Source organism: Streptomyces sp. DH10, from assembly GCF_029813805.1.
Lineage (GTDB): Bacteria > Actinomycetota > Actinomycetes > Streptomycetales > Streptomycetaceae > Streptomyces > Streptomyces coeruleofuscus.
Window position 1 is genome coordinate 1 of the sequence record NZ_JARVKU010000034.1, and the last position, 57671, is coordinate 57671.

The following is a 57671-nucleotide window of genomic DNA, read 5'->3' on the forward strand; positions in this document are numbered from 1 at the left end:
ACACCGAACGCACCGCGGCCCTGGCAGACTTCCTGCACACCTACAACCACCACCGCTGCCACACCGCACTCGGCGGCCACCCACCCATCTCCCGCGTGAACAACGCTCCAGGTCAATACACCTAGGGCCGGGAACAGGCGATGACCCGCCCCCGCGAGGGGGACGGGCCACCACTGGGCGCTGCTGCGCGGGCGTCAGCTGTCGCTGTTGCTCGCCCCACGACGGCGCATGCCGAAGAACACCGCGCCGCCACCGACGACGACCAGGGCCGCCGCGATGCCGGCGATGATGCCGGTGTTGGAGTCGGCACCGGTCTCGGCGAGGTTGGAGTCACCGGCCGCCGGCGCGGGCGCATTGCCCGCCGGTGTCGTGCTCTCGCTCTCCGACGGCGCCGGAGCCGGGGTGTCGGCCGGGGTGTCGGTCTCCTCGGCCGGCTTCGACGGGGAGGCCGACGGGGTCGGCGTGGCCGGCTCGGTCGCCGGCGGCTTCTCCTCTTCCTTCTTGCAGGCCGTGGCCGGGGTGACGAGGTTCGGCTTGATGTCCTCGTCGACGTACGGAGTGGCCTTGACGTGGATGCGGTACTCCGCGTTCGGCTTCCAGTCCTCGGCGAAGGTGATGGTGGTGCCCTCGCGCGAGCCCTTGACCACCTGCTCGCCGACCTTCTTGACGTCGGCGCCGTTGTTCTCGAGGTACACGGTGACGGTCGCCGGGATGCCGGCGGGGTCCACGTCGGTGACGGTGATGACGCCCTTGCCGCCGTCGCACTTCGCCTCGGCGGAGAACTCGTTGATGTTGCAGGCGAGCGCGTTGCCGGCGGTACCGAGCGCGAGCGCGGCCGACGCGGAGGCGACACCGAGGATCCGCAGGGAACGTGCGACGGTACGGCGCGGTGCCGTACGGCGTGATACGGACAGAACTGCCACGTTTGTCCTTTACAGGATGCGCAAATGCGGGGGGTGGAGGCAGTGTTGACTGGACATCAGCACTACCGGGAGGCTCCCAGGTCTATAAGCGCCACATAAGTAGTGTCAACGCATATGCAGGTTGCAAGCACTTGCTTTGCCAGGTTATTAACCGCCGAGACGTTTCAACGCCTCCGGCGCCTCCTCGATCCGCTCCACCAGCGCGATCCGCGCCTCCATCGAACGGCCGCCGGCCAGCGACCGGAGCAGCGGCCACGTCGGCAGCTTCTCGGTCCAGTGCACCCGGTTCACGAGCACCATGGGCGTCGGCTCGCCCCGCGACTCGTAGTAGTTGGGCGTCGCGTTGTCGAAGATCTCCTGTACGGTGCCGGCGGCGCCGGGCAGGAACACCACGCCCGCGTTGCACCGGGCCAGCAGGCCGTCCTCGCGGGTGGCGTTGGCGAAGTACTTGGCGATGTGCGACGCGAAGGCGTTCGGCGGCTCGTGGCCGTAGAACCAGGTCGGGATGCCGACGGAGCGCCCACCCTGCGGCCAGCGCGTGCGTATCTCGAAGGCGGCCGTCGCCCACTGGGTGATCGACGGCGTGAAGCGCGGTGCCTTGGCGAGCAGTTCGAGGGACTCGGTGAGCATCTCCTCGCCGAACGGGGCGGCGTACGCGCCGAGGTTCGCGGCCTCCATCGCACCCGGGCCGCCGCCCGTGGCGACCGTGAAACCGGCGCGGGCCAGCTCCCGGCCGAGCCGCGCCGCCCCCGCGTACTCCTGCGTGCCACGGGCCATCGCGTGGCCGCCCATCACGCCCACGACCCGGGCGCCGGACAGCAGTTCGTCGAGTGCGTCCGAGACGGAGTCGTCGTGGACCGCGCGCAGCATGGAGGCGTAGATGTCCCGGTCGGCCGTCGTGCGCTGGAACCAGGCGTAGGCCTGGGCGTCGGGTGTGGCCTCGTAGCCGTCCGGCAGCGAGTCGAAGAGCTCGTCCGGGGAGTAGACGTGGCCGCGGTACGGGTCGAAGGGAAGGCCGGGGACCGGCGGGAAGACCAGGGCGCCGTCCGCGCGGACCTTCGCGGCGGCCTCCTCGCGCATCGCGCAGCCGAGGAAGACCGCGCCCGCGGTGTCCGTGGTGAGCAGTTCGCGCGTACGGTCCGTCAGGTCGACGGCCTGGACGCGGTGACCGGCGAGCGTGGCGCGCGCCGAGACGGCCGCGTCGAACTCCTCGAGCGTCTCGATCTCACGGTCGTCGTGGTGGGCCGCATGGGCGGGCATCGTCTGCACCCGCCCATGCTGGCACAGCCATGTCTCAGCCCTCGACTGCCGACGGGTCCATCCACACGACCTCGAAGGTGTGCCCGTCCGGGTCGTCGAAGGCGCGGCCGTACATGAACCCGTGGTCCTGGGTCTCACCGGAGACGGAACCGCCCGCCGCGACCGCCTTCTCGACCAGCTCGTCGACCTTCTCGCGGCTCTCGGAGCTCAGCGCGATCAGCACCTCGCTGGTCTTCTTCGCGTCCGCGATCTCCTTCTTGGTGAACTGGGCGTACTTCTCCTTGGTGTGCACCATCACCACGATGGTCTCGCTGATCACGACCGAGGCGGTGCTGTCGTCGCTGAACTGCTCGTTGATCGAGTAGCCGAGCTCCGTGAAGAACTTCTTCGAGGCGTCGAGGTCGCTGACGCACAGGTTCACGAAGATCATCTGCTGGTACATGCGGGGTCTCTCCCATCAAGTCCGTGTCGTTACGTGGGGATAGACCGGGGGCCTGCGCGGAACTCATCGCCGTACGGAGATTTTTTCCGTACGAGTTTTTCAGCGGGCTTGAGCCGGCTTCAGCGGGCCAGCGGCAGCGCCGCCAGCTCGGCGACCGTCAGGGTGAGCGGGCCGAACAGGCCGAGCAGCGCGCCCGCGCGGAGGGCGGCGGCGCTCCGCAGCATCCTCGCGGGGGCGCCGAGACGCAGCAGCGCGGCGGTGGTGTCGGCGCGGGCCTGGCGGGCCTCGACGGCGGCCGTGAGGAGCGTCCCCACCGTGCAGCCGGTCACCTGGAGCACGCCGAGCGTGGTGAGCGGACCGAGCGACAGCCCGTCCGGGGCGTGCAGCAGCGCCATGGCGTACGCGGCCGCCAGCACGGCGCAGACCACGCCCAGGGGACGGCCGATCCGGGCGGCCTCCGCCATGAGGATCCGGCCGGCCAGGAGCCGGAGGGCGCCGGGGCGGGCCGACTGGAGCAGCCGTCCGCACAGATGGGTCAGGCCCGGACCGGCCAGGGCCAGGCCCACGGCGGCCAGCGCCCAGCCCGCGAGGACGCCGGGTGAGGCGCCGGAGAAGGTGAGGTCGGGAGGCGTGGGGGCGGTACGGCTCGTGTAGGTCTCCACGGCGAGGCCCGCGACCAGGACGGTGATGCCCCAGGGGAGACCGGAGGGGGCGGCGGTGGGGGAGTGGTCGGACGGAGCGGTGTCCGGCAGGGCCGCTTCGGAAACCGCGGTGTCGGGTGTCGCGGTGTGCCCGGCCGCGTGCGCGGCGCTCCCGGCCGGGATCACGACGCTCATGGCGTCCGGTGCCGCCGTCCGAGCGCCGGACGGCTCGGCGGGGTCCTCGACCGTGCTCACCGTGGTCGCGGCGCCCCGGGCGGCCGAGCCCGTGGCCGCCGCCGGGACGGACGCCCCGGTACGGGCCGACGGCGGCCCGCCGTTGGGCCCGGTCGGCTCGGTGGGTTCGGCGGCCCCAATGCCGCCCGTGGGCCGGACGATCTGCCGGCCGAACCGGCCGTACGTCCCGGCCGCCCGGGACGGGGCCGGCCCCGCCTCCCTCGGCCGCAGTGCCAGCGCCACCGCCACCGACGCGGCCCCGGGCACGACCGAGAGCAGCATCAGTGCTCCCGGCAGTGGCAGCGGCTGGTCCGCCGCGAGGGACTCGGCGGCCACGCCGTCGAAGGGCAGGCCCGTCAGGTCGCCGCGCAGGTGCAGGAAGAACAGCAGGGCCCCCGCCGAACCCAGCGTGCAGGACAGGGCCGTCGTCGTCGCCGAGACGGCCATCAGGCGCAGCGGGCCGAGGCCGATCGCGGAGAGGCCGGGGCGGGGCTTCGTGCCGGGGTCGGTGCGGGCCACCGCGACCGCGAAGTACACCGTGGCGGCCAGCGGAGCCACGCACCAGGCCAGGCGCAGCAGGGCGGCGCCGGTGGCGCCGGGGTGGCCCAGCGCGTATCCCAGGGTGCAGAGCAAGAGGAAGCCCGTCCCCGCCGAGGCCGCCGCGACCAGGAGGCGGCGCAGCTGGACGGCGGGGTGGGAGCCGCGGCTCAGACGGAGAGCGAGCACGCGGCCCGGCCTTCCGTCTCGGTGGGCTCGGCGACCGGCGGCAGGTGCACCGTCTGCACGCGCCGCCCGTCGAGCAGGGACACCGTGCGGTCGGCGAGCGCCGCGGTCTCCGCGTCGTGGGTGGCCAGGACGACCGTGATGCCGTGGGAGCGGGCCGCCGTGGTGAGGGTGCGCAGCACGTGGGCGCGGTCGGCACGGTGCAGGGGCGCCGTGGGCTCGTCGGCGAACAGGACCGACGGGGCGGGGGCGAGGGCGCGGGCGATGCACACCCGCTGCCGCTCGGCCTGCACCAGCTGGTGCGGGCGCTTGCGGGCGCCCTCGCCGATGTCCAGGCGCTCCAGCCACTCCAGGGCCGCCTTCTTGGCGCGGCGCCGGCTGGTGCCGCGCAGCATCAGCGGCAGGGCGGCGTTCTCCCAGGCGTTGAGCTCCGGGACCAGCGAGGGGGCCGGGTCGATCCAGCCGAAGCGGTCGCGGCGCAGCCGCTCGCGGGTGAGGGGGCCCATGGTGTGCACGGGCACGCTGTTGAACCAGACCTCGCCGCGCCGGACGGGCACCAGGCCGGACAGACAGCGCAGCAGCGTCGTCTTGCCGCTGCCGCGCGGGCCGCTGACGGCGAGGATCTCGCCCTCCCGGACGCCGAGCGAGACACCGCTGAGCGCGGGGGAGCCGTCGTCGTGCTGGAAGTGCAGGGCGCGTGCCCACAGCACGTCGTTGTCAGGCGGGGCCTCCATGGGCGTACACCTCGGTTCAGATCCGTAGTTCCCGTGCCATCCCCCGTGCGGGGGAACGAAGGCAGGGCCGATCGGTCACTGGGCACGCTAGGCAGAAGGCGGCGGGACGCCGGACAGCACGCGGCCCCGGGCCGCCGTTTCTCACTCGAACGGGCGGCACCGGGGCCGGTGTTGATCATCCAGAAAGACGATCGGAGCGACGGCCGGTCACAGCTTCGTCCACGCCTCCGACAGGGTGGCGCGCAGGATCTGCTCGATCTCGTCGAACGTCGACTGGTCGGAGATCAGCGGCGGGGCGAGCTGGACGACCGGGTCGCCGCGGTCGTCGGCGCGGCAGTACAGGCCGTTCTCGTACAGCTTCTTGGAGAGGAAGCCGTACAGGACGCGCTCGGTCTCGTCCGCGTCGAACGACTCCTTGGTGGCCTTGTCCTTGACGAGCTCGATGCCGTAGAAGAAGCCGTTGCCGCGGACGTCGCCGACGATCGGCAGGTCGTGGAGCTTCTCCAGGGTGGCGCGGAAGTTGCCCTCGTTGTCCAGGACGTGCTGGTTGAGGTTCTCGCGCTCGAACAGGTCGAGGTTGGCCAGGCCCACGGCCGCGGAGACCGGGTGGCCGCCGAAGGTGTAGCCGTGCAGGAAGGTGTTGTCGCCGTTGTAGAACGGCTCGGCCAGGCGGTCGGAGATGATGCACGCGCCTATGGGGGAGTAACCGGAGGTCATGCCCTTGGCGCAGGTGATCATGTCCGGGACGTAGCCGAACTTGTCGCAGGCGAAGTACGTGCCCAGGCGGCCGAAGGCGCAGATGACCTCGTCCGACACGAGCAGCACGTCGTACTGGTCGCAGATCTCGCGGACCCGCTGGAAGTAGCCGGGCGGGGGCGGGAAGCAGCCGCCCGCGTTCTGCACCGGCTCCAGGAAGACCGCGGCGACCGTGTCCGGGCCCTCGAAGAGGATCTGCTGCTCGATCTGGTCGGCGGCCCAGCGGCCGAAGGCCTCGGGGTCGTCGCCGTGGATCGGCGCCCGGTAGATGTTGGTGTTGGGGACCTTGTGGGCGCCCGGCACGAGGGGCTCGAAGGGGGCCTTCAGAGCGGGCAGGCCGGTGATGGACAGGGCGCCCTGCGGGGTGCCGTGGTAGGCGACCGCGCGGGAGATGACCTTGTGCTTGGTGGGCTTGCCGACCAGCTTGAAGTACTGCTTGGCGAGCTTCCAGGCGGTCTCGACCGCCTCGCCGCCGCCGGTGGTGAAGAAGACCTTGTTCAGGTCGCCCGGGGCGTGGTGCGCGAGGCGCTCGGCCAGCTCGACGGCCTTGGGGTGGGCGTACGACCAGATGGGGAAGAACGCCAGCTCCTGCGCCTGCTTGGAGGCGGTCTCGGCGAGTTCGACCCGGCCGTGCCCGGCCTGCACCACGAACAGGCCGGCGAGACCGTCGAGGTAGCGCTTGCCCTGGTCGTCGTAGATGTACGTGCCCTCGCCCCGGACGATGGTGGGGACGGGGGACTTCTCGTACGACGACATGCGCGTGAAGTGCATCCACAGGTGGTCGTACGCGGTCTGGGAGAGGTCCTTGCTCACGGCTATCGGGTCCTCACGGTTATCGGGTTCCCCACATGTAGGTCTGCTTCTTGAGCTTGAGGTAGACGAAGCTCTCGGTGGAGCGCACTCCGGGGACGGCCCGGATGCGTTTGTTGATGACGTCCAGGAGGTGGTCGTCGTCCTCGCAGACGATCTCCACCATCAGGTCGAAGGAGCCTGCGGTCATCACCACGTACTCGCACTCGGACATGGCCGTCAGCGCGTCCGCGACCGACTCCACGTCGCCCTCGACGTTGACGCCGACCATCGCCTGTCTGCGGAAGCCCACGGTGAGCGGGTCCGTGACGGCGACGATCTGCATCACGCCCTGGTCGAGCAGCTTCTGGACGCGCTGGCGCACGGCCGCCTCGGACAGGCCGACGGCCTTGCCGATGGCGGCGTACGGCCGGCGGCCGTCCTCCTGGAGCTGCTCGATGATGGCGAGGGAGACGGCGTCCAGCTGCGGCGAGCTGCCGTTCCTGGACTCGCGGGAGGGCTCGCGGTGCTCCCGCGAGCCCTTCTGTTCTGCGCTTCGACTGGCCACGGGGTCACTGTGCACGAGGTCTCGACACTTCCGCAAGCCTCGATCGATGAAATCCGTTGTTTCGGTAGCCGACTCCTGCGGATTCCGCACGATCGAAGGGAGCGGGGGTGTTGAAAACGTGGGTCGGCCGACTAGGGTGGGTGTCTCAAGTACTGGACATCCGAACTGGAGGGCCGGCAGTGAGCACCGAGCTGCGTCGTCTGCGCAACTACATCGGCGGTGAGTTCCGGGACGCCGCCGACGGACGGACCACCGAGGTGGTCAATCCCGCGACGGGCGAGGCGTACGCGACCGCTCCGCTGTCCGGGCAGGCGGACGTGGACGCCGCGATGGCGGCGGCCGCCGAGGCCTTCCCCGGCTGGCGCGACACGACGCCCGCCGAGCGCCAGAAGGCCCTGCTGAAGATCGCGGACGCCTTCGAGGAGCGCGCCGAGGAGCTGATCGCGGCCGAGGTGGAGAACACGGGCAAGCCGGTCGGGCTGACCCGCTCCGAGGAGATCCCGCCGATGGTCGACCAGATCCGCTTCTTCGCGGGTGCGGCGCGGATGCTCGAGGGCCGCTCGGCCGGCGAGTACATGGAGGGCCTGACCTCCATCGTGCGCCGCGAGCCGGTCGGCGTCTGCGCGCAGGTCGCGCCGTGGAACTACCCGATGATGATGGCCGTGTGGAAGTTCGCCCCGGCGATCGCGGCGGGCAACACGGTCGTGCTGAAGCCGTCCGACACGACCCCCGCGTCCACGGTGCTGATCGCGGAGATCCTCGGCGGGATCCTGCCGAAGGGCGTCTTCAACGTCATCTGCGGCGACCGCGAGACCGGCCGCATGATGGTCGAGCACGAGATCCCGGCGATGGCCTCCATCACCGGTTCCGTACGGGCCGGCATGCAGGTCGCCGAGTCCGCGGCCAAGGACGTCAAGCGCGTCCACCTGGAGCTGGGCGGCAAGGCGCCGGTCGTGGTCTTCGAGGACACCGACATCGCCAAGGCCGTCGAGGACATCTCGGTCGCGGGCTACTTCAACGCCGGCCAGGACTGCACGGCCGCCACGCGCGTCCTGGTCCACGAGTCCATCCACGACGAGTTCGTCTCCGCACTGTCGAAGGCCGCCGCCGAGACGAAGACCGGGCAGCCGGACGACGAGGACGTGCTGTTCGGCCCGCTCAACAACCCCAACCAGCTCAAGCAGGTCGAGGGCTTCATCGAGCGGCTGCCCGCGCACGCGCGCGTGGAGGCCGGCGGCAAGCGGGTCGGCGACAAGGGCTACTTCTACGCGCCGACCGTCGTCTCGGGCCTGAAGCAGGACGACGAGATCATCCAGAAGGAGGTCTTCGGCCCGGTCATCACCGTCCAGTCCTTCCGCGACGAGGACCAGGCGGTGGAGTGGGCCAACGGCGTCGAGTACGCGCTCGCCTCCTCCGTGTGGACCAAGGACCACGGCCGCGCCATGCGGATGTCCAAGAAGCTCGACTTCGGCTGCGTCTGGATCAACACGCACATCCCGCTGGTCGCCGAGATGCCGCACGGCGGCTTCAAGAAGTCCGGCTACGGCAAGGACCTTTCGGGGTACGGCTTCGACGACTACACGCGCATCAAGCACGTGATGACGTCGCTGGACGCGTAGGCGCCCGGTCTCGTTTCGCGGCCCCCGGCGGGGTTCACCCCGCCCGGGGCCGTTCGTCTGCGCGCGGACCTGTTTCTGAACAGTGCTGGAGCGAGGACCTGCCGGGTCCGGCCGCGACACCCGGCGCTCGGTGGCTGAGAAAAACTGTTATCCCGAGAACCTTCACGCCGTCTCCCCGCATGTGATCCCCCACATAGCCAAGACCCCCGTCCTGCCTGAGAGGGTGCGTGCGGAAAAGTACTGATCTCAGCCGGCGAGAGGCCACCGTGGACAGTCAGCACTGGCGCGCCACGATCACGGCGGCGCAGTCCGGCGACCGGCAGGCGCTGGACGAGCTGGTCGCGGGCTGGCTGCCGCTGGTCTACAACATCGTGGGCCGGGCCCTGAACGGTCATGCCGACGTCGACGACGTCGTCCAGGAGACCATGCTGCGCGCGGTCGACAACCTAGGCTCGCTGCGCGACCCGGACAGCTTCCGGTCCTGGCTGGTGGCGATCGCCATGCGCCAGATACGCGACCGGGCCCGGCGCCGGACCCCGGACCGGCTGGAGGAGGTGGCGGCCTCCGACTTCGCCGAACTGACCGTGCTGCGGCTCCAGCTGGAGGGGCAGCGGCGCGAGGTCGCCGAGGCCGCGCGGTGGCTCGACGACGAGGACCGGCAGCTGCTGTCGCTGTGGTGGCTGGAGGTCGCCGGCGAACTGACCCGGCGCGAGCTGGCCGCCGCCGTCGGCATCACCCGGCAGCACGCCGCCGTGCGCGTGCAGCGGATGAAGGAGCGCCTGGAGACCTCGCGCGGCATCGTCCGCGCCCTGGACGGCGCCTGCCCCGACCTGCGCGAGCTGACCGGCCGCTGGAACGGCCGGCCCGACTCGGTGTGGCGCAAACGGCTGGCCCGGCACATCCGGGGCTGCGGCTACTGCGGCGGCACCCACGAGACGGTCGTACCGGCCGAACGCCTCCTGGTCGGCATCGCGCTCGTCCCGCTGCCCGTCGGGTTCACGCTGTCGCTCGCCTTCGGCGGCAAGACGGCCGTGGCCGCCACCTCCGCCGGGTGGTCCGCCAAGCTGCTGGGCGCGCTCACCAAGCCGGCCGTCGCGATGACCGCCGGCGCGACCATGGTCGCGGGCGGCGCCTACGTCGTCACCCAGCCGCCGGACGCCCCGCCTCCCCGGGCCGCGGTCACCCCCACGGCGACGGCCACGTCCGGACCGCCGCCCTCAGCCACACCCAGCCCTACCCCGACCCCCACGCCCTCCCCGTCGGCGAAGAGGAAGGCCGACCTGTACGGCACGGTCGTCGACGCCGTCGACCGCGCCCCGGCCCCGGACGCCCGGCCGGCCGCCCTGCCCCGCCGCCCCGAGTCCGGCATCACCAGCACCGGTGGCCCGAGGGCCGTCATGCAGCACCGTGGCGACAGCGTGACGCTGAGCGGCCGGGGCTATGTCCTGGTCCGCTGGCAGATCTCGCCGCACGCCCGGCCCGGCGGGGTGGTCATGCCGACCTGGACCGGGCTGAAGGGCAAGCTGTTCCACGTGGCCTCCGGCGGCTCGCGCCGCATGGACGACCCGCTGCCCGGCGCCCCGAACGGCTACGCCACCGGCATGGGCGGCCCGGACATCGGATACGCGGTGCTGCCGCCCGGCACCCAGCAGATGTGGCAGAACGAGTACTTCTACGTCGACGGCACCGTCACCCTCACCCAGAACGAACGCGGCTGCGACTACGGCATCGCCGTCTTCCCGTCCGACTGGCAGGCCGTGGACAAGGACGTCAACGAGGGTCCCGACCAGGGCGCGATCCGCTACGGCCTCGTCCGCGACACCGGCACGGACAGCGCGCCGGTGCCGCAGTACGTCACGCGCTCGACCCCGGCCGATCCGGCGACCGTCCCGCAGCGCTCGCGCGTGTAGCGCACAGCACGTCGACGCGGTTGGTCGTGATCGAGTCCACTCCCGCACGCAGCAGCCGCCGCATGGCGCGGCGCGTGTCGGGGGTCCAGACGGACAGCAGGTAGCCGTCGCGGTGGACGCGGTCGGCGAGGGGGCGGTCCACCAGCGAGAAGCGGTAGTTGAGCCAGCGCGGGCGGATCGCCTCCAGCAGGACGGGCCGGGGCGGGGCCAGCGTCGTCCAGGTGAGGGCGATCTCCGCGGCCGGGTCCGCCGCGCGCACGGCGAGCATGGCGTCGGCACCCGCGCAGTAGTAGACGCGGTCCGCCGCCCCGGCCTCCCGTACGGCGTCCATCACCCGCCGCACCGCCCGCACGTCGGGTGAGCCGGGCAGGTCGATCATCACCCGGTGGCCGTCGGTCGCGGACAGCGCCTCCGTCAGGGCCGGAACCCCGCCGCCGGTCAGCCCGCGCACCTCCTCCCAGGACAGCGCGAGCACCGGCCGCTCCTGCTCCCAGAGCCGCTTCAGCGTCTCGTCGTGCAGCAGCACCGGCACGCCGTCCCGGGTCAGCCGTACGTCGATCTCCACCGCGTCCGCGCCCCGGCCGAGCGCGGAACGCAGCGAGGCGACGGTGTTCTCGCGGTGGCGGTACGGGTCGCCCCGGTGGGCCACGGCGGTCACGGGCCGCCCGGGACCGTCGGGGTTCTCGGGTGAGGGCGTCACCGGTCGAGCCACCCCGCGGTGTACGTGTCGATCTCCTGGTTGATCCGGGCCTTGCCCGTGGCGTCCAGGAAGGACGCCTCGACGGCGTTCTTCGCCAGTTCGGCCAGGCCCCGCTCGTCGAGGCCGAGCAGCCGGGCGGCCACCGCGTACTCGTTGTCGAGGTCGGTGCCGAACATCGGCGGGTCGTCGGAGTTGATCGTGACGATGACCCCGGCCTCGGTGAACTCCTTGATCGGGTGCTCGTCGAGGGTGCGGACCGCGCGCGTGGCGATGTTGGAGGTCGGGCACACCTCCAGCGGGATGCGGTGCTCGGCGAGGTGCGCGAGGAGCTTGGGGTCCTGCGCGGAGCTGGTGCCGTGGCCGATGCGCTCGGCCCGCAGATGCGTGAGGGCGTCCCACACCGTCTCCGGGCCGGTGGTCTCGCCGGCGTGCGGTACGGAGTGCAGCCCGGCCGCGATCGCCCGGTCGAAGTACGGCTTGAACTGCGGACGCGGCACGCCGACCTCGGGCCCGCCCAGACCGAAGGAGACCAGGCCCTCCGGGCGCAGCCGGTCGTCGGTGGCGAGCCGGGTCGTCTCCTCGGCGGCTTCGAGCCCCGCCTCGCCGGGGATGTCGAAGCACCAGCGCAGTACGGTCCCGAACTCGGCCTCGGCGGCCTTGCGGGCGTCCTCGATCGCGTCCATGAAGGCGCGCTCGTCGATGCCGCGGCGGGTGGAGGAGAACGGCGTGATGGTCAGCTCGGCGTACCGCACCTGCTGCCGGGCCAGGTCACGGGCCACCTCGTAGGTCAGCAGCCGGACGTCCTCCGGGGTGCGGATCAGATCGACGACCGACAGGTACACCTCGATGAAGTGGGCGAAGTCGGTGAAGGAGAAGTAGTCGACCAGGGCTGCGGGATCGGTCGGGACCTTCGAGTCGGGGTGGCGGGCGGCCAGCTCGGACACGATCCGGGGGGAGGCGGAGCCGACGTGGTGCACGTGCAGTTCGGCTTTGGGCAGCCCGGCGACGAAGGCCTTCAGGTCGTGTGGGGCGCGAGGGTCGACGAGATGCTCGGTCAAGGGTTCCTCCCCGGAACGGCGCCCCTGCCGGCGCGTGGCGGGCGGGGCGCGGGTGATCGGCTGATCGATGACTCGGATTCATCGTAGGCCGTGGGGGAGCGCCCCTATTTCGCGGGCGCGGGGCTGTATCGATGTGCGGCTCCGCCGCGTGCGCGCGAGCCACCTCACGCACCCGCGCTGTGGCATGCACCGATCCACGCACTCGCGCTGTGGCCCGCACCGATCCACGCCCCCGCACTGTGGCCCGCACCGGGCGGCCCCGTAGCATGGCGGCACGATCGACCCAGGGGGGATGCACCATGACGGACCCGACGCAGCCCGGCGGAGGCGGCGGCCACGACCCGTGGGCGCCCCCGGAGAACCGGCCGTCCCTCGACAAGGACCAGCCCCCCACCGCAGGGCCGCCCTCCGTGCACGACCAGGCCACGGTCACCTCGATGCCGAGCGCGGGTTTCACCCCGCCCACCGGCACGCCGCACTTCGACACCTCGGGCACCGGTGCCGTCCCACCCCCGCCCGCCGCCCCCACCGGCCCGGCGACCGGCGGCTACGGCTACCCCGGCTATCCCCAGGCGGGCTACGGCTGGCCCGGTATGCCGCCGGCCCCCCAGAACGGCATGGGCGTCGCCGCCATGGTGCTGGGCATCATCTCCTGCACCCTCTTCTGCCTGTACGGCGTGGTCTCCCTGGTCACCGGCATCCTCGCCGTCGTCTTCGGCATCAAGGGCCGCAAGCGCGCCGAGGCCGGAGTGGCCACCAACCACGGTCAGGCCCAGGCGGGTCTGATCATGGGCATCATCGGGATCATCCTCGGCATCGCGGTGATCGTCCTGATAGCCGTCGGCATCACGGCCGCGATCAACAGCGACGAGCCGTACGAGGACCCGTACTACGGCGCGCGCGCCCCGGTCGCCACCGTCCCGTTCCACCACTGAAACAGCCGTACTGCGCGGCGGACTTGGCCACTACGATTCCCTGGTCTGACAACGGAGGGGAGATCGTCATGTCCAACACCAATCCCACGCCCGGTGGGTTCGGTCCGCCGTCCCAGCCCCCGCAGCAGCCGGCCCCCGGCTACGGCTACCCGCAGCAGGGCGGCCCCGGCTACGGCTACCCCCAGGGGAGCCCCGGCTACCCGGCCGCGCCGCCCGCAGGCTACCCCCAGGCGCCCGGCTACGCGATGCCCGCGCAGCCGAGCAACGGCATGGGAACCACGGGGCTGGTGCTGGGCATCATCGGCGTGGTGTGCAGCGTGACCTTCCTGCTGTGGTTCTTCGGTGTGATCCTGGGCATCCTGGCGATCATCTTCGGCGCCATCGGGCGGGGCAAGGCCACCCGGGGTGAGGCCACCAACAAGGGGGCGGCGACCGCCGGACTGGTCTGCGGCATCATCGCCACCGTGATCCTGCCGCTGCTGGGCTTCCTGCTGTTCGCCAGCATCATGGGCGGGCTCGGCGCGGCTGCCTGAAGCTGCTGCCGCACGGGGGCCGGTCCGATGGACCGGCCCCCGACGCATGCCACCTACGTCTCGCGCAGCCGCTCCCGCGCCTCCATCAGCGCGAAGCCCAGCAGATTCGGCCCCCGCCACCGCTCCGGATCCATCGCCGCCTCGTCGTCCGCGGCCAGCCCGATGCCCCACACGCGGTCCACGGGGCTCGCCTCGACCAGCACTCTTTCGCCCGTGCCCAGCAGAAACCCCCGCAGCTCCGGATGTGCCCCGAACTTGTGGACGCTGCCCTCCACGACGATCCGGAACCGCTCCCGCCGCCATATCGCCTCGTCGAAGCCCCGCACCAGCCGCCCGGCCTTCTTCGCCTCGGTGGGATGCCCGGCGGCGAGCACGGCACGTTCCGCCGCCGCGTCCTCGAAGAGCCGGGCCTTGCCCGCCATCATCCAGTGCTCGGCCGTCGCGTACTCCACGCCGTCCACCGTGAAGGGGGCCGGCCACCACTGGCTCAGACAGCTCGCCCCGACGCGGCCGTCCGAACGCGGCCGGTGCCCCCAGAAGTGCAGATACCTGATCCTCGCGCCGGCGCGGACCGCCCTGATCAGGGCGTCCCGAGAGCCGGCCGCCCCCGTGATCTCCTCCATGCACGCGAGTCTGGCAGGAACCACTGACACAGCGTCCTGCCTTTTCCTGGCGGACTCGACACCTGGTCGACAGATTCCGTCGCGTAACCAAAAATCAACAACGGAATCCCTTGTTGGAGTGACATCCCTCTGTCAGGATCGGCACTCAAATCGAGCCTGAGCCACGCCGGCCCCGCCACGGGGACACGGAGGAGAGCGACATGCACAACCCGGGCAACGCCACCCCGGACCGATTTCCGGCCGAGGAGCGCTTCGCGGAGGGCGCGCAGTACATCGCCGGCCGCCTGACCAGGGGCACCTCCGGCCGCACGCACGCGGTCGTCGACCCTTCGTCCGGCGAGGAGGTGCTCCGCTACGAACTCGCGGGCACGGCCGACGTCGACCGGGCCGTCGCAGCCGCCCGCGAGGCCTTTCCGGGCTGGGCGGGAGCCACCCCGGGCGAGCGTTCCGACGCCCTGCACCGGTTCGCCGCGGTCCTGGCCGACCGCGCCGAGGACTTCGCCCGCGCCGAGTCGCTCCAGTGCGGCAAGCCGCTGAAGCTGAGCCGCGAGTTCGACGTCCCGGGGACGATCGACAACACCGCCTTCTTCGCCGGTGCCGCACGGCTGCTCCAGGGCCAGTCCGCCGGCGAGTACTCCGGGGACCACACCTCGTACACCCGGCGCGAGCCCATCGGTGTCGTCGGCTCTATCGCACCCTGGAACTACCCCCTCCAGATGGCCGCCTGGAAGGTCCTGCCGGCGATCGCGGCGGGCAACACCATCGTCCTCAAACCCGCCGAGCTCACGCCGCTGACCTCGCTGCTGTTCGCCCAGGCGGCCACGGATGCCGGGATCCCGGACGGTGTGATCAACATCGTGACCGGCACCGGCAGGGAGGCCGGTGAGCACCTCGTCGGCCACCCCGACGTGGCCATGACCTCCTTCACCGGTTCCACCGCCGTCGGCAAGCGCGTCGCCGAGATCGCCACCGCCACCGTCAAACGCCTCCACCTGGAGCTCGGAGGCAAGGCGCCCTTCGTGGTCTTCGACGACGCCGACCTGGAGGCCGCCGCCCACGGTGCGGTCGCGGGCGCGCTCATCAACACCGGGCAGGACTGCACGGCCGCCACGCGCGCGTACGTGCAGCGGCCGCTGTACGACGCCTTCGTGGAGCGGACGGCGGCGCTCATGGAGACCGTCCGGCTCGGTGACCCCTTCGCCGCCGGAACCGACCTCGGACCGCTGATCTCGCACGCGCAGCGGGACCGGGTCGCCGGGTTCGTGGACCGGGCACGGGCCTACGCGCGCGTGGTGACCGGAGGCGAAGCACCCGAGGGTGAGCTCGCCAAGGGCGCCTACTACCGGCCCACCCTCATCGCCGGCGCCGCCCAGGACAGCGAGGTCGTCCAGTCCGAGATCTTCGGACCGGTCCTGGTCGTGCTGCCCTTCGACACCGACGACGAGGGCATCGCACTCGCCAACGACACCCCGTACGGGCTCGCCGCCTCCGCCTGGAGCCGGGACGTGTACCGGGCGAACGGGGCCACACGCGAGATCAAGGCGGGCTGTGTGTGGATCAACGACCACATCCCGATCATCAGCGAGATGCCGCACGGCGGCTACAAGTCCTCCGGCTACGGCAAGGACATGTCCGCGTACTCGTTCGAGGAGTACACCCAGATCAAGCACGTCATGTTCGACAACACCGCGGTGGCCGCGAAGGACTGGCACCGCACCGTCTTCGGGGACCGATAGTCGTCTGCAGGCCGCCTGACCAACGGCCGCCCACCCTTTCGAAAGGGCACCACGCGCATGGAGCAGTACGAGCCCGACCGCCTGTCCCCGGCCCAAGTGGCCGCCATGCGGCGCAGTTTCAGGAACGGCAGGGCCGCTCTCACCCGGCGGTCGCTGCTGCGCGCCTCCGCGGGCGGGGCGCTCGCGGCCGGTGGACTCGGGTCGCTGAGCGCCTGCGGCATCCCGGCGGCGGGCCGGTCGCAGGGCGGCGTCCCGGCGGAGGACCGCTCGGCCAAGGAGAAGACCGTGAGCTTCTCCAACTGGACCGAGTACATGGACGTCGACGACAGCGGCAAGCACCACCCGACGCTGGAGCAGTTCACGAAACGCACCGGCGTCAAGGTCAAGTACACCGAGGACATCAACGACAACAACGAGTTCTTCGGCAAGATCAAGCCGCAGCTCGCCGCGGGCCAGGACACCGGCCGCGACATCATCGTCCTCACCGACTGGCTGGCCGGCCGCCTCATCCGCCTCGGCTGGGTGCAGAAGCTCGACCCGGCCAACCTGCCGCACGCCTACGCCAACCTGTCGGCCCAGTTCCGCAGCCCCGACTGGGACCCGGGCCGCGCCTACTCCTACGTCTGGCAGGGCATCTCGACCGTCATCGCGTACAACAAGAAGGCGCTCGACGGCGTCGAGGTGAAGTCGGTATCCGACCTGCTCGACAACCCCAAGCTCAAGGGGCGGGTCGGCTTCCTGTCGGAGATGCGCGACAGCGTCGGCATGACGCTGCTCGACATGGGCAAGGACCCGGCGGACTTCACCGCCGACGACTACGACGCGGCCATCGCCCGGCTCCAGAAGGCCGTCGACAAGGGCCAGATCCGCCGCTTCACCGGCAACGACTACACCTCGGACCTGACCAGCGGAGACTTCGCCGCCTGCATCGCCTGGGCCGGGGACGTCGTGCAGCTCAAGGCGGACAGCCCCGACATCGACTTCCTCATCCCGGACAGCGGCTACATGACGTCGACCGACAACCTGCTGATCCCCAACAAGGCCCGGCACAAGACGAACGCCGAGCGGCTCATCGACTTCTACTACGAGCCGAAGCCGGCCGCCGAACTCGCCGCGTACATCAACTACGTGTGCCCCGTCGACGGCGTGAAGGCCGAACTGGCGAAGATCGACGAGGACGCGGCGAACAACCCGCTGATCATCCCCGACAAGGCCATGGCCGCCAAGTCGCACGCCTTCCGCTCGCTGAGCTCGAAGGAAGAGACCGAGTTCGAAGAGAAGTTCGCGAAGCTGACGGGGGCGTGACCCAAGATGACGAACAAGACAGACCCCACCGGCGACGTCCGCCTGACGGGCATATCCAAGACCTACGGCGCCTTCACCGCCGTCCATCCGCTCGACCTGACCGTGCCGCAGGGCTCCTTCTTCGCCCTGCTCGGCGCCTCCGGCTGCGGCAAGACCACCACCCTGCGCATGATCGCCGGCCTGGAGGAACCCTCCGCCGGCACCGTCTCGCTGGGCGGCCAGGACGTGACCGCGCTCCCGCCGTACAAGCGGCCCGTGAACACGGTCTTCCAGTCCTACGCCCTCTTCCCGCACCTCGACATCTTCGAGAACGTCGCCTTCGGGCTGCGCCGGCGCGGCATCAAGTCCGTGAAGAAGCAGGTCGGGGAGATGCTCGACCTGGTCCAGCTCGGCGAGCAGGCCCGTAAGAAGCCGCACCAGCTCTCCGGCGGCCAGCAGCAGCGCGTCGCCGTGGCCCGCGCGCTGATCAACCACCCCAAGGTGCTCCTCCTCGACGAGCCGCTCGGCGCCCTCGACCTGAAGCTGCGCCGCCAGATGCAGCTGGAGCTCAAGCGCATCCAGACCGAGGTCGGCATCACCTTCATCCACGTCACGCACGACCAGGAGGAGGCCATGACCATGGCCGACACGGTCGCCGTGATGAACGCGGGCCGCGTCGAACAGCTCGGCTCACCGGCCGACCTCTACGAGAACCCGCGCACCACCTTCGTCGCCAACTTCCTCGGCACCTCCAACTTCATCGAGGCCGAGATCGACTCCAGGAGCGGCGAGGAGATCGTGCTGAAGGCGGGCGGCGGCAAGCTCGTCCTGCCCGAGGCGCGGTGTTCCGCCCCTGCGGCCACCGGCGGCAAGGTGCTGGTCGGCGTCCGCCCGGAGAAGATCTCCCTCACCCACGCGGACGACGCCGGCGAGATACCCGACGGCCGCAACCGCATCACCGGCCGGATCGCCGACTCCAGCTTCATCGGCGTCTCGACGCAGTACGTCGTCGACAGCCCGGTCTGTACGGACTTCGAGGTCTACGCCCAGAACATCGACCGCGACCCCCGGCTCGTGCCCGGCGCCGAGGTCGTCCTGCACTGGAACCCGGCCCACACCTTCGGCCTGGACGCGGACCAGGACGCGGACGCCGGAGTGGAAGAGGCGGCCTGATGTCGACACTCACCGAGGCGCCACCACCGCTCGCACCACAGGCCCCCGAGCCGAAACCCCCGAAGCGCCGGGGCCGCTGGACCCCCTACTGGCTGCTGCTCCCCGGCATCCTCTGGCTGCTGGTGTTCTTCGCGCTGCCGATGATCTACCAGGCATCCACGTCCGTGCAGACGGGCTCGCTGGAGGAGGGCTACAAGGTCACCTGGCACTTCGCCACGTACTGGGACGCGCTGTCCGCGTACTGGCCGCAGTTCGTCCGGTCCGTGCTCTACGCGGGCACCGCGACGATCCTGTGCCTCCTGCTCGGCTACCCGCTCGCGTATCTGATCGCCTTCCGCGCGGGCCGCTGGCGGAACCTGATCATGATCCTGGTGATCGCGCCGTTCTTCACCAGCTTCCTGATCCGCACCCTGGCCTGGAAGACGATCCTCGCGGACGGCGGCCCGCTCGTCGGCGCCCTCGACACGCTGCACGTCCTGGACGTCACCGGCTGGCTCGGCTGGACCGCCGGCGACCGGGTGCTCGCCACGCCGCTCGCGGTGGTGTGCGGCCTGACCTACAACTTCCTGCCGTTCATGATCCTGCCGCTCTACACCTCGCTGGAGCGCATCGACGGCCGGCTCCACGAGGCCGCCGGTGACCTGTACGCCCGCCCCTGGACGACCTTCCGCAAGGTCACCTTCCCGCTGTCGATGCCGGGTGTCGTCTCCGGCACGCTGCTGACCTTCATCCCGGCCACCGGCGACTACGTCAACGCCGACCTGCTCGGCTCCACGGACACCCGCATGGTCGGAAACGTCATCCAGACGCAGTTCCTGAGAGTGCTCGACTATCCGACCGCCGCGGCGCTCTCCTTCATCCTCATGGCGGCCATTCTCCTCATGGTCACCCTCTACATCCGCAGGTCCGGGACGGAGGATCTGGTCTAAATGCCCTTCGTCAACTGGCTGAAAAGAAATCTCGTCGTCATCGCGGGACTGCTCACGCTGGGCTATCTGCTCCTGCCGAACGTCATCGTCACGGTGTTCTCCTTCAACAAACCGAAGGGGCGCTTCAACTACGAGTGGCAGCAGTTCTCCCTGGACGCCTGGAAGGACCCGTGCGGGGTCTCCGATCTGTGCGGCTCGCTGTCGCTCAGCCTCCAGATCGCGTTCTGGGCGACCCTCGGCGCCACGCTCCTCGGCACGCTGATCGCCTTCGCGCTGGTCCGCTACCGGTTCCGCGCCCGCGGCGCCGTGAACTCGCTGATCTTCCTGCCGATGGCGATGCCCGAGGTCGTCATGGCCGCCTCGCTGCTCACCCTGTTCCTCAACATGGGCGCCCAGCTGGGCTTCTGGACGATCCTCATCGCGCACATCATGTTCTGCCTGAGTTTCGTGGTCACGGCCGTCAAGGCGCGCGTGATGTCGATGGATCCCAAACTGGAGGAGGCGGCGCGGGACCTGTACGCGGGCCCGTTCCAGACCTTCGTCCGGGTCACCCTGCCGATCGCGGCGCCGGGCATCGCGGCGGGCGCCATGCTCGCCTTCGCCCTCTCCTTCGACGACTTCATCATCACCAATTTCAACGCCGGCTCGACCGTCACCTTCCCCATGTTCGTCTGGGGCTCGGCGCAGCGCGGAACGCCCGTTCAGATCAATGTGATCGGAACGGCCATGTTCATCGTCGCCGTACTGTTCGTCCTGGCTTCCATGGCCGTCGGTAATCGCCGCAACAGACAAAAGGCATAACCGTAGGGAGTTGAAATCATGGCCCCGAGCGCCATGAATCAGCCGTACCAGTGGATTCGTTCGCTTTCCGACGCCCAGCCGGTCCCGTACTGGCTGGACGACCCCGGCCGGCCCCGCCCCGAACCCGCCCTCACCACCTCCGAGACCTGCGATCTGCTGGTCGTCGGCGGCGGCTACAGCGGACTGTGGACGGCGCTGATCGCCAAGGAACGCGACCCGCGGCGGGACGTGGTGCTGGTGGAGGGCCGCGAGGTGGGCTGGGCCGCCTCGGGCCGCAACGGCGGATTCTGCGCCGCCTCCCTCACCCACGGCCTGCCCAACGGCCTCGCCCGCTGGCCGGAGGAGATCCACACTCTCCAGGAGCTGGGCGCCCGCAACCTCGACGAGATCGAGGCGGCGGTCGCCCGGCACGGCATCGACTGCGACTTCGAACGCACCGGCGAGATCGACGTCGCCACCGAGCCGTACCAGGCGGCGGAACTGCGCGACTGGCACGAGGAGACGGCCCGCCGGGGCCTCGCCGAGGACGTCGAGTTCCTGGACGCCGAGGCGGTCCGGGAGCAGGTGAACTCACCGACCTTCCAGGCGGGCCTGTGGGACCGCAGGGGTGTTGCCATGCTGCATCCGGCGAAGCTCGCCTGGGGACTGAAGCGGGCCTGCGTCGAGCTGGGCGTCCGCGTCCACGAGCACACCCCCGCCCTCACCCTGAAGCCGTACGGCGCGGGCATGGCCGTACGCACCCCCTACGGCCGGATCCGCGCCCGCCAGGTCGCCCTCGGCACGAACGTCTTCCCGAACCTGGTCAGACGCGTCCGCTCGTACACCGTCCCGGTCTACGACTACGCCCTGATGACCGAGCCGCTCACCCCCGGGCAACTCGCGTCGATCGGCTGGAAGAACCGCCAGGGCCTCGGGGACAGCGCCAACCAGTTCCACTACTTCCGCCTGTCGGCCGACAACCGGATCCTCTGGGGCGGCTACGACGCGGTCTACCCGTACGGCGGCCGTGTCCGCGCCGAGTACGACGACCGCCCGGAGACCTATGCCAAGCTCGCCGGGCACTTCTTCACCTGCTTCCCGCAACTGGAGGGCGTCCGCTTCACCCACGCCTGGGGCGGCGCCATCGACACCTGCTCCCGCTTCTCGGCGTTCTTCGGCACCGCCCACCAGCGGAAGGTCGCCTACGCGGCGGGTTACACGGGCCTGGGCGTCGGCGCGACGCGCTTCGGCGCCGAGGTGATGCTGGACCTGCTGTCCGGCGAGCGCACGGAACGCACGGAACTGCACATGGTCCGCAAGAAGCCCCTGCCCTTCCCGCCGGAACCCTTCGCCTGGACGGGCATCGCCCTCACCAAGTGGTCCCTGGCCCGCGCGGACGCCCAGGGCGGGCGCCGCAACCTGTGGCTGCGCACGATGGACCGGCTGGGGCTGGGCTTCGACAGCTGAACCGGCCAGGTGTGAGACGGTTCACTCCAACGAGGGGCCCAAACCCGCGTAATGACCGCGAGGAGACCTCCCTCTCTCTCGTGACGCCCTCGGAACGCCCTGCGCGTTCGCGAGATTCACGAGTGGGATGGAGGTCTTCCTGATGACCGGTGCGAAGACGGCGGTCGAGTGGCTCTCATCCGTCGCACCCGATCCCGAGGCCTGCCGCTGGGAGTGGGAGCGCAGCCCGCTCGGGGTCGCGCTGCTGCCGGCCGGCAGCGCGTGGGACGTGCTCATCCTGCCCGGCGAACTCGGCTACGCCACGCTCGACGTGCTCAGCCGGGTGCTCGACCAGCCGGGTCCCGTCCTCGTCGACTTCGGCGACGCGCGCATGGGGTTCTTCGTGCCGCCGGGCACCGCGGCCCGCTGGCTCGGCACGGGCATCCGCACGGCGGGCGCCGGCACCTGGATCGTCGTGCCGTACCCCGGCCGTTCCTCACCCGGCGGAGTCCGCTGGCTGGTCCCCCCGGACGGCTCGGGCACCCTGACGGACCCGGCCCTGCTGGAACTGGCGATGCACGAGGCGGCGGCGGGGCTGGCCACGGAGAACGACGGTTAGGCCCTACCGGGGCTGCCCGGGCGGCGTCGGCCGTCTGAGGAACAGCCACAGCGACGACAGCAGCACCGCGCACAGACACCAGCTGGCCACCACGTCCAGCGGCCAGTGGTAGCCCCGGCGGACCAGGCCGTAGCTCACGCCGAGTACGAGGAGGAGGCAGCCGGTGACCAGCGCGCGGCGGGCGGGGGGCGTGCGCAGCCGGGGGAGCAGGAGCAGGGTCGCGCAGCCGTAGGCGATGGCGGCCGTGGCGGTGTGGCCCGAGGGGTAGTAGCCGGTGCCGGGCGGGACGGCCGGGGTGCCCGGGCGGTCCGTGAGTTCCTTGAGCGGAATGATCAGTGTCGGGACCAGGGCCATGAGGAGGGCCGCGGCGGTGACGGGCGGCCACCAGCGGTCCGTGCGGCGGGTTCGCAGGGCGACGTGTCCGAGCACGACGGCGAGAACCGGAACCGCGACCGGGATGTTGCCGAGGTCGGAGAGGAACTCGGAGAGGCCGTCCGGGTGGACGAGGCCGCGGCTGACGCGCTCGTCGAGCCGGACGAGCGGGCCGTCCGCGACGACCTGCCAGGTGATCAGGGCGAAGAGGAGCGCCGGGAGGCCGAACAGGAGGGCCGGGAAGCGCGCGTGCCGCGCGGTGGTGGGCGCGTCGAGATCCTGGTTCCCGGAGATCGGCATGGGATCCAGCTTGGCACGGGAACAGATTCCCCTGTCCGCCCGCGCGACCCGGTGGAGGATCACGTGAACCAGCAGGAGAGCGACGACGACGGCCTCTTCGACCACTGCCCGTGGCTCTACGCGGAGCAGGCGTCCCAGCGGCAGCGGGCGGCGCAGGACCAGCGGCGGAAGCGGCTGCTCGGGAGAGCCGGGTCGGTACGGCTCGGTGAGGGCTGCTTCGTCGCGGAGACGGCCGCGGTGTACCCGGACGTCCTGCACCTGGGCGACCGCTCGTACATCGCGGCCCACGCCTACGTCACCGGTGACATACGCACCGGCGCCGACTGCACGATCAACCCCTTCACCGTGGTGCGGGGCACCGTCACCCTCGGGGACGCGGTGCGCATCGGCGCCCACAGCTCGCTGCTCGCCTTCAACCACGGGACCTCGCCCGAGCTGCCGGTCCATCAGCAGCCCGTCACCAGCCGCGGGATCACGGTCGGCGACGACGTGTGGATCGGTTCCCACGTGGTCGTCGTGGACGGCGTCACGATCGGCGACCACTGCGTCGTCGGCGCCGGCGCGGTCGTCACGAAGGACCTGCCCGCGTGGACGGTGGCGGCCGGAAACCCGGCCCGACGGATACGCGACCGACGGGAGCCGCGCGGGGCGGCACAGAGCGCGGAGGTGCCGGGCGGAGCGGCGCCGGGTGCCACGGCATCGGGCAGTGAGACGGCGGGTCCGCGGAGTCGGCCCGCGGCAGAGCCGCTGACAGGGCCACAGCGAAGCGCACCGCACCCCGCCCAGGAGCCGTCGGCGCTCGCCGGTGATCTGTCCGCGTTCGCCGCCGCCGCCCGCGCGCAGGCCGCCGACCTGCTCGACCGCTGCCGGCAACCCGGCACCGGCCGGTACGCCGACCGGCCCGGTGCCGAGCCGACCGTGCGGGCGCACTGCGACGCCGTCGAGATCGCCGGGCTGCTGCTCGGGGAAGCGCCGCCCGATCAGCCCGCCGCCGAGCACGCGGCACGGCTGCGGGCGCTCCAGGACCCCGTCACCGGGCTGGTCCCCGAGTACGGCGCGCCACCGCCGGTCCCCGGTCCGGCCGGGCTGCCGGAGGACGGGGCCTCGGCCTATCACGTGCTGTGCGTGGGCTACGCGCTGGACCTGCTCGGCAGTTCCTTCGCCCATCCGGTCCACACGGTGCGCACCACCACGGCGGACCGACTGGTCCGGCACCTGGCCGACCTGCCCTGGCGCGACCGTGCCTGGCACGCCGGGTCGTGGGTCGACTCCTGGTCCACCGCCGCGCACTGGAACCTGCGCCTCGGTACGGAGGCGGCCGCCCCCGGGGCGCTGGAGGCGCTCTTCGGCTGGCTGCACACCCACGCCGACCCCTGGACGGGCATGTGGGGCTCGCCCACCCCCGAGTCCGGGCGCCTCCAGACGGTCAACGGCTACTACCGGCTCACCCGGGGCTCCTTCGCCCAGTTCGGCCTGCCCGTGCCGTACGCGGAGCGTGTGATCGACACCGTCCTCGACCACACGCGCGACCCCCGCCACTTCGCGCCAGGCCGGGAGAACGCCTGCAACGTCCTGGACGTGATCCACCCCCTGTGGCTCTGCGCCCGGCAGACCACCCACCGCGCCGAGGAGGCCCGCTCCTGGGCGGCGAACCAGCTCACCGCCGCCCTGCGCCGCTGGCACCCGGGCCGCGGCTTCCCCTTCGGCCCCACCCCCGACGGCACCGGCCCGGGCCGTGAACCAGGGCTCCAGGGCACGGAGATGTGGCTCGCCATCGTCTGGCTGCTCGCGGATCTCGTCGGCCTCGCGGACGTCCTGGGATACCGCCCGCGCGGCATCCACCGCCCGGAACCGGCCCTGCCCGCCGGAGGAACGGCATGATTCCCGCTCACGGAATGGCTGCTATCCGCTCCAGGTTTTCCTCGCCCCATTCGCCGAGGGGCGCCATCGCGGCGTTGAGGGAACGGCCGAAATCGGTCAGCGAGTACTCCACCTTCGGCGGCACCTGGTGATGCACTTCGCGGTGTACGAGACCGCTGTGCTCCATCTCGCGGAGCTGAAGAATCAGCATCCTTTCGCTGATGCCGGCCACGGTTCGCCTCAACTCCCCGAAGCGTAAGGGGCCTTCGCCGAGTGAGAACAGAATCAGGCCCTTCCACTTTCCGCCCATGACGGCGATGGCGGCGTCCAGTCCGCACGTATAGGTGCGCTTCGTCATTCGGCCCTCCCACGAACAAGAATGTCAGTACCCGAGGAAAATGTAGGTACTTGAGGGAATGTACGCGACCACCCAGCATGGATTCCCGTACGGAGAACGCTCCCGTACGGAGAACAAGGGAGAGAAAACATGGCTGGGGACAACCGCACATCGGTCACCGTCATCGGACTGGGCTCGATGGGCCGGGCACTGGCCGAGGCGTTCGTGGCGGCGGGACACCCGACGACCGTCTGGAACCGCACCCCGGGCCGGGCCGGGCCGCTGGTGGACCAGGGGGCGCTGCACGCCGCGTCCGTCGCGGACGCGGTCGCGGCCAGTGGACTGGTCATCACCTGCCTGACCACCTTCGAGGACACCCGCGCGGCGCTGGAGCCCGCCGCGCGTGTCTTACGGGGACGAACCCTCGTCACCCTGAACAGCGGCTCCCCGGCCGGTGCCCGTGAGACGGCCGCGTGGGCCCGCGCGCACGGCACCCGGCTGCTCGCCGGGGCGGTCAAGAACGTACCGGCGGCGGTGGGAGCACCGGACACGCTGCTCTACTACAGCGGCGACCGGGCCGTCTTCGAGGAGTACGAGGCGACCCTGAGGGTGCTGGGCGGCGACACCGTCCATCTCGGGGAGGAACCCGATCTCGCCGCGCTGTACGAGATGGCGGTGGGCGCGATGCTGCTGCCCGCGCTCGTCGGCTTCTTCCAGGGCGCCGCCGCCGTCCAGGCACGAGGACTGCGGGTGGACTCGATGGTGCGGTTCGCCGGCAAGTGGCTGGACATGATCAAAGCGCTGCTGCCGGTCTACGCCGCCGAGATCGACAGCGGCGACTACAGCGATGCCGCCAGTTCGGTGAACCTCTTCCTCGCGGCCGCGGCCCATGACGACGACCTGGCCGAGGAGACGAACGTCGACACCGCCTGGCTGGCTCCCCTGCACGATCTGGTGCGGCGGGCGGCTGAGGCGGGCCACGGCGAGCGCAGCGTCTCGGCGCTGACCGAAGTACTCAGGAAGTCGCCGCACAGTGGGGCGTAGAGGGAGGTCGGCCGCCCCGGAACAGGGGGGGTGGTTCCGGGGCGGCCGTCCGGACCGGAACGTCGCGCGCCCCGGGGGGTTTGGGGCGGGCGACTGTCCGATCGGTGAGGAGATCCAGAGCCTCAGGCTCCGGTTGTGTGCGCGAGGGCACGACCAGGTCGAAGCTGGGGAGGCCCCGGCCTGATGTCACCCACAGTCCCCTGTGGGCGGGGTGTATCTCTCATCTGGGTAGAACCTACGACAGGGGCTGGGCGGAGGACAGGCCGCAGGGCCCCCTGTCATCCACCTCGCACACCTTCTTCACACGCTCTGCCGCTCGCCGCCCCGGTAGCGGAACCGGAGCGGCTCACCTGCCCCGAGGCCGGCTCAGATGCGCGCGATCCGGCGCCGGGGCGCAGGAGAAGCCGACGTCAGATACGTGCGAAGGCCTGCTCGATGATGTCGAGGCCCTCGTTCAGCAGGTTCTCGCCGATCACCAGCGGGGGCAGGAAACGGAGCACGTTGCCGTAGGTGCCACAGGTCAGGACCAGCAGGCCCTCGGCGTGGCAGGCCTTGGCGAGCGCGGCGGTCGCCTCGGGGTTGGGCTCCTTGGTCGTACGGTCCTTGACCAGCTCGATGGCGATCATCGCGCCGCGGCCACGGACGTCGCCGATGACGTCGAACTTGTCCTGCATGGCGGACAGGCGCGCCTTCATCACGGCCTCGATGTTCTTCGCCCTGGCGTTGAGGTCGAGCTCCTTCATGGTCTCGATCGAGCCCAGGGCGCCCGCGCAGGCGACCGGGTTGCCGCCGTAGGTGCCGCCCAGACCGCCGGCGTGCGCGGCGTCCATGATCTCGGCGCGCCCGGTCACGGCGGCGAGCGGCAGACCGCCGGCGATGCCCTTGGCGGTGGTGATCAGGTCCGGGACGATGCCCTCGTCCTCGCACGCGAACCACTGTCCCGTACGGCAGAAGCCGGACTGGATCTCGTCGGCGACGAAGACGATGCCGTGGTCGGAGGCGAACTTGCTGATCGCCGGCAGGAAGCCCTTGGCCGGCTCGATGAAACCGCCCTCGCCGAGCACCGGCTCGATGATGACCGCGGCGACGTTCTCCGCACCGACCTGCTTGCTGATCTGGTCGATGGCCTGCGCGGCGGCCTCGGGACCGGCGTTCTCGGGACCGGTCGGCCAGCGGTAGCCGTACGCCACGGGCACGCGGTACACCTCGGGCGCGAACGGCCCGAAGCCGTGCTTGTACGGCATGTTCTTGGACGTCAGCGCCATGGTCAGGTTGGTGCGCCCGTGGTAGCCGTGGTCGAACACCACGACGGCCTGCCGCTTCGTGTACGACCGCGCGATCTTCACGGCGTTCTCGACGGCCTCGGCGCCGGAGTTGAACAGCGCGCTCTTCTTGGCGTGGTCACCCGGCGTCAGCTCGGCGAGGGCCTCGGCGACCTCGACGTACCCCTCGTACGGCGTGACCATGAAACAGGTGTGGGTGAAGTCGGCGAGCTGGGCGGACGCCCGGCGCACGACGGCCTCGGCGGAGGCGCCGACGGAGGTCACGGCGATGCCGGACCCGAAGTCGATCAGCCGGTTGCCGTCGACGTCCTCGATGATCCCGCCACCGGCCCGCGCCGTGAACACGGGCAGCACGGACCCCACACCCTGCGCGACCGCGGCGGTACGGCGGGCCTGCAACTCCTGCGACTTCGGTCCGGGAATGGCGGTGACGACGCGGCGCTCCTGCGGAATTGCGGTCATGCGGGGCTCCTGGGGTGGTGCGGACGGGGGGTGTACGGACACTTCGCTTCTTTTCTCGCAGGCTAGGGCGGGGGGAGGGGGGTGGGCATGCTCCATGTGGGCGTTGTCGGAGGGGCGGCTTGTCCGGGGTGGACATGGCGGTCCCGTGGACCGGTGCCCACGCCCCGGCCGTGTAAGCGGTGAACTCCCCAGGGGAGGGCGTTAGATTGGCTCGCGGACGGTCGACGGAGCAGCTGGTCAGGGGGCAAGGGCGATGGACAGCGACGGGACGCAGGAGGCGCGGGGTACGCATGCGAACCCGGTGCCGCGTCCGGCGGGGCCGCCGGAGGTGCCCGCGGTGCCGCCGAACGGCCACAGCGCGCCGCCGAACGGCCATGGCGCCGCGCCGGGCGTGTCCGCTGTGCCGCCCCGGCCGGCCCGGGCGCCCGGGGTCCCCCCGATGCCGGACGGTTCCTCCTTCCTGACCTGGCTGCGCACGCCCCGGCCCGAGGCGCCGCCGGGCGTGTGGCGGTTCGGGCACCGGCCGCGGCCGACGGAGCAGCCCGAGGAGATCCCCACCCGGCAGCTGCTGAGCGGGGCGTTGATCGCCTTCCTGGTGGGATGGCTGATCTGGTCGCTGCTCCAGAACGGCTACCTCGGCAACTGGTGGTGGGTGCCGTTCGACCTGATCGTTCCCGACGCCTGGCGCGGCGCCGACAGCGGCATCGGCGAGACCGGCACGTTCGTGGTGTACCGGGGGTACGAGCTGCTCGTCGCCCTGGCGATCATGGTCGGGGTGAGCCGGCTCGGCCGCTGGGGCGAGGTGTGGCGCCGCTTCGTGGCCCCGCGCTTGCGCCGACCGGAGTCCCAGGAGGCCCAGCCGACTGCCCAGGACGACCCGGCCCAGTGGAACGAGCTCCGCGCCGCCGGAGCCGCCGACGCCGCCGAGCGGCTCGCCGCCGAGGCCCGCTCCGGGCTCATGGGGGACGTCGACCATGCCCGGATCCTCCGTGCCTGGCAGGGCGTGCGCACCGGACGGCACAGCCTCGCCACCTTCAGCTCCACCGTCCTGCGGGACGGCGCCGCCGCCTGCCTCCACCCCTCCGGGGAGCGCGACCTGCCCGCGCGCCTCGCGCGGCACGACCTGATGACCGGCCAGGTACGGCTCGGGAAGACCGTGGACGACTCCCGCAACCCGTACACCTACCGCGGTGCGGGCCTGGGCCTCGGGCCCGATCTGCTCGGCACCTCGCTCGTGGCCGTCGGCCCCGCCGGCTCCGGAAAGACCGGGGCCGTCGTGCGGCCGCTCGCCGAGTCGCTGTGTCTGCACGCTCTCGCCGGGCGGGCCGCCGTGGTCGTGGTCGGGGCGGCGGGGGCCGGGCTCGGTCCGGCCGACGCGTACGACGTCGTCGTGCGGATCGGGAACCAGGAGTCGGAGTACGACCTGGATCTGTACGGGGGGACCGGCGACCCGGACGAGGCCGCGGCCGTGCTCGCCGAGGCGCTGGTGGGGGATCTCGCCGATCCGCACCCGGGCAGTGACAGCCGGCGCTCCACGACCGTGCTCGCCCAATTGCTCGGGCCGTTCCGGGCCGTGCACGGGCGTTTTCCGTCCGTACCGGAGCTGCGGCAGCTGCTGGACGGGGCGCCGGAACCGCTGGCCGCGCTGCGGCAGGGGCTCCAGGACGCCGGGCAGGAGTCGCTGCTGCGGGAACTGGACGCCCGGGAGCGGCAGATGGGGCAGCCGGGTGATGTCGGCGGGGTGCTCGCGGATCGGGTCGCCTTGCTGGACCGGCCCGCCTTCGCCTCCTTCTTCGATACCTCCGGGGCCACTCGGCCCTTCACCCTCAAGGCCCTCGACCATCCCGTGCGGGTGCGGATCGACCTGCCCGAGCGCGGGCACGCCGACGCCTCCCGGATGCTGGCGCGGCTGGTGCTCGCGCAGTTCACGGCGAGTGTCGCCGTACGGGAGGACCGGTCGCTGTTCGCCTGTCTGGTGCTCGACGACGCGACCGGCGTGGTGACGCCCGAGGCCGTGCGCGGCATCCAGCGGCTGCGGTCCGGCAACGCCGGGGTCGTGCTGACCCTGCGGACGCTGGACGACGTGCCCCGGCCGCTGCGCGGGCCGCTGCTCGGGGCCACCGGCTGCCGGATGGCCCTGTCGGGGCTCACCCCGTGGGACGGGCAGGACTTCGCCGAGGTCTGGGGCAAGGAGTGGATCGAGGCCAGGGACGTCACCGACCGGCAGATCATCGCGGAGACGCCCGCGGGCAAGGCCGTGCACATGCTCCGCCGGGTGATCACCGGAAAGGCCCCGACCGCGCGGGCGGTGACCGTGCGGCAGGTCGAGCGGGAGCGCTGGTCCGCCTCCGAGCTGGCGCACGGGGTGCCGGCCGGGCACGCGGTGCTGTCGCTGACGGATGTGAAGGGCGAGCACGCGCCACCGCTGCTGGTGGACCTTCGGGGCTGACGTCTTCCGGCCGGTGCCGGTACGCGGGGATCGTACGGTGAGGCAGAATCGTCACAGGTCGTTCATACGTGGCGGCCAAAAGCCCACAAAGATCACACACGTCCTGACGCAGACCTGAAGGCCTCATGCCCCCGACGCTCGCCTCGCTCGTCCACCACTCCGCGCTGAAACTCACCGTGCGGGCGGGCGGAGACCGCCTCGACGTGCCGGTCCGCTGGGCGCACGTCAGCGAGCTCGCCGACCCCGTGCCCTACATGGAGGGCGGGGAACTGCTGCTGATCACCGCGCTGAAGCTGGACGCCGAGGACCCGGAGGCCATGCGCCGCTACGTACGGCGGCTGGCCGGAGCCGGGGTGGTCGGGCTCGGCTTCGCCGTCGGCGTCAACTACGAGGAGATCCCCAAGGCGCTCGTCGACGCGGCAGAGGAGGAGGGCCTGCCGCTGCTGGAGGTGCCGCGCCGCACGCCGTTCCTCGCCATCAGCAAGGCCGTGTCCGCCGCGATCGCCGCCGACCAGTACCGGGCCGTCACGGCCGGGTTCGCCGCCCAGCGGGAGCTGACCAGGCAGGCGCAGACGGGCGGGCCCGAGGGGCTGCTGGCCGCGCTGGCCTCGCAGGTCGACGGGTGGGCCGCGCTGTACGACGCCTCGGGCGCCGTCGTCGCCGCGGCGCCCGAGTGGGCCGGACGGCGGGCCGCGCGGCTCACCGGCGACGTGCAGCGGCTGCGGGAACGGCCCGCGCCCGCCTCGTCGGTGGTCGGCGGACCGGAGAACGAGGACCGGGTCGAACTGCACACCATCGGCACCGGCCGGCGTCCCCGGGCGGCCCTCGCCGTGGGCACCGCGGCCGCTCTCGGCACCGCCGAACGCTACGCCCTCCACTCGGCCATCGCCCTGCTGACCCTGACCACGGAACGCTCCCGGTCCCTCCAGGCGGCCGAGCAGCGGATCGGTGCGGCGGTGCTGCGCATGCTGCTGGCCGGGGAGCCGGACCACGCGCGCGCGGTCGCCGGGGACCTGTACGGCGGGCTGCTGGACGCGCCGTTCCGGATGCTGGTCGCGGAGCGGGTGCCGGTGTCTGCCTCGGCCGCGCTGGCCCGTGCCGAGGCCCGGACCGGCGGCCCGGCCGTCGACCGGCCCTCCGCCGCCGCGCTCGCCGCGGCCGACACGAACGGCGATCCCCTCGCGGTGCTCGCCGACGTCATGGAGTCCGCCGCGGCCCGGGCCGGCGAGGCCGTTCTGGTCGTGCCGGAGGGGGAGCGGCTGGTGGTGCTGGCCGCGGACGGCGGTGCCGCCGCGGCGGCCTGCGGGGAGTACGCGGCCGCCCTGGAGTCGGCCCGGGCCGATGTGCGCGAGAAGGTGCCGGGCGGCGAGGGGGACGAACTGGTCGTGGGCCTGTCGACGCCGGCCGGGCCCATCGCCGCGTCCGCCGCGTACAAGCAGGCCGAGCAGGCGCTGTCGGTGGCGCGGCGGCGTGGGCGCGTCCTCGTGGAGCACGAGCAGATGGCGGCCGGATCCGTGCTGCCGCTGCTGGCGGACGACGCGGTACGGGCCTTCGCCGACGGCATGCTGCGGCCGCTGTACGAGCACGACGCCACGGGCCGCGGCGACCTCGTCGCCTCCCTGCGCGCCTGGCTGTCCCGGCACGGCCAGTGGGACGCGGCGGCGGCCGACCTCGGCGTCCACCGCCATACCCTCCGCTACCGCATGCGGCGCGTCGAGGAGATCCTCGGCCGCTCCCTGGACGACGCCGACGCACGGATGGAGCTCTGGCTCGCCCTGAAGGCGACCACCTCCGAGTAGCCAGACCGTAGTGTGCCCGCCCCCTATTGCTACGCCCTGGACAAACGCCGTTCGGCCACCCCGCCCCTACCGTGGAACCCGCACGACAGGACATCCCCAACGCCGAAGGGCCGGAACCCACATGACTTCCACCCACGCCTTCTGGCTCGCCGGCCGTGAGGCCACCGGCGAGGACACCTTCGACGTCACCTCCCCGTGGGACGGACGGCTCGTCGGCAAGGTGAGCGTGCCGACGGACGCGCAGGTCGAGGAGGCCGTGGCCGCCGCGTACGCCGTACGGGACGAGTTCGCCGCCACCCCGGCCCACGTCCGCGCCGCCGCCCTCGACCACGTCAGCAGGCGCCTCGTCGAGCGCACCGAGGAGATCGCCCAGCTGATCTCCGCCGAGAACGGCAAGCCGCTCAAGTGGGCGCGCGGCGAGGTCGGCCGGGCCGTGTCCGTCTTCCGGTTCGCGGCCGAGGAGGCCCGGCGGTTCAACGGCGGCGAGGCCCAGCGCCTCGACACCGACCTCGGCGGCCAGGGCCGGCTCGCCCTCACCCGCCGCTTCCCCAAGGGCATGGTGCTCGGTATCGCGCCCTTCAACTTCCCGCTCAACCTCTGTGCCCACAAGGTCGCCCCGGCCATCGCCGCCGGCGCCCCGATCATCCTCAAGCCGGCCCCGGCCACCCCGCTGTCCGGCCTGATCATCGGCGACCTGCTGGCCGAGACCGAACTGCCCGCGGGCTCCTGGAGCATCCTGCCCGTCGCCAACGACAAGATGCCCGCCCTGGTGCAGGACGAGCGCCTGCCCGTGATCTCCTTCACCGGCTCCGAGAAGGTCGGCTACGCGATCATGGACTCGGTGCCGCGCAAGCACTGCACCCTGGAGCTGGGCGGCAACGGCGCGGCCGTCGTGCTCGCCGACTGGGCGAGCGACGAGGACCTGGAATGGGCGGCGAACCGTATCGCCACCTTCTCCAACTACCAGGGCGGCCAGTCCTGCATCTCCGTCCAGCGGGTCATCGCGGACGCCTCCGTGTACGACCGGCTGCTGCCGCGCATCGTCGCCGCCGTCGAGGCCCAGGTCACCGGCGACCCGAGCGACGACGCCACCGATGTCGGGCCGCTGGTCAGCGAGGACGCCGCCAAGCGCGTCGAGACGTGGGTCCGGGAGGCGGTCGACGCCGGTGCCGCGCTGCTCACCGGCGGCAAGCGCGACGGCGCCTCGTACGCGCCGACCGTGCTGGCCGGCGTACCGGCCGACGTCACCCTCTCCTGCGAGGAGGTCTTCGGACCGGTCCTCACCGTGCAGAAGGTGAACGGCGAGGCCGAGGCCTTCGCCGCCGTCAACGACTCCAAGTACGGCCTCCAGGCGGGCGTCTTCACCCACGACCTCCAGACCGCCTTCCGGGCCCACCGCGCCCTGGAGGTCGGCGGCGTCGTCGTCGGCGACGTCCCGTCCTACCGCGCCGACCAGATGCCGTACGGCGGTGTCAAGCAGTCCGGCGTGGGTCGCGAGGGTGTGCGGTTCGCGATGGAGGACTACACGTACGAGCGCGTGATGGTGCTCACCGGACTCAGCCTCTGACGCCCCGGCACTAGCTCATGGGAACCATTTTCATATAGGCTGGACGAAGAGGCCCGGCACCGATGCCTTCCGGTGCCGGGCCCCTTCTTTACGTCGGCCTGCTCCGGACCCTCAACCGGAGAAGCCGACGCGCGCGAGCCGCAGCGGGCCGCGCAGTCTCAGGTGCACGTCGTGCACGCCCGCGGCGGCGACGGACGCGCCGAGCGAGACGTAGTCGTACGGGCCCGATGTGGGCGTGGCGGTCGACAGCACCGCGAGCGCCGGGCCGCCGTCGAGGGACAGCTCGACCGTGCCCTCACCGGCCACCTCCACCGTCACGCCGGAGATGCCGGGCCCGAAGTCGCAGGCCCGGTAGACCAGTTCGCCCGCCGTCCCGTCCGCCGGCGTCACCGCGTCGCCCGACACCTTCGTACGGTCGACGATCTCGACGCCGCTCTGCTCGTCGAAGCCGGCCGCGGCCAGACCGCCCGCGACGACCGCGCGCGGCAGGGCGGGCTCGCCGTCGAGCGTGACGGTCGTCCGCAGCCGGACGTCCTCGCTGGAGGCTCCGGCCAGCAGCTCGTAGGCGCCCGGCTCCAGACGCCACCGGTCCTGGGCCACGTCCCAGAACTCGAAGGCGGAGACAGGGACTTCGAAGCTCAGCCCGGCTGCCGCCCCCGGGGCGAGCGTGAGGCGGCGGTGGTCCAGCAGCTCGCGGCGGGGACGCGGGACGGACGGGTCGACGGCCCGGGTGTAGAGCTGCGCGACCTCGTCGGCGGTGACGTCGCCGGTGTTGGTGACCGTGAAGGAGACGCGCACCGACCCGTCCTCCACGCGGGCCGTCAGGCCGTCGTACGCGAACGATGTGTACGACAGGCCGTGCCCGAAGGGGAACAGGGGCGTGCCCTCGAAGTACAGATACGTCTGCCGGCTCCCGATCACGTCGTAGTCGAGGAGGCCGGGCAGGTCGGCGTCGTCGGCGTACCAGGTCTGCGGAAGGCGGCCGGCGGGGGAGACGTCGCCGGCCAGGACGCGGGCCAGGGCGGTGCCGGCCGCCTGGCCGCCGTGCGCGGTCCACAGCAGGGCCGGGAGATCTGCCGGGTCGACCGCGTAGGGGTAGGCGGAGACCAGCGTCAGCACGGTCGCCGGGTTCGCCGCGCGGGCGGCCCGCAGCAGCCGATCCTGGTGCCCGGGCAGCCGCAGGGTTGTGCGGTCCTCGGTCTCGCGGCCGTTGATGTGCGGATCGTTGCCCGCCACCACCACGACCACGTCGGCCTGCGCGGCGGCACGCGCCACCGCCTCCTCGCCGCGCTCGACGACGACCAGCTCGAACACCTCGGGATCTTCGTCGGCAACCTTCACGCCGTCGGCGGAGACACACACGTGGCGACCCGTCCCCAGGTGCTTCAGGAGGTGCCCGTTCTCGTGCGGTTCCAGACGGAACGTCTCCTGGACGATCCAGCCGCCCGGCTGGTCGGCGGAGGCGCGGACACAGCCGTCGTCGGCGACCGAGAGATAGCGGCCGTCGGGGGCGCGCAGGGTCAGCACGCCTCCGCCCCAGTCGACCAGCGCCAGCTCGGTGCCGGACGCGTCGGTGGTGAGCGGGGGCAGGTCGGTGCGGCCCGCGAGCAGCGCCGGGTCGAGGGCGCCTTCGGCGCCGCGCACCTCGTCGTCGGCGTCCGCCTCGGGGACGTGCAGGAAGGTCCCGGCCGAGGTCTTCAGCCGGACCCGGTCCACGCCCTCCGCGAACTCCACCCGCTCCGTCCCGAACCGCTCGTACAGCCCCTCCAGCGGGGTCGAGCGGTGGATGAGCGTGCCGCTGTACCAGTCGCGCTTGCACTCGTCGGCGAGCAGACCGACCACCGCGACCCGGGTGTCCGGGGCGAGCGGCAGCACCCCGTCGTTCTTGAGCAGCACGATTGCCTGCTCGGCGGCCTCCCGCGCGAGGGCGCGGTGCGCCGGGGTGTCGAACTCGCTGGTGGCGTCGTGCGGGTCGTACTCCGGGTCGAACTCGCCGAGCCGGAAGCGGACCGAGAGCTGGCGGCGCACGGCCGTGTCGACGTCGGCCTCGGACAGCAGCCCGCGCTCCAGGGCGCCGCGCAGGCGGCCGATCATCTGCGAGGAGTCCGTGCCGTGGTCCGTGAAGCTGTCGACGCCCGCCACCAGGGAGGCCGCGGTGGCCTCCTCGTGCGTGTCGAAGTAGTGCTCGGAGTCCACCAGGTTGCTCGGCGCGCCCGCGTCCGAGCAGACCAGCAGGTCCTCTTCCGTCCAGGCGCGCAGATGCTCGCCCAGGTACGGGGAGACGTGGTTGGGGCGGCCGTTGACCAGGTTGTACGCCGGCATCACCCCGGCCACCGCACCCGCCTCGACCGTCTCGCGGAAGGCACGCAGGTCGTACTCGTGCAGCACGCGCGGGCGCACCGAGCTCGACGTCGTGGACCTGTCCGTCTCGTTGTTGTGGGCGAGCCAGTGCTTCAGCACGGGCGCCGTGCGCCAGTAGGTCGGGTGGTCGCCGCGCAGGCCGTGCGTGTAGGCGGTGGCGATCGCCGAGGTGAGCTTGGGGTCCTCCGAGTAGCCCTCCTCGTTGCGGCCCCACAGGGGGTGGCGCAGCAGGTTGACGGTCGGCGCCCAGACGTTGAGGCCGACCCGGTCGTCCTTGGCGCGCAGCGCGCGGACCTCCTTGGACACCGCGTCGCCGACGCGCCGCACCAGCTCCGGGTTCCAGGTGGCACCCAGGCCGACGGCCTGCGGGAACACCGTCGCCGGGCCCATCCACGCCACGCCGTGCAGGGCCTCCTGGCCGGTGCGGAAGGCGGCGATGCCGAGCCGTTCGACGGCGGGCGCGAACTGGTGCAGGAAGGCGATCTTCTCCGCCGGCGTGAGCCGCGACAGGAGGTCGTCGATCCGCTTCGCGAACGGCAGGCGCGGATCGCGGAACGGCGGACTGGGCGGCGTGGGTGCGGTCACGTGGGATCCCTTTGCGGTGGAGCGACGAGGCGCTTTCGAAGCGCTTCGATGCTCATTCGACGTGGGGGCGGGTGTCAAGACACCGCAGCGCAACAACTCCGGCCTTTCAGCGGTGTTGCAAGCGGCATACGCGCCACATCACGCTTGTGCACACCCCGGAGGAATCTTGGAATCGCCCCTTGTGCGCCCCTGGGTGTTCACTTAACCTCGCAGCAACATCGAAGCGCTTCGACTCTGAAGTCCGCCACCCGGTGGTGCGCACTCCTCGTCACGCGTCGGAGTATCGCTTCGGCTCAGCCAGTTCCACTCGAGACACCGCAGCCGACGGCCCACCGCCGGGTGTCCTGGTGCGCCATGAAGGGTTGACGCAATGACGCCGAACGCCGCCTCCGCCTCCTCCGGACCGAGCCGGAGAAGTTTCCTCGCCTCCACGGCGGTCGCCACCGCAGCGGTGGCGGGGGGAATGCCGCTGCTTGCCGCGTGTGGCGGGTCGGGCAGCGGGTCGCGGGACGGGACCACGTCGGCCAAGGACGCCAAGAAGATCCTGCCGGCCTTCGTGGCCAGCAACGTGGTGAAGCCGGACATGCCGGCCAAGAACGGCTCGGCGATGGGCTTCACCGGCAAGCTCGACCTGGCCACTTTGAAGACCTCGGTCACGAAGAAGCTCGGCAAGGGTGGCAAGGTCACCATCATGTCGCCGTTCTGGGGCTCCCCGCCTCAGCAGAACAACGCCTACTACAGGGCGATGAACGACCTGATAGGCGTCGACGTCGTCTGGCAGAACCAGGACGGCAACACCTACGACCAGAAGCTCGGCGCCGTCCTCGCCTCCAGCGACATCCCGGATGTGGTGGTCGTCCCCGGCTGGAACATGAACGGCAAGATCCCGAGCGCCATCATCAACAAGTTCGCCGACCTCGGCCCGTACCTGTCCGGGGACGCGGTCAAGGAGTTCCCGAACCTCGCCGCGATCCCCACGGACGCCTGGCAGCGTTCCCTCTTCGGCGGGAAACTGCGCGGCCTGCCGCAGCCCGCCCCGTACGTCACCGGCATCGTGCCGCTGTACCGCAAGGACGTCTTCGACAAGGAGGGATACGAGATCCCCCGGTCGGCGGACGAGTTCATGGCGCTGGCCAAGGAGATCACCAACGCCAAGGCCAAGCGGTGGGCCTGCCTCGACATGAAGTGGACCGCCTTCCAGAACTTCGGGGTGCTCTCGGGCAGCGAAAAGCCGCTGTGGTGGAACCTCGTCGACGGCAAGCTGATCTGCCGCATCGAGACCGAGGAGTACCTCGAGGCCCTGGAGTGGGCCCGCAAGCTCTTCGCCGCCGGAGTCGTGCACCCCGACTCCGAGTTGGGCAAGAACGCCCCCGACCCCGGCCCTAAGTTTGCCGCCGGCGAGTTCCTGATCTACCCCAACAACATCTCCCAGTGGTGGAGCCGCACCGGCGAACAGGCCTCCCAGAACCCGGAGTTCAAGATCTGGGGCATGGACATCTGGGGCCACGACGGCGGCAACCCAGACCTCTGGGCCGATCAGCCGGCCGGCATCTTCGCCTTCATCAACAAGAAGGCCTCCGAGTCGGTCATCCGTGACGTGCTGGCCGTCGCCAACGTCACCGCCGCGCCGTACGGCACCAAGGAGTACATGATGACCAACTACGGCGTCGAGGGCACTCACTACTCCGTCAAGGACGGCGTCCCGGTCAAGACCGACAAGGGCAACAACGAGGTGATGAACGCCTACGTCATGGTCGCGAGCCCTGCGGCGACTCTCGCCCACCCCGACTTCCCGGACGTCGCCAAGGGCCAAGTCGAGTGGCAGCAGCGGATGGGCGCCTTCACCAAGAAGTCCTCCTTCTGGGGCATGCAGATCACCGAGCCTGGCCGCTACACCAACCTCGGCAACGACTTCGAGCAGCTCGAGGACGACATCACCCGCGGCCGCAAGAAGATCAGCGACATGCAGCAGGCCGTCTCCGACTGGAAGAGCAAGGGCGGCGACAAGCTGCGCGACTGGTACAAGAAGATCCTCGACGAGAACGGCTCGGCGGCGAGCTGACCAGGCTCTGAGGCAAGGAGAACGGCCGTGTCCCACAGCACGGTGCCTCGGAGCAGGGCCGAGGCCGACATGACGGAGAAGACCCCGGTGGCGTCCGGCGGCGCCACCGGTTCACCGGAGAAGCGACCCTCGGGGAAACTGAGCCTGTGGCTCAGGTTCAGACGCGACCGCGTCCTGCTCCTGATGACCCTGCCGGCCGTCGTGCTGGTCCTGGTCTTCAACTATCTGCCGATCCTCGGCAACGTCGTCGCCTTCCAGGACTACGACCCCTACATCAGCGACAACGGCATCGTCTCCATGCTGAACAGCCCCTTCGTGGGCATGGAGAACTTCCAGCGGATCTTCGAGGACTCGGCGTTCTGGAACGCCGTCCAGAACACGCTGGTGCTGTTCTCCCTCCAGCTCGTGCTGTTCTTCCCGATCCCGATCCTGCTCGCGCTGCTCATCAACAGCGTGGTCAGGCCCCGGGTGCGGGCGGTGGCACAGGCCGTTCTCTACCTGCCGCACTTCTTCTCCTGGGTGCTGGTCATCGCCGTCTTCCAGCAGATCTTCGGCGGCGCGGGCATCCTCTCCCAGCTGTTGCGGCAGCACGATTACAACGGCCTCAACATCATGACCGACCCGAACACCTTCCCCCTCCTGATCACCGCGCAGAGCGTGTGGAAGGACGCCGGGTGGGGGATCATCGTCTTCCTCGCCGCGCTGGCCTCGGTCAGCCCGGACCTGTACGAGGCCGCCGCGATGGACGGCGCCGGCCGCTGGCGCCGCATGTGGCATGTCACACTGCCCGCGCTGCGCCCGGTGATCGCCTTGCTGCTGGTCCTGCGGGTCGGCGACGCCCTCACCGTCGGTTTCGAGCAGATCCTGCTGCAACGCGACGCCGTCGGACCGGGCGCGGCCGAGGTCCTCGACACCTTCGTGTGGTGGAACGGCGTGCGCAACCAGGACTTCGGCTACGCGGCCGCCGCCGGACTCATCAAGGGCGTGATCAGCATCGGCTTGGTCCTCGCCGCGAACAAGGTGGCCCATCTCATGGGCGAGCAGGGGGTGTACAAGAAGTGAGCGCCGTCATCGACAAGCCGGTGAAGGAACCTGGCTGGTGGGAGGCGCCGCCTCGGCCGGCCTGGGAGGAGGAGCCCTCCAGGGCCGGTCTCGCCGGCAAGGGTCTCGCCCTGTCGCTGGCCTGCCTGGCGATTCTCTTCCCGCTGTGGATCGTGGTCGTCACCAGCCTGTCCTCACGCAAGACCATCGACGAGGCCGGCGGCCTGGTGATGGTGCCCAAGGACATCACCTTCGTCGCCTACAAGGAACTGCTCAGCGGCGGCCAGGTCACCCGCGCGGCGATCATCAGCGTCCTCGTCACCCTCGTCGGCACGCTGTTCTCGATGGCGGTGTCCGTCCTGTGTGCCTACGGCCTCTCCCGCAGCGGCTCCCTCGGCCACCGCTGGATCCTGATGATGCTGCTGGCGACCATGTTCTTCAGCGCCGGTCTCATCCCGACCTACCTTCTGGTGCAGTCCCTTGGCCTGACCGACAGTTATCTGGCGCTGATCCTGCCGAGTGCCCTCAGCGTCTTCAACATCCTCGTGCTGCGCGGCTTCTTCATGGGGATCTCGCAGGAGCTCATCGACAGTGCGCGGATCGACGGGGCCGGGGACTTCTGGATCCTGTGGCGGATCGTCATGCCGTTGTCGCGGGCGGTGCTCGCCGTTGTCACGCTGTTCTACGCCGTCGGGTACTGGAGCGCCTGGTTCAACGCCTCCCTGTACCTGAACGACCAGGACATGATGCCGTTGCAGAACGTCATGATCCAGCTGGTGCAGAAGCAGGAAGCACCGGTGGGGTTGGGCCAGGCCATCAAGACCGGCCAGCTGTCGGGGCTGGCCGTTCAGATGGCGGTCATGGTGATGGCCCTGCTGCCGGTCGCCGTCCTGTCGCCCTTCGTCCAGAAGCACTTCAAGAAGGGCATGCTCACGGGGGCCGTCAAGGGGTGACGCCCCTTGTGAGTGTTCGCCGTAGGACTGTCGGTTGTTTGTCGTGTGCCGCTGCGTTGTGGCTTGTCGCGCAGTTCCCCGCGCCCCTTGAGGCATCCCCCACCCCCCTCTTTTTGTGAGAACCGAGGTATGTCATGCGCACGTTCCACCTGAGCAGAAGAGCCGTGCTTGCCGGGACCGCTGCCACCGCCGCCGTCGCCGCCCTTCCGATGGTCCAGGGGCATGCCCAGGCCGCCGTTCCCGCCGCAGGCGGTGCCTACCGCTGGCGCAACGTCGTCCAGGGCGGCACCGGATTCGTGACCGGCGTCCTGTTCCACCCCTCCGTCCGCGGCCTCGCCTACGCCCGTACCGACATCGGCGGCGCCTACCGCTGGGACGACCGGACCGACCGGTGGATCCCGCTGACCGACCACCTCGGCTGGGACGACTGGAACCTGCTCGGTGTGGAGGCCATGGCCGTCGATCCGGCGCACCCGAACCGGCTGTACCTCGCCCTCGGCACGTACGCCCAGTCCTGGGCAGGCAACGGGGCGGTGCTGAGGTCGGAGGACCGCGGCGCGACCTGGAAGCGCACCGACCTCACCGTGAAGCTCGGGGCCAACGAGGACGGGCGCGGCTGCGGGGAGCGGCTGCTCGTCGACCCGCGGGACAGCGACACCCTGTGGCTGGGCACCCGGCACGACGGACTGCTCAGGTCGACCGACCGGGGCGCCACTTGGCAGGCAGTGAACTTCCCGGCCACCCCGAGCGCCACCGGCCAGGGCATCACGCTCCTCGTAGCCGCGGGCCGCGGCGTCTACGCCGGCTGGGGCGATTCCGACGGCGCCTCCGCCAACCTCTACAGAACCGCCGACGGCACCACCTGGGAGGCCGTCCCCGGGCAGCCCGCCGGCACCGCCGCCAAGGTCCCGGTCCGGGCCGCGTACGACCGGCACACCCGCGAGCTGTACGTGACGTACGGCAACGCCCCGGGCCCGAACGGCCAGTCCGACGGCAGCGTGCACAAGCTGCGCACGAGCACCGGGAAGTGGACCGAGGTCACGCCCGTGAAGCCCGGCGGGCCGACGAGCGACGGCGGGACCGACTCCTTCGGCTACGGCGGTTGTGCCGTCGACGCCCGTCGCCCCGGCACCGTCGTCGTCTCCACCAACAACCGCTGGTCGCTGGTCGACACCCTGTACCGGACCACCGACGGCGGCCGCACCTGGACGTCCCTGAAGGACAAGGCCGTCTTCGACGTCTCCGAGACGCCGTACCTCAAGTGGGGCGCCGACAAGCCCAAGTTCGGCTGGTGGATCCAGGCCGTCGGCCTCGACCCGTTCGACTCCCGGCACGTCGTCTACGGCACCGGCGCGACCCTGTACGGCACCCGCGACCTCAAGAACTGGGCCCCGGAGATCCGCGGTCTGGAGGAGGCGTCCATACGGCAGCTGATCTCTCCTCCGGCCGGAGAGGCGCACCTGATCAGCGGGTCCGGGGACATCGGCGTGATGTACCACGAGCGGCTCACGGCGTCCCCCTCGCGCGGCATGGCGTCGAACCCGGTGTTCGGCACGTCGACGGGGCTCGCGCTGGCCGCGGCCAAGCCGTCGTACGTCGTGCGGGCCGGCTGGGGCGACCACGGCAACGGTGCCTGGTCGGACGACGGCGGCAGGACCTGGTCCCCCTTCGAGTCCCAGCCGTCCATGGCCAAGTCCGCGCCGGGACCGATCACCACCAACGCCGACGGCAGTGTGCTGCTGTGGTCCTTCGGCGCGGGCAACCCGGGCTTCCGCTCGGCGGACAACGGGGGCAGCTGGTCCGAGGTGGCCTCCTTCCCGAAGGGTGCCGTCCCCGTCGCGGACCCGGTCGACCCGTCCCGCCTCTACGCCTTCGACACCACCACCGGCACCCTGTTCGCCAGCACCGACAGCGGCCGGACCTTCACCGCGCGGGCCACCGGCCTGAACTCGGGCGACGCGGAGTTCCAGCTGGCCGTGGCGCCGGGCCGCTCCGGCGACCTGTGGCTGAGCCTGAAGTGGAACGGGCTGTACCGCTCCACGGACGGCGGCGCGACCTTCACCAAGGTCGGCACCTGCTGGGCGTCGTACACCCTCGGCTTCGGCAAGGCCGCCGAGGGCGCCTCCTACCCGGCGGTCTACATGGTCGGCTCCACCGAGAGCATCACCGCCGTGTACCGCTCCGACGACGAGGCGAAGAGCTGGACCCGGATCAATGACGACCAGCACCAGTGGGGCTGGATCGGCGCGGCCATCAGCGGGGACCCGCGCGTCTACGGCCGCGTGTACATCGCCACCAACGGGCGCGGAGTGCAGTACGGGGAGCCTGCCCGGTGACCGCGAGAAAGCAGCCCGCGCTGAGCGATGCCACCCGGGGGCGTCTCCTCTTCGGCGGCGACTACAACCCGGAGCAGTGGCCGGAGGAGACCTGGCACGAGGACGTCCGGCTGATGAAGGACGCCGGCGTCAACTCCGTCACCCTCGGCGTGTTCTCCTGGTCGAAGCTCGAACCGGAGCCGGGCGCCCGGGAGTTCGGCTGGCTGGACACGCTGATGGACCTGATGCACGAGAACGGCATCGGTGTCGTCCTCGCCACCCCCACCTCCTCGCCCCCGCCCTGGATGGGCCGGCTGCACCCCGACACCCTGCCCGTCACCGAGGACGGCCGCACCGAGTGGTGGGGCGGCCGGCAGCACTTCTCGCACTCCAGCGCCACCTACCGGCGCTACGCCGCCGCCATCACCGAGGACCTGGCCGCCCGCTACGGCGGCCACCCGGCCCTGACGATGTGGCACATCAACAACGAGTACTGCACCTTCGACTACGGCGACGAGGCCGCGGCCGCCTTCCGCCGCTGGCTGTGCGAGAAGTACGGCACGCTCGACGCCCTCAACGAGGCCTGGGGCACCGCCTTCTGGAGCCAGGGCTACGACTGCTGGGACGGCATCCTGCCGCCCCGCCTGCCTCACTACATGCGCAACCCCGGCCAGGTGCTGGACTTCCGGCGCTTCACCTCCGACATGCTCCTGGAGTGTTACACCGCCGAGCGGGACATCGTCCGGAGTCACACCCCGCACATCCCGGTGACCAGCAACTTCATGCCGCTGTGGGTCGGCCAGGACGCCTGGCACTGGGCCGAGGAGGAGGACGTCGTCTCGGTCGACATCTACCCCGACCCGCGCGACCCGCTGGGCGCCCAGAGCGGCGCCCTCGTCCAGGACATGACCCGTTCCCAGGCGCGCGGGCCGTGGATGCTCATGGAGCAGGCGGCCGGGCCGGTCAACTGGCGGGGCGTGAACCACCCCAAGCCACGCGGCCTCAACCGGCTGTGGTCCCTCCAGGCCGTGGCCCGGGGCGCCGACGCCGTCTGCTACTTCCAGTGGCGGCAGTCCCGGCAGGGCGCGGAGAAGTTCCATTCTGGCATGGTCAGCCACGCCGGGGCGGAAGGCCGTACGTACCAGGAGGTCAGGCAGCTCGGCGCGGACCTGGCGAGGATCGCCCCGCAGGTGACCGGCCGGCACATCACCGCGAACGTCGCCGTCCTGCACGACTGGAACGCCTGGTGGGCCGGCGCCCAGGACGGCCGGCCGTCCAGCCGGGTGGAATACCCGGACGTCCTGCGCGCCTGGCACCTGGCCCTCTGGCAGGCGAAGCTGACCTGCGACTTCGCTCATCCCGAGCACGATCTGACGCCGTACTCGGTGGTCGTCGTCCCCCAGTTGTACGCGCTGACCGACGCGGCGATCGACAACCTCCTGGCCTACGCCCGCGGCGGCGGCACCCTCGTCTGCGGCTTCCTGACCGGCGTCGCCGACGAGGACGACCGAGTGCGCCCCGGCGGCATGGACGCCCGGCTGCGGGAGCTGTTCGGCATCCGCACGCTGCACGAGTGGTGGCCGCTGGACGCGGGGGAGACCGTCGCGTGCGAGGGCTTCCGCGGCACGCTGTGGTCCGAGGAGATCGAGCCCGCCGACCCCGACCACACGGCCTGCTACAAGGGTGGCGAACTGGACGGCATGCCCGCCGTACTGCGCAAGGGCCGGGCCTGGTACCTCTCCACGCTCCCGGAGCCCGAGGCCCTGCGCGAGCTGCTGGCCCGGATCGCCGGCGACGCGGGCGTCCGGCCGGTGCTCGACGGCCTCCCCGAGCAGGTCGAGGCCGTCCTGAGGGGCGAGGTGCTGTTCGTGCTCAACCACGGCCGCGAGCCGGTGACCGTCGAGGTCCCCGGCACGCACCGGGACCTGCTGACGGGGACGGCCGTCACCGACCGGGTCACCCTCGGCCGCTACGGGGCGGCGGTACTCCGGCCATGACCGACTCCGCACCCGTCCACGGCACGTGGGAGCCGCACCCGGCAGCGCGCTGGGAGGACGGCTTCCTGAGCGGCAACGGCCACCACGGCGCCCTCGTGTTCGGCGACCCGAACGACGAGCGGGTCGTCGTCACGCACCACACCCTGGTGCGGCCCAACGGCAGGGACCCCCGGCCCCCGCAGCTCGCCGCAGATCTCCCCGCTCTCCAGGACCGCCTCCTGGCGGGAGACACGACCGCGGCCGAGAGCTTCACCGACGGCCGTCCGCTCCAGTGGGTGCAGCCCTTCCACCCCGCCTTCCAGATCCGGCTGCGCCGGCCACCGGGCGAGAGCCCCGGTTACCGGCGCGACGTCGACTTCACCACCGGAGTCGTGCGGGCGGCCTGCACCGGCTGGACCAGCCGCCTCTTCGTCTCCCGGGCCGACGACGTGATCGTCCAGCAGGTCACCGGGCCCGGCCTCACCCTCGACATCGACCTGGACCACCGGCTGCCCGGCGCCCCCGCCGGACTGGGCGTCGGCCACGGAGCCGTCCTCACCCCCGAGGGCGCCCTGCTGAGCCTGCGCGCCCGCTACCCGGACAGCGACCTGGCCTGCACCGGCGTCACCCTGCTCGCCGGCACGGGCGGCACCACGACCCTCACGCCCCCCGGCGTGCACATCGAGGGAGCACGCTCCGTGCTGCTCCTCACCCGGGTGCACCGGCACACCGGCGAACTGGACGTGGTGGGGGAGGGCCGTGCCCTGCGCGACCTGCTCACCGGGTACGACGAGCTCCTCGGCCGCCACGCCGCCCTGCACCGCACCGCCTACGAGCGCGTCACCCTCGACCTGGCCGCCGACCCTGCCGAACGGGCGCTGCCAGGCACGGAGTTGCTGAAACGGCCCCGCAGCGCCGCCCTGCTGGAGCGCCTGTTCGCGGCCGGCCGCTACCACCTGTTGTCCGCCAGCGGCCTCTTCCCGCCCCGCCTGACCGGACTGTGGACCGGCGACTGGGACACGGCCTGGTCGGGAGCGTTCACCAACGACGCCAACCTCAACCTCCAGACCGCGTCGGCCGCTGCCGCCGCCCTCCCCGAGGTCACCGAGGCCCACGCCTCGCTGATCCAGCGCCAGCTCCCCGACTGGCGCGACAACGCCCGCGCGGTCTTCGGCACCCGGGGCGCCGTCGCCCCCGCCCACACCGACGGCGAGTCCGGCCACTCGTACCACTTCAGCCGCGAGTACCCGCTGCACCTGTGGACCGCCGGTGCCGACTGGCTGCTCAAGCCGCTGGTCGACCACGACGAGACCCACGGCACCCGCGACCCGCGCACCGCCGCCGCGCTCGCCGAAGTCGCCCTGTTCTACGAGGACTTCCTCACCCGCACGGACGAGGACGGCCGGCTCGTCGTCGTTCCCTCCTACTCGCCCGAGAACCGGCCCGCCAACGCGAGCTGGGGCACCCTCAACGCGGCCATGGACCTCTCAGCGGCCCGCCACGCCCTGCGCACGGCCGCCGCCTGCCACCCGGGCCCCGACGCCGACCGCTGGCTGGCCCTCGCCGACCGGCTCCCGCCGCACCGGATCAACGAGGACGGAGCCCTGGCGGAATGGGCCTGGCCGGGCCTGGAGGACTCCTACGACCACCGCCACCTCAGCCACCTCTACGGCGTCTGGCCGCTCGACGAGATCACCCCCTACGACACCCCCGACCTCGCGGCCGCCGCGCACCGCGCCCTCGAACTGCGCGGCGCCGAGAACGACTCCGCGCACGGCCACCTGCACCATGCGCTCATCGCGGCCCGGCTCAGGGACGCCGGCCACGTCGCCCACGCCCTCGGCCAGGTCCTGGACGGCGACTTCTTCCACGCGTCCCTGATGAGCGCCCACTACCCGAACCGGAACGTCTACAACGCCGACGCCGCGCACACCCTGCCCGCCGTGCTGATCGAGATGCTCGTGCAGTCGACCCCGGACCGGCTGGTCCTGCTGCCCGCGCTGCCGACGGCCTACCCCAGCGGCGCACTGCGCGGTGTGCGCACCCGGTTCGGGGCCGAGATCGACCTCACCTGGTCCCCGGACGGCGTGGCCGCCGTCATCCGGCCGGGCCGCACCCACCGCGTCGAACTGCGGACTTCCTCCGGCGCAGAATCCCTCCACCTGGTCGCCGGAGAAGACCACGTCCTCACCCCGAGGGCGTGGTAGTTCCCCCCATCCCCCCACCCCATGGAAGGGACACCATGGCATCACGCACCTTGAGCAGGGTCACCAAGGCCCTGCTCGCCCCCGCCCTGGCACTCGGCGCCACCATAGGCCTCGCCTCCGCCCCCGCCTCCGCCGCCGTCTGGAACTCCTGCGACCAGTGGGGCAACACGAGCCTGAACGGCTACACGCTCTACAACAACATCTGGGGTTCCGGCGCCGGCAGCCAGTGCACCTGGGCCAACTCCGGGACCAACTGGGGTGTCTGGGCCGACCACCCCAACACCGGCGGCATCAAGTCGTACCCGAACTCCAAGAAGGTGATCAACAAGTCGATCGACTCGCTGCGCTCCCTGTCCAGCAGCTACAACGTCTCCGTCCCGTCGTCCGGCGCGTACAACTCGTCGTACGACGTCTGGGACACGGACTACGACTACGAGATCATGCTCTGGGTGAACTACAACGGAGCGGTCGGCCCGATCGGCACCTCCCAGGGTTCCGTCAGCCTCGGCGGCCACACCTGGAACGTCTACAAGGGCAGCAACGGCAGCAACGAGGTCTTCTCGTTCCTGCGGACGTCCGACTCCAACTCCGGCACCGTCAACATCCTGCCGATCCTGAAGTGGATCAAGGACACTAAGCGCTGGATGGGCAACGAGACCATCGGTGACGTCCAGTTCGGCTACGAGGTCACCTCGTCGTCCGGCGGACTCAACTTCACTACGAACAACCTGACGGTCAGCAGCAGCTGACGCCTCCCGGGGCCGGGGCCGGCCGCGCCGAGCTTCAGGCGCGGTCGACCTCGGCCCGCAGCGCGTTGTAGTCCGCGAACGCCGACTCGACCTCGGCGCGGGTCAGGCCGTAGCGGGACAGGTCGTAGGTGTGCCTGCGGGTGCCCTTGGGCCGGGCGACGGCCGCGGGGAGACGGGCCGCGTCGGCCTCGGTCCAGGGAGCGCCGACGGCCGCGTAGAGCTTCGGAGCGCCGGTCGCCGGATCGGAGCCGAGCCAGGAGTACGGGGCGTCCACCAGCTGCTCCGCCGGGATGGCGGCCCGGGCCGCGAGGCCGCGCGTCATGGCACGGCTCAGCAGGCCGAGCCAGGTGGCGCCGATGCCGGCCAGGTCGAGCGGGCGGGTGCTGACGGCCATGCCGTGCTCGATCAGCGAGCAGAAGGACGCCACGACGGTGACCGGGTCGCGGTGGCACCACACGATCGTGGCGTCGGGGAAGGCCGTGCGCAGCGCGTCCAGGTTCTCCAGGTGCATCGGGGACTTCAGCACCCAGCGGCGGCGCGGACGGCCGTACTGGAGCACCTGGTAGACCTGCTTGAGGTACCGGTAGTCGGCGGTGAAGTCCCGCTCGCAGTGCCAGGCCAGGTACTCGGGGATACGGGCCTGGGAGAACGGCATGAGGGCGTGCGGGAGCGCGAACGTGCACTCCTCGGGCCCCTCGGCGGCCATCGCGTGGATGTCGCGGAAACGCGGCGCGAAGAGGTCCGTGCCCTGCACCAGCCGGCGCCCGGCCGTGATCGCCCTGCGCCGCTGCCGGGGCGGCAACTCCAGGTCGGGCCCGAGCAGTTCCCACAGCAGGGGACACCGGTGCCCGTCCGAGATCGACAGCACGGAGTGCGTGACCGTGGTGGCGGTGCGCGGCAGCCCCACGACGAACACCGGCTTCTCGATCGGCTCCCGCTCGATCTCCGGGTGCTCGGCGATCAGCCTCAGGACCCGGGCCCGGTTGGTGAGATGCCGGCGCACGTGGACCTGCGCCGACTGCCAGCCGACCGGGGTGAGGTTCTCGGCCTTCGCCCACCACCCCAGCAGCGACCGGAAGCCGTCGACGAACTCCCGGTCTCCCGGCGCCTCACCGGCTTCCACCACGATGCGGTCGAAGATCCGGTCCGGGTCACGGCGGGAGCCGAAGCCCGGTCGCAGCAACAGATTCGCCAGCGTGAGGGGAAGCGGAGACGTGGACACGCGGGGAACCTATCCTCTCGAACTCTCGAACCCGCTTGCGGCGGACGAAAGTTGGCCGAACAGGCGGAAGGGGTGGCCGGAAGACCTCCATCGATCCGGCCACCCCTCCCACCGACACGGCTACTCCGCTACAGGCAGCCGTGCCCCGTCCCGCAGGAACAGCGGGATGCGGTCCAGCGGGGCGTCGACCGTCACGGACCGGCCGCCCTCGTACGTCTCACCCGTCCACGCGTCCGTCCATGTGGCCCCCGCCGGCAGGTACGCCGTACGGGCGGTGGCGCCGGCGGTGAGCACCGGGGTGACCAGCAGGTCCGGGCCGAAGAGGTAGGAGTCGTCGACCGACCAGGCGGCCGGGTCGTCCGGGAACTCCAGGAACAGCGGCCGCATCACCGGCAGGCCCTCCTCGTGCGCCTCCCGCATGACGCGCAGCACGTAAGGCTTCAGGCGCTCGCGCAGCCGCAGGTACTTCTCCAGGACCGCCAGCGCTTCCTCGCCGTACGACCACACCTCGTTCGGGCCGCCGGTCATCTCCGGGCCCAGCGGCATGCCCGGGTCGCGGAAGCCGTGCAGACGCATCAGCGGGGACAGCGCGCCGAACTGGAACCAGCGGACCATCACCTCCCGGTACGCCGGATCGTCCGGGTCACCGCCGTGGAAGCCGCCGATGTCGGTGTTCCACCACGGGATGCCCGACAGCGCGGTGTTGAGGCCGGCCGCGATCTGGCGGCGCAGGGTCGGGAAGTCCGTGCCGATGTCCCCGGACCACAGGGCGGCGCCGTAGCGCTGACTGCCCGCCCAGGCCGAGCGGTTGAGGCTGACGACCTCCTCCTCGCCGGTGGCGACGAGCCCCTCGTAGAACGTGCGGGCGTTCTCGGCCGGGTAGCTGTTGCCGACCTCCAGGCCCGGGCCCGCCCAGTAGCGCAGGTTCTCCTGGAAGCCCGGCTTCAGCTCCGGCTCGCCGGCGTCCAGCCAGAACGCCGTGATCCCGTACGGGTCGAGGTAGTTCTCCTTCACCTTCGACCACACGAATTCCCGGGCGTCCGGGTTGGTGGCGTCGTAGAAGGCCACCTGGACCGTGGAGGCGACCTCCTTGTCGGGCCAGTCGGCATGCGCCATCGGCCCGTACTGGGTGCCGATGAAGTAGCCGCGCTGCTCCATGACCGGGTGGTTCTCGCTCAGCGGCGACACCGACGGCCAGACGCTCACCACCAGCTTGATGCCGAGCTCCGCCAGCTCGCGCACCATCGCCGCCGGGTCCGGCCACTCCTTCGGGTCGAACTTCCACTCGCCGAGGTGCGTCCAGTGGAAGAAGTCGCACACGATCGCGGAGATCGGCAGGCCCCGGCGCTTGTACTCCCGAGCCACCGCCATGAGTTCGTCCTGGGTGCGGTAGCGCAGCTTGCACTGCCAGAAGCCCGCCGCCCACTCCGGCAGCATCGGCGTCCGGCCGGTCACCGCGCTGTAGCGGCGCTGGGCGGCGGCCGGGTCGCCCGCCGTGATCCAGTAGTCGATCTGCCGGGCCGAGTCGGCGACCCACCGCGTGCCGTTGTACGCGAGCTCCACGCGGCCGATCGCCGGGTTGTTCCACAGCAGGGTGTAGCCGCGGCTGGAGGTCAGCACCGGAATGCCGACCTCGGCGTTGCGCTGGACCAGGTCGAGGACCAGGCCCTTCTGGTCGAGACGCCCGTGCTGGTGCTGACCGAGGCCGTACAGCTTCTCGTCGTCGTACGCGGCGAAGCGCTGCTCCAGGCGGTGGTGGCCGTTGCCGACGGCCGTGTAGAGGCGGGAGCCGGGCCACCAGAAGTGGGCGCGGTCCTCGGCGAGCAGCTCGGCGGAGTCCTCCGTCCGCAGGAAGCGGACCAGGCCCTCGGCGTTCACCTCGACGGTGAGCGCCCCGACGGTCAGCTGCCCTCGCCCCTCCTCGATCTTCACCGTGGACGGGGTCGCGGGGGCCTCGTCGAGGAGCGCGCCCGGGAGCCCTTCGAGCACCGGGCCGCCGAGCCGGGCCCGCACCCGGACCGCGTCCGGACCCCACGGCTCGATCCGTACGGTCTCCTGACGGCCGCTCCACTCCAGCGCGCCGTCCCGCTCGCGGAACGTGCCGACGGTGGGGGAGGACTGCGCCAGGCTCACCTGGGGCTGGGTTTCAGCAGGCTGATTCACGTGGCGGGCTCCTGTGCTCCTGGGGGAGTGCAGACAGAGGTGTTCAGACAGAGGTGCTCAGACAGAGGCGTGCGGACATGGCGGTGCCCTGGGAGGCGGGCCGGTGGTCGGTGAGCGGGAGAAGGGGGTGTGCCTACGGCGTGCCTACGGCATGCCTACGGCCGGGCCGGCGCCGGCCCCGTGCTGCCCCGGACCGTCAGCTCGGGCGCGATCAGCACGAGCTCGTCGCTGCCGCGCCCCTCGAACTTGGCGACCAGGTGTTCCACGGCGTGCCGACCCATCTCCTGCGCGGGGATGGCGACCGACGTGAGCCGCACCGAGGCCTGCGTCGCGACCTGGTCGGGGCAGATCGCGACCACCGACACGTCCTCGGGCACGGCCCGGCCCTGCTGCCGCAGCAGCGCGAGCAGCGGCTCGACCGCCGACTCGTTCTGCACGATGATCCCCGTGGTTCCCGGGCGTTCGTCGAGGATCCGGGCGAGCGTCACGGCCATCGCGTCGTACCCGCCGTCGCACGGCCGGTGCAGCAGCCGCACGCCCAGCTCCCGGGAACGCGACCGGAGCCCGTCGAGGGTGCGCTCGGCGAAGCCGGTGTGCCGCTCGTAGACGGCCGGGGCCTCGCCGATGACAGCGATGTCCTGGTGGCCCTGCTTCGCCAGGTGCTCCACACACAGGGCGCCCGTCGCCCGGAAGTCCAGATCGACGCAGGTCAGCCCGTTGGTGTCGGCGGGCAGCCCGATCAGCACGGAGGGCTGGTCCGTCGCGCGCAGCAACGGCAGCCGCTCGTCGTCGAGTTCGACGTCCATAAGGATCATCCCGTCGGCGAGCCCGCTGCCGGCGACGCGGCGTACCGCGTCCGGGCCCTCCTCACCGGTGAGCAGCAGCACGTCGTACCCGTGCGTCCGCGCGGCGGTCGCCACCGCGATGGCGATCTCCATCATCACGGGCACGTACATGTCCGTGCGCAGCGGGACCATCAGCGCGATGATGTTCGACTTGCTGCTGGCCAGGGCGCGGGCCCCGGCGTTCGGGTGGTACCCGAGCTCGCGGATGCTCCGCTCGACCCGCTGCCGGGTGTTCGCGGAGATGGACCGCTTGCCGCTGAGGACATAGCTCACCGTGCTCGCCGAGACTCCGGCGTGCTGGGCGACCTCGGCGAGGGTGACCATCCAGCTCTCCAAGCTTTGTGAAGCGCTTCGACGATGCGCGTTACTGATATGGGTGGGTGAGGGTGGTTCGACAGTAGCTCCAGCGGGAGTACGTGTCCATAGGTTGTCGAAGCGCTTCGATACCTATTTCCCGGAGGGGTGGCCGACTCTTGGCCGGCACCTTGATGCAACACCGTCGTCAGGCCCCCGACAAGTCCGGGAGTGTTGCGCCCCCTTCGGCTGAACGGACGCGCGAGGACTGGTGGGAGCGTCCGGTTTCGGGTACCAACGATCCAGTAGCACTGATCGGTAACGTACGGTCCTCAACAGCCCTATATGCGGCGAGGTGACCCTCATGTCCGCTTCCACCACCCCCTCCTCCCGTCCCGCCGTCACCGAGCGGGAAGCCCGTGAGGTGGCGGAGGCCGCCCGGGAGCAGCACTGGCGCAAGCCCAGCTTCGCCAAGGAGCTGTTCCTCGGCCGCTTCCGGCTCGACCTCATCCACCCCCACCCCCTTCCGGCCGACGAGGCGGCCCAGCGCGGCGAGGAGTTCCTCGCCAAGCTCCGCGACTTCGTCGAGACGAAGGTCGACGCGGCCCTCATCGAGCGCGACGCCCGCATCCCCGACGAGGTGATCGACGGACTGAAGGAGCTCGGCGCCTTCGGCATGAAGATCGACACCAAGTACGGCGGGCTGGGCCTCACGCAGGTGTATTACAACAAGGCGCTGTCGCTGGCCGGCTCCGCCTGCCCGGCGATCGGCGTACTGCTCTCCGCGCACCAGTCGATCGGCGTGCCGCAGCCGCTGAAACTGTTCGGCACGCAGGAACAGAAGGAGCGCTTCCTGCCGCGCTGCGCGCGTACGGACATCAGCGCCTTCCTGCTCACCGAGCCCGACGTCGGTTCCGACCCGGCCCGCCTCGCCGCCACCGCCGTGCCCGACGGGGACGACTACGTCCTCGACGGCGTGAAGCTGTGGACCACCAACGGCGTAGTCGCCGACCTGCTGGTCGTCATGGCCCGGGTCCCGAGGAGCGAGGGCCACAAGGGCGGCATCACGGCGTTCGTCGTGGAGACCAACTCGCCCGGCGTCACCGTCGAGAACCGCAACGCCTTCATGGGCCTGCGCGGCATCGAGAACGGCGTCACCCGCTTCCACCAGGTCCGCGTCCCCGCCGCCAACCGCGTCGGCGAGGAGGGCCAGGGCCTGAAGATCGCCCTGACCACCCTCAATACCGGGCGGCTCTCCCTGCCCGCCTCCTGCGTGGCGGCCGGCAAGTGGTGCCTGAAGATCGCCCGGGAGTGGTCGGCGGCCCGCGAACAGTGGGGCAAGCCCGTCGCGCACCACGAGGCGGTCGGCTCCAAGATCTCCTTCATCGCGGCGACCACCTTCGCCCTGGAGGCCGTGACGGACCTGGCCTCGCAGATGGCCGACGAGGACCGCAACGACATCCGCATCGAAGGCGCCCTCGCCAAGCTCTACGCTTCCGAGATGGCCTGGACGATGGCCGACGAGCTCGTCCAGATCCGCGGCGGCCGCGGATTCGAGACGGCCGAGTCCCTCCGGGCCCGCGGCGAGCGCGGCGTCCCCGCCGAGCAGGTGCTGCGCGACCTGCGCATCAACCGCATCTTCGAGGGCTCGACGGAGATCATGCACCTCCTCATCGCCCGCGAGGCCGTCGACGCCCACCTCTCGGTCGCCGGCGACCTCATCGACCCCGGGAAGTCCCTCGGCGACAAGGCCAAGGCGGGCGCCAACGCGGGAGCCTTCTACGCCAAGTGGCTCCCGAAACTGGTCGCGGGCCCGGGGCAGGTCCCCACCTCCTACAGCGAGTTCAAGCACGAGGTGGACCTCTCCGGGCACCTGCGCTACGTCGAGCGCACCTCCCGCAAGCTCGCCCGCTCCACCTTCTACGCCATGTCCCGCTGGCAGGGCCGGATGGAGTCCAAGCAGGGCTTCCTCGGCCGCATCGTCGACATCGGCGCCGAGCTGTTCGCCATGAGCGCGACCTGCGTACGAGCCGAGCTCCTGCGCGGCCAGGGCGACCACGGCCGCGAGGCCTACCAGCTCGCCGACGTCTTCTGCCGCCAGTCCCGGATCCGGATCGAGGAGCTCTTCAACCGCCTGTGGACCAACACCGACGACCTCGACCGCAAGGTCGTCAAGGGCGTCCTGTCGGGCACGTACGAGTGGCTGGAGCACGGCATCGTCGACCCGTCGGGCGACGGCCCCTGGATCGCGGACGCCACTCCCGGCCCGAGCCAGAAGGAGAACGTCCACCGGCCGATCCGGTAACCCGGCCCCTTGAGGGGGCGCGAGCCGGTGCGGCGCGCGCCCCCATGGAGGGGACGCGCTGTCCTCACACACGATGCTTACGGCAACAATGGAGGAATGAGCGACAGTCCAGCCCCCCTCGCCGACCCGCACCTCGTCTACGACCCGGTGGCGGGTGACGGCCCGAAGGACGTGGTGATCCTCGGCTCCACCGGGTCCATCGGCACGCAGGCCATCGACCTCGTGCTGCGCAACCCCGGCCGGTTCCGGGTCACCGGCCTGTCCGCCAACGGCGGCCGGGTCGCCCTCCTCGCCGAGCAGGCGTACCGGCTGCGGGCGCGCACGGTCGCGGTCGCCCGCGAGGACGCCGTACCGGCCCTGCGCGAGGCGCTCACCGCGCAGTACGGCACGGGCGAGCCGCTCCCCGAGATCCTCGCCGGCCCGGACGCGGCCACGCAGCTGGCGGCGTCCGACTGCCACACCGTCCTGAACGGCATCACCGGCTCCATCGGCCTCGCCCCGACCCTGGCCGCCCTGGAGGCGGGCCGCACCCTCGCGCTCGCCAACAAGGAGTCGCTCATCGTGGGCGGCCCGCTGGTCAAGGCCCTCGCCAAGCCCGGGCAGATCATCCCGGTCGACTCCGAGCACGCCGCCCTCTTCCAGGCCCTGGCCGCCGGCACCCGCGCCGACGTCCGCAAGCTGGTCGTCACCGCCTCCGGCGGTCCCTTCCGCGGCCGTACGAAGGCGGAGCTGGCCCACGTCACCGTCGAGGACGCCCTCGCGCACCCCACCTGGGCCATGGGCCCGGTCATCACGATCAACTCCGCGACCCTCGTCAACAAGGGTCTGGAGGTCATCGAGGCGCACCTCCTCTACGACATTCCCTTCGACCGCATTGAGGTGGTCGTGCATCCCCAGTCGTATGTCCACTCGATGGTTGAGTTCACGGATGGATCGACACTGGCCCAGGCGACCCCGCCCGACATGCGCGGGCCCATCGCCATCGGCATCGGCTGGCCCGAGCGGGTCCCCGACGCCGCGCCCACCTTCGACTGGAGCAAGGCCTCGACCTGGGAGTTCTTCCCGCTCGACAACGAGGCCTTCCCGTCGGTGAGCCTCGCCCGGCACGTCGGCGAGCTCGCGGGCACCGCCCCGGCGGTGTTCAATGCGGCCAACGAGGAGTGCGTGGAGGCGTTCCGTCAGGGCGCACTGCCCTTCAACGGGATCATGGAGACCGTCACCCGGGTCGTCGAGGAGCACGGCACCCCGCGTACGGGAACCTCACTCACCGTGTCGGACGTCCTCGAAGCGGAGACCTGGGCGCGGACCCGGGCCCGGGAACTGGCGGCACAGACGGCGGAGGCCCGTGCATGACGACCCTGATGTTCATCCTCGGCATAGGCCTCTTCGTGGTCGGGCTGCTGTTCTCGATCGCGTGGCACGAGCTGGGGCACCTGTCCACCGCCAAGCTGTTCGGCATCCGCGTGCCGCAGTACATGGTCGGCTTCGGCCCGACGATCTGGTCGCGGAAGAAGGGCGAGACCGAGTACGGGCTCAAGGCCATCCCCTTCGGCGGCTACATCCGCATGATCGGCATGTTCCCGCCCGGCCCCGACGGCCGTCTCGAGGTCCGCTCCACCTCCCCGTGGCGCGGCATGATCGAGGACGCCCGCTCGGCCGCGTATGAGGAGCTCCGGCCGGGCGACGAGAACCGCATGTTCTACACGCGCGCGCCCTGGAAGCGCGTGATCGTGATGTTCGCGGGCCCCTTCATGAACCTCGTCCTGGCCGTGGCGCTGTTCCTCGGCATCCTGATGGGCTTCGGCATCACCCAGCAGACCACCACGGTCAGCTCGGTCTCCCAGTGCGTCATCGCGCAGAGCGAGAACCGCGACAAGTGCGAGAAGGGTGACCCGGCCGCCCCGGCCGCCGCCGCGGGCCTCAAGGCGGGCGACAAGATCGTCTCCTTCAACGGCGTGCCGACCGACGACTGGAACAAGCTGTCCGACCTGATCCGCTCCAACCCCGGCAAGGAAGTGCCGATCGTCGTCGACCGCAAGGGCCAGGACGTCACCCTGCACGCGAAGATCGCCACCAACCAGGTCGCCAAGAAGGACTCCGGCGGACAGATCGTCGAGGGCCAGTACGTCCAGGCCGGATTCCTCGGCTTCAGCGCCGCCACCGGCGTGGTCAAACAGGACTTCGGCGAGTCCGTGACCTGGATGGGCGACCGGATCGTCGAGGCCGTCGACTCCCTCGCCGCCCTGCCCGGCAAGATCCCGGCCCTGTGGAACGCGGCCTTCGACGGCGCCGAGCGCGAGGCCGACTCCCCGATGGGCGTGGTCGGCGCGGCCCGCGTCGGCGGCGAGATCTTCACCCTCGACATCCCGCCGACCCAGCAGCTGGCCATGGCCCTCATGCTGGTCGCCGGCTTCAACCTCTCCCTGTTCCTGTTCAACATGCTCCCGCTGCTGCCGCTCGACGGCGGCCACATCGCGGGCGCCCTGTGGGAGTCGCTGCGCCGCAACACGGCCAGGCTCCTGCGCCGGCCGGACCCGGGCCCCTTCGACGTGGCGAAGCTCATGCCCGTCGCCTACGTGGTCGCCGGGATCTTCATCTGCTTCACGATCCTGGTCCTGATCGCGGATGTGGTTAACCCGGTGAGAATCTCCTAGTCATACGGCGTTCCGGGCGGCTCGGCATACTTTGTGCCGGGCCGCCTCCCA

At 71.2% G+C, this 57671-nt stretch carries 43 protein-coding genes and 2 pseudogenes; 27 read left to right on the forward strand and 18 right to left on the reverse strand.

Features of this window, described 5'->3' with window-relative positions; translation table 11 throughout:
- Nucleotides 1-125: pseudogene (locus QC385_RS40530) on the forward strand (IS481 family transposase); the annotation flags it as partial.
- Between the two features lie 69 nt (nucleotides 126-194).
- On the opposite strand, the gene QC385_RS40535 reads toward QC385_RS40530, so the two are convergent.
- The 7 genes from QC385_RS40535 to QC385_RS40565 form a co-directional block, all read right to left on the reverse strand.
- A complete protein-coding gene (locus QC385_RS40535; protein WP_279546424.1) occupies nucleotides 195-923 on the reverse strand; it encodes an LAETG motif-containing sortase-dependent surface protein in 729 nt (242 codons plus the stop codon).
- A gap of 147 nt (nucleotides 924-1070) precedes the next feature.
- Complete coding sequence (locus QC385_RS40540) at nucleotides 1071-2192, reverse strand: LOG family protein (RefSeq protein WP_279546425.1); 1122 nt, start codon at nucleotides 2190-2192, stop codon at nucleotides 1071-1073.
- Between the two features lie 25 nt (nucleotides 2193-2217).
- Nucleotides 2218-2625, reverse strand: coding sequence for a VOC family protein (locus tag QC385_RS40545; protein ID WP_086843153.1), 408 nt, complete (start codon nucleotides 2623-2625; stop codon nucleotides 2218-2220).
- Nucleotides 2626-2744: 119 nt separating this feature from the next.
- Entirely contained in the window at nucleotides 2745-4226 is a 1482-nt protein-coding gene (locus tag QC385_RS40550) for a hypothetical protein (protein ID WP_279546426.1), read from the reverse strand.
- A complete protein-coding gene (locus QC385_RS40555; RefSeq protein WP_279546427.1) occupies nucleotides 4208-4957 on the reverse strand; it encodes an ABC transporter ATP-binding protein in 750 nt (249 codons plus the stop codon). The genes QC385_RS40550 and QC385_RS40555 overlap by 19 nt, the downstream gene beginning before the upstream one ends.
- A gap of 207 nt (nucleotides 4958-5164) precedes the next feature.
- The gene (locus tag QC385_RS40560) at nucleotides 5165-6526 is read right to left on the reverse strand and encodes an aspartate aminotransferase family protein (RefSeq protein WP_279546428.1); all 1362 of its coding nucleotides are present in this window, start codon (nucleotides 6524-6526) and stop codon (nucleotides 5165-5167) included.
- A gap of 19 nt (nucleotides 6527-6545) precedes the next feature.
- The gene (locus QC385_RS40565; protein ID WP_279546429.1) at nucleotides 6546-7085 is read right to left on the reverse strand and encodes an Lrp/AsnC family transcriptional regulator; all 540 of its coding nucleotides are present in this window, start codon (nucleotides 7083-7085) and stop codon (nucleotides 6546-6548) included.
- A gap of 164 nt (nucleotides 7086-7249) precedes the next feature.
- On the opposite strand from QC385_RS40565, the gene QC385_RS40570 reads away from it, so the two are divergent.
- Nucleotides 7250-8689: a gamma-aminobutyraldehyde dehydrogenase gene (locus QC385_RS40570; RefSeq protein WP_193507128.1), complete on the forward strand. Its 1440-nt coding sequence runs from the start codon at nucleotides 7250-7252 to the stop codon at nucleotides 8687-8689.
- Nucleotides 8690-8955: 266 nt separating this feature from the next.
- Complete coding sequence (locus QC385_RS40575; RefSeq protein WP_279546430.1) at nucleotides 8956-10599, forward strand: RNA polymerase sigma factor; 1644 nt, start codon at nucleotides 8956-8958, stop codon at nucleotides 10597-10599.
- Here the strand turns inward: QC385_RS40575 and QC385_RS40580 are convergent.
- The gene (locus QC385_RS40580; RefSeq protein ID WP_279546431.1) at nucleotides 10544-11299 is read right to left on the reverse strand and encodes a glycerophosphodiester phosphodiesterase; all 756 of its coding nucleotides are present in this window, start codon (nucleotides 11297-11299) and stop codon (nucleotides 10544-10546) included. The two genes, QC385_RS40575 and QC385_RS40580, sit on opposite strands and share 56 nt — an antisense overlap.
- Entirely contained in the window at nucleotides 11296-12414 is a 1119-nt protein-coding gene (locus QC385_RS40585; protein WP_279546471.1) for an adenosine deaminase, read from the reverse strand. Before QC385_RS40585 ends, QC385_RS40580 begins: the two co-directional genes overlap by 4 nt.
- A 242-nt stretch (nucleotides 12415-12656) precedes the next feature.
- On the opposite strand from QC385_RS40585, the gene QC385_RS40590 reads away from it, so the two are divergent.
- Together QC385_RS40590 and QC385_RS40595 are read left to right on the forward strand one after the other, a co-directional pair.
- Nucleotides 12657-13292, forward strand: coding sequence for a DUF4190 domain-containing protein (locus tag QC385_RS40590; RefSeq protein WP_279546432.1), 636 nt, complete (start codon nucleotides 12657-12659; stop codon nucleotides 13290-13292).
- A gap of 68 nt (nucleotides 13293-13360) precedes the next feature.
- Complete coding sequence (locus QC385_RS40595) at nucleotides 13361-13825, forward strand: DUF4190 domain-containing protein (RefSeq protein ID WP_059419121.1); 465 nt, start codon at nucleotides 13361-13363, stop codon at nucleotides 13823-13825.
- A gap of 53 nt (nucleotides 13826-13878) precedes the next feature.
- On the opposite strand, the gene QC385_RS40600 is transcribed toward QC385_RS40595, so the two are convergent.
- Entirely contained in the window at nucleotides 13879-14448 is a 570-nt protein-coding gene (locus QC385_RS40600; protein WP_279546433.1) for an NADAR family protein, read from the reverse strand.
- A 200-nt stretch (nucleotides 14449-14648) separates the two neighbouring features.
- Here QC385_RS40600 and QC385_RS40605 point away from each other — a divergent pair, with 200 nt between their 5' ends.
- From QC385_RS40605 to QC385_RS40635, 7 genes are all read left to right on the forward strand, one after another.
- Nucleotides 14649-16184, forward strand: a complete 1536-nt coding sequence (locus QC385_RS40605) for a gamma-aminobutyraldehyde dehydrogenase (RefSeq protein ID WP_279546434.1) — start codon at nucleotides 14649-14651, stop codon at nucleotides 16182-16184.
- 57 nt (nucleotides 16185-16241) lie between these two features.
- A complete protein-coding gene (locus tag QC385_RS40610) occupies nucleotides 16242-17489 on the forward strand; it encodes a polyamine ABC transporter substrate-binding protein (protein ID WP_279546435.1) in 1248 nt (415 codons plus the stop codon).
- Between the two features lie 6 nt (nucleotides 17490-17495).
- Complete coding sequence (locus tag QC385_RS40615; protein ID WP_279546436.1) at nucleotides 17496-18641, forward strand: ABC transporter ATP-binding protein; 1146 nt, start codon at nucleotides 17496-17498, stop codon at nucleotides 18639-18641.
- Nucleotides 18641-19570: an ABC transporter permease gene (locus QC385_RS40620; RefSeq protein ID WP_279546437.1), complete on the forward strand. Its 930-nt coding sequence runs from the start codon at nucleotides 18641-18643 to the stop codon at nucleotides 19568-19570. The genes QC385_RS40615 and QC385_RS40620 overlap by 1 nt, the downstream gene beginning before the upstream one ends.
- Entirely contained in the window at nucleotides 19571-20371 is an 801-nt protein-coding gene (locus QC385_RS40625; RefSeq protein ID WP_086848825.1) for an ABC transporter permease subunit, read from the forward strand.
- Nucleotides 20372-20389: 18 nt separating this feature from the next.
- Nucleotides 20390-21817 carry an NAD(P)/FAD-dependent oxidoreductase gene (locus QC385_RS40630; protein ID WP_279546438.1) on the forward strand — a complete coding sequence of 476 codons (1428 nt, stop codon included), beginning with the start codon at nucleotides 20390-20392 and terminating at the stop codon, nucleotides 21815-21817.
- Between the two features lie 142 nt (nucleotides 21818-21959).
- Complete coding sequence (locus tag QC385_RS40635; RefSeq protein ID WP_279546439.1) at nucleotides 21960-22415, forward strand: hypothetical protein; 456 nt, start codon at nucleotides 21960-21962, stop codon at nucleotides 22413-22415.
- 3 nt (nucleotides 22416-22418) lie between these two features.
- On the opposite strand, the gene QC385_RS40640 is transcribed toward QC385_RS40635, so the two are convergent.
- Complete coding sequence (locus QC385_RS40640; RefSeq protein WP_279546440.1) at nucleotides 22419-23087, reverse strand: phosphatase PAP2 family protein; 669 nt, start codon at nucleotides 23085-23087, stop codon at nucleotides 22419-22421.
- Nucleotides 23088-23150: 63 nt separating this feature from the next.
- Here QC385_RS40640 and QC385_RS40645 point away from each other — a divergent pair, with 63 nt between their 5' ends.
- Complete coding sequence (locus QC385_RS40645; RefSeq protein ID WP_279546441.1) at nucleotides 23151-24968, forward strand: acyltransferase; 1818 nt, start codon at nucleotides 23151-23153, stop codon at nucleotides 24966-24968.
- A gap of 7 nt (nucleotides 24969-24975) precedes the next feature.
- On the opposite strand, the gene QC385_RS40650 is transcribed toward QC385_RS40645, so the two are convergent.
- On the reverse strand, nucleotides 24976-25305 hold the full coding sequence (locus QC385_RS40650; protein ID WP_279546442.1) for a winged helix-turn-helix transcriptional regulator: 330 nt from the start codon (nucleotides 25303-25305) through the stop codon (nucleotides 24976-24978).
- Nucleotides 25306-25434: 129 nt separating this feature from the next.
- Between QC385_RS40650 and QC385_RS40655 the strand changes: the two genes are divergently transcribed.
- Nucleotides 25435-26328, forward strand: coding sequence for an NAD(P)-dependent oxidoreductase (locus QC385_RS40655; protein ID WP_279546443.1), 894 nt, complete (start codon nucleotides 25435-25437; stop codon nucleotides 26326-26328).
- On the opposite strand, the pseudogene QC385_RS40660 reads toward QC385_RS40655, so the two are convergent.
- Nucleotides 26328-26552: pseudogene (locus QC385_RS40660) on the reverse strand (phosphatase PAP2 family protein); the annotation flags it as partial. The gene QC385_RS40655 and the pseudogene QC385_RS40660 sit on opposite strands and share 1 nt — an antisense overlap.
- A gap of 186 nt (nucleotides 26553-26738) precedes the next feature.
- Nucleotides 26739-28073 carry a 4-aminobutyrate--2-oxoglutarate transaminase gene (gene gabT, locus QC385_RS40665; RefSeq protein ID WP_279546444.1) on the reverse strand — a complete coding sequence of 445 codons (1335 nt, stop codon included), beginning with the start codon at nucleotides 28071-28073 and terminating at the stop codon, nucleotides 26739-26741.
- Between the two features lie 253 nt (nucleotides 28074-28326).
- Between gabT and QC385_RS40670 the strand changes: the two genes are divergently transcribed.
- From QC385_RS40670 to QC385_RS40680, 3 genes are all read left to right on the forward strand, one after another.
- On the forward strand, nucleotides 28327-30522 hold the full coding sequence (locus QC385_RS40670; protein WP_279546445.1) for an ATP-binding protein: 2196 nt from the start codon (nucleotides 28327-28329) through the stop codon (nucleotides 30520-30522).
- A 125-nt stretch (nucleotides 30523-30647) separates the two neighbouring features.
- Complete coding sequence (locus QC385_RS40675) at nucleotides 30648-32321, forward strand: PucR family transcriptional regulator (RefSeq protein WP_279546446.1); 1674 nt, start codon at nucleotides 30648-30650, stop codon at nucleotides 32319-32321.
- Nucleotides 32322-32442: 121 nt separating this feature from the next.
- Entirely contained in the window at nucleotides 32443-33888 is a 1446-nt protein-coding gene (locus tag QC385_RS40680) for an aldehyde dehydrogenase family protein (protein ID WP_279546447.1), read from the forward strand.
- A gap of 111 nt (nucleotides 33889-33999) precedes the next feature.
- Here QC385_RS40680 and QC385_RS40685 read toward each other — a convergent pair whose 3' ends face one another.
- The gene (locus QC385_RS40685; protein ID WP_279546448.1) at nucleotides 34000-36834 is read right to left on the reverse strand and encodes a glycoside hydrolase family 3 C-terminal domain-containing protein; all 2835 of its coding nucleotides are present in this window, start codon (nucleotides 36832-36834) and stop codon (nucleotides 34000-34002) included.
- Between the two features lie 370 nt (nucleotides 36835-37204).
- On the opposite strand from QC385_RS40685, the gene QC385_RS40690 reads away from it, so the two are divergent.
- The 7 genes from QC385_RS40690 to QC385_RS40720 all read left to right on the forward strand — a co-directional run bounded on the left by QC385_RS40690 (nucleotide 37205) and on the right by QC385_RS40720 (nucleotide 48137).
- Nucleotides 37205-38896 carry an extracellular solute-binding protein gene (locus QC385_RS40690; protein ID WP_279546449.1) on the forward strand — a complete coding sequence of 564 codons (1692 nt, stop codon included), beginning with the start codon at nucleotides 37205-37207 and terminating at the stop codon, nucleotides 38894-38896.
- 27 nt (nucleotides 38897-38923) lie between these two features.
- A complete protein-coding gene (locus QC385_RS40695) occupies nucleotides 38924-39958 on the forward strand; it encodes an ABC transporter permease (protein ID WP_279546451.1) in 1035 nt (344 codons plus the stop codon).
- Entirely contained in the window at nucleotides 39955-40890 is a 936-nt protein-coding gene (locus tag QC385_RS40700) for a carbohydrate ABC transporter permease (protein ID WP_279546452.1), read from the forward strand. The genes QC385_RS40695 and QC385_RS40700 overlap by 4 nt, the downstream gene beginning before the upstream one ends.
- A 134-nt stretch (nucleotides 40891-41024) precedes the next feature.
- Nucleotides 41025-43226, forward strand: coding sequence for a 1,4-beta-glucanase (locus QC385_RS40705; RefSeq protein ID WP_279546454.1), 2202 nt, complete (start codon nucleotides 41025-41027; stop codon nucleotides 43224-43226).
- Nucleotides 43223-45202, forward strand: a complete 1980-nt coding sequence (locus QC385_RS40710; protein ID WP_279546455.1) for a beta-galactosidase — start codon at nucleotides 43223-43225, stop codon at nucleotides 45200-45202. The genes QC385_RS40705 and QC385_RS40710 overlap by 4 nt, the downstream gene beginning before the upstream one ends.
- The gene (locus QC385_RS40715; RefSeq protein ID WP_279546457.1) at nucleotides 45199-47388 is read left to right on the forward strand and encodes a glycosyl hydrolase family 95 catalytic domain-containing protein; all 2190 of its coding nucleotides are present in this window, start codon (nucleotides 45199-45201) and stop codon (nucleotides 47386-47388) included. The genes QC385_RS40710 and QC385_RS40715 overlap by 4 nt, the downstream gene beginning before the upstream one ends.
- Before the next feature lie 35 nt (nucleotides 47389-47423).
- Complete coding sequence (locus QC385_RS40720) at nucleotides 47424-48137, forward strand: glycoside hydrolase family 12 protein (protein ID WP_150483322.1); 714 nt, start codon at nucleotides 47424-47426, stop codon at nucleotides 48135-48137.
- Between the two features lie 34 nt (nucleotides 48138-48171).
- Here the strand turns inward: QC385_RS40720 and QC385_RS40725 are convergent, their stop codons facing one another.
- The 3 genes from QC385_RS40725 to QC385_RS40735 all read right to left on the reverse strand — a co-directional run bounded on the left by QC385_RS40725 (nucleotide 48172) and on the right by QC385_RS40735 (nucleotide 52691).
- Nucleotides 48172-49359: a sulfotransferase family protein gene (locus QC385_RS40725; protein WP_279546458.1), complete on the reverse strand. Its 1188-nt coding sequence runs from the start codon at nucleotides 49357-49359 to the stop codon at nucleotides 48172-48174.
- Nucleotides 49360-49479: 120 nt separating this feature from the next.
- Complete coding sequence (locus QC385_RS40730) at nucleotides 49480-51522, reverse strand: glycoside hydrolase family 31 protein (protein ID WP_279546459.1); 2043 nt, start codon at nucleotides 51520-51522, stop codon at nucleotides 49480-49482.
- A 155-nt stretch (nucleotides 51523-51677) separates the two neighbouring features.
- Complete coding sequence (locus tag QC385_RS40735; protein WP_279546460.1) at nucleotides 51678-52691, reverse strand: LacI family DNA-binding transcriptional regulator; 1014 nt, start codon at nucleotides 52689-52691, stop codon at nucleotides 51678-51680.
- A gap of 334 nt (nucleotides 52692-53025) precedes the next feature.
- On the opposite strand from QC385_RS40735, the gene QC385_RS40740 reads away from it, so the two are divergent.
- The 3 genes from QC385_RS40740 to QC385_RS40750 all read left to right on the forward strand — a co-directional run bounded on the left by QC385_RS40740 (nucleotide 53026) and on the right by QC385_RS40750 (nucleotide 57620).
- Complete coding sequence (locus QC385_RS40740) at nucleotides 53026-54966, forward strand: acyl-CoA dehydrogenase family protein (RefSeq protein WP_279546461.1); 1941 nt, start codon at nucleotides 53026-53028, stop codon at nucleotides 54964-54966.
- A 96-nt stretch (nucleotides 54967-55062) separates the two neighbouring features.
- Nucleotides 55063-56319: a 1-deoxy-D-xylulose-5-phosphate reductoisomerase gene (dxr, locus tag QC385_RS40745; RefSeq protein WP_279546462.1), complete on the forward strand. Its 1257-nt coding sequence runs from the start codon at nucleotides 55063-55065 to the stop codon at nucleotides 56317-56319.
- A gap of 8 nt (nucleotides 56320-56327) precedes the next feature.
- Nucleotides 56328-57620, forward strand: coding sequence for a M50 family metallopeptidase (locus QC385_RS40750; protein WP_279546472.1), 1293 nt, complete (start codon nucleotides 56328-56330; stop codon nucleotides 57618-57620).
- The last annotated feature ends 51 nt before the right edge of the window (nucleotides 57621-57671 follow it).

Bases quoted from the DNA above. Each gene is read 5' to 3' on its own strand.
- QC385_RS40545 (WP_086843153.1), bottom strand. From the start codon at position 2,625: ATGTACCAGCAGATGATCTTCGTGAACCTGTGCGTCAGCGACCTCGAC.
- QC385_RS40555 (WP_279546427.1), bottom strand. From the start codon at position 4,957: ATGGAGGCCCCGCCTGACAACGACGTGCTGTGGGCACGCGCCCTGCAC.
- QC385_RS40590 (WP_279546432.1), top strand. From the start codon at position 12,657: ATGACGGACCCGACGCAGCCCGGCGGAGGCGGCGGCCACGACCCGTGG.
- QC385_RS40595 (WP_059419121.1), top strand. From the start codon at position 13,361: ATGTCCAACACCAATCCCACGCCCGGTGGGTTCGGTCCGCCGTCCCAG.
- QC385_RS40600 (WP_279546433.1), bottom strand. From the start codon at position 14,448: ATGGAGGAGATCACGGGGGCGGCCGGCTCTCGGGACGCCCTGATCAGG.
- QC385_RS40605 (WP_279546434.1), top strand. From the start codon at position 14,649: ATGCACAACCCGGGCAACGCCACCCCGGACCGATTTCCGGCCGAGGAG.
- QC385_RS40610 (WP_279546435.1), top strand. From the start codon at position 16,242: ATGGAGCAGTACGAGCCCGACCGCCTGTCCCCGGCCCAAGTGGCCGCC.
- QC385_RS40615 (WP_279546436.1), top strand. From the start codon at position 17,496: ATGACGAACAAGACAGACCCCACCGGCGACGTCCGCCTGACGGGCATA.
- QC385_RS40620 (WP_279546437.1), top strand. From the start codon at position 18,641: ATGTCGACACTCACCGAGGCGCCACCACCGCTCGCACCACAGGCCCCC.
- QC385_RS40625 (WP_086848825.1), top strand. From the start codon at position 19,571: ATGCCCTTCGTCAACTGGCTGAAAAGAAATCTCGTCGTCATCGCGGGA.
- QC385_RS40630 (WP_279546438.1), top strand. From the start codon at position 20,390: ATGGCCCCGAGCGCCATGAATCAGCCGTACCAGTGGATTCGTTCGCTT.
- QC385_RS40635 (WP_279546439.1), top strand. From the start codon at position 21,960: ATGACCGGTGCGAAGACGGCGGTCGAGTGGCTCTCATCCGTCGCACCC.
- QC385_RS40640 (WP_279546440.1), bottom strand. From the start codon at position 23,087: ATGCCGATCTCCGGGAACCAGGATCTCGACGCGCCCACCACCGCGCGG.
- QC385_RS40650 (WP_279546442.1), bottom strand. From the start codon at position 25,305: ATGACGAAGCGCACCTATACGTGCGGACTGGACGCCGCCATCGCCGTC.
- QC385_RS40655 (WP_279546443.1), top strand. From the start codon at position 25,435: ATGGCTGGGGACAACCGCACATCGGTCACCGTCATCGGACTGGGCTCG.
- gabT (WP_279546444.1), bottom strand. From the start codon at position 28,073: ATGACCGCAATTCCGCAGGAGCGCCGCGTCGTCACCGCCATTCCCGGA.
- QC385_RS40670 (WP_279546445.1), top strand. From the start codon at position 28,327: ATGGACAGCGACGGGACGCAGGAGGCGCGGGGTACGCATGCGAACCCG.
- QC385_RS40675 (WP_279546446.1), top strand. From the start codon at position 30,648: ATGCCCCCGACGCTCGCCTCGCTCGTCCACCACTCCGCGCTGAAACTC.
- QC385_RS40680 (WP_279546447.1), top strand. From the start codon at position 32,443: ATGACTTCCACCCACGCCTTCTGGCTCGCCGGCCGTGAGGCCACCGGC.
- QC385_RS40690 (WP_279546449.1), top strand. From the start codon at position 37,205: ATGACGCCGAACGCCGCCTCCGCCTCCTCCGGACCGAGCCGGAGAAGT.
- QC385_RS40705 (WP_279546454.1), top strand. From the start codon at position 41,025: ATGCGCACGTTCCACCTGAGCAGAAGAGCCGTGCTTGCCGGGACCGCT.
- QC385_RS40715 (WP_279546457.1), top strand. From the start codon at position 45,199: ATGACCGACTCCGCACCCGTCCACGGCACGTGGGAGCCGCACCCGGCA.
- QC385_RS40720 (WP_150483322.1), top strand. From the start codon at position 47,424: ATGGCATCACGCACCTTGAGCAGGGTCACCAAGGCCCTGCTCGCCCCC.
- QC385_RS40735 (WP_279546460.1), bottom strand. From the start codon at position 52,691: ATGGTCACCCTCGCCGAGGTCGCCCAGCACGCCGGAGTCTCGGCGAGC.
- QC385_RS40740 (WP_279546461.1), top strand. From the start codon at position 53,026: ATGTCCGCTTCCACCACCCCCTCCTCCCGTCCCGCCGTCACCGAGCGG.
- dxr (WP_279546462.1), top strand. From the start codon at position 55,063: ATGAGCGACAGTCCAGCCCCCCTCGCCGACCCGCACCTCGTCTACGAC.
- QC385_RS40750 (WP_279546472.1), top strand. From the start codon at position 56,328: ATGTTCATCCTCGGCATAGGCCTCTTCGTGGTCGGGCTGCTGTTCTCG.